The organism is Leclercia sp. M50, assembly GCF_037150775.1.
Lineage (GTDB): Bacteria > Pseudomonadota > Gammaproteobacteria > Enterobacterales > Enterobacteriaceae > Enterobacter.
Window position 1 is genome coordinate 1 of the sequence record NZ_JBBCPK010000035.1, and the last position, 42,788, is coordinate 42,788.

At 58.5% G+C, this 42,788-nt stretch carries 35 protein-coding genes; 10 read left to right on the top strand and 25 right to left on the bottom strand.

Annotated elements, in window-relative coordinates:
• The coding region (locus WFM46_RS10605) for an alpha-2-macroglobulin family protein (protein ID WP_336997600.1) at window positions 1-2,788 on the bottom strand (2,788 nt) is incomplete at its 3' end.
• A gap of 285 nt (window positions 2,789-3,073) precedes the next feature.
• Here WFM46_RS10605 and WFM46_RS10610 point away from each other — a divergent pair.
• From WFM46_RS10610 to WFM46_RS10625, 4 genes are all read left to right on the top strand, one after another.
• Complete coding sequence (locus WFM46_RS10610; RefSeq protein WP_336997611.1) at window positions 3,074-4,618, top strand: PTS transporter subunit EIIC; 1,545 nt, start codon at window positions 3,074-3,076, stop codon at window positions 4,616-4,618.
• An 11-nt stretch (window positions 4,619-4,629) separates the two neighbouring features.
• A complete protein-coding gene (locus WFM46_RS10615) occupies window positions 4,630-5,997 on the top strand; it encodes a 6-phospho-alpha-glucosidase (protein WP_336997601.1) in 1,368 nt (455 codons plus the stop codon).
• An 89-nt stretch (window positions 5,998-6,086) separates the two neighbouring features.
• Window positions 6,087-6,932 carry a 3-mercaptopyruvate sulfurtransferase gene (gene sseA, locus WFM46_RS10620; RefSeq protein WP_220436583.1) on the top strand — a complete coding sequence of 282 codons (846 nt, stop codon included), beginning with the start codon at window positions 6,087-6,089 and terminating at the stop codon, window positions 6,930-6,932.
• The gene (locus WFM46_RS10625) at window positions 6,932-7,702 is read left to right on the top strand and encodes a MurR/RpiR family transcriptional regulator (RefSeq protein ID WP_156239569.1); all 771 of its coding nucleotides are present in this window, start codon (window positions 6,932-6,934) and stop codon (window positions 7,700-7,702) included. The genes sseA and WFM46_RS10625 overlap by 1 nt, the downstream gene beginning before the upstream one ends.
• Before the next feature lie 17 nt (window positions 7,703-7,719).
• Here the strand turns inward: WFM46_RS10625 and sseB are convergent, their stop codons facing one another.
• The 11 genes from sseB to trmJ all read right to left on the bottom strand — a co-directional run bounded on the left by sseB (window position 7,720) and on the right by trmJ (window position 16,475).
• Window positions 7,720-8,496, bottom strand: a complete 777-nt coding sequence (sseB, locus tag WFM46_RS10630) for an enhanced serine sensitivity protein SseB (protein WP_103180718.1) — start codon at window positions 8,494-8,496, stop codon at window positions 7,720-7,722.
• 96 nt (window positions 8,497-8,592) lie between these two features.
• The gene (gene pepB / locus WFM46_RS10635; RefSeq protein ID WP_103180719.1) at window positions 8,593-9,879 is read right to left on the bottom strand and encodes an aminopeptidase PepB; all 1,287 of its coding nucleotides are present in this window, start codon (window positions 9,877-9,879) and stop codon (window positions 8,593-8,595) included.
• A 59-nt stretch (window positions 9,880-9,938) separates the two neighbouring features.
• Window positions 9,939-10,139: a Fe-S cluster assembly protein IscX gene (gene iscX / locus WFM46_RS10640; RefSeq protein ID WP_032613119.1), complete on the bottom strand. Its 201-nt coding sequence runs from the start codon at window positions 10,137-10,139 to the stop codon at window positions 9,939-9,941.
• A gap of 1 nt (window position 10,140) precedes the next feature.
• Window positions 10,141-10,476 carry an ISC system 2Fe-2S type ferredoxin gene (gene fdx / locus WFM46_RS10645; RefSeq protein ID WP_039029728.1) on the bottom strand — a complete coding sequence of 112 codons (336 nt, stop codon included), beginning with the start codon at window positions 10,474-10,476 and terminating at the stop codon, window positions 10,141-10,143.
• 1 nt (window position 10,477) lies between these two features.
• Entirely contained in the window at window positions 10,478-12,328 is a 1,851-nt protein-coding gene (gene hscA / locus WFM46_RS10650) for a Fe-S protein assembly chaperone HscA (protein WP_156239575.1), read from the bottom strand.
• 14 nt (window positions 12,329-12,342) lie between these two features.
• Window positions 12,343-12,858: a co-chaperone HscB gene (gene hscB / locus WFM46_RS10655; RefSeq protein WP_336997602.1), complete on the bottom strand. Its 516-nt coding sequence runs from the start codon at window positions 12,856-12,858 to the stop codon at window positions 12,343-12,345.
• Window positions 12,859-12,935: 77 nt separating this feature from the next.
• A complete protein-coding gene (gene iscA, locus WFM46_RS10660; protein ID WP_103180721.1) occupies window positions 12,936-13,259 on the bottom strand; it encodes an iron-sulfur cluster assembly protein IscA in 324 nt (107 codons plus the stop codon).
• Window positions 13,260-13,274: 15 nt separating this feature from the next.
• Window positions 13,275-13,661, bottom strand: a complete 387-nt coding sequence (gene iscU, locus WFM46_RS10665) for a Fe-S cluster assembly scaffold IscU (protein ID WP_004866383.1) — start codon at window positions 13,659-13,661, stop codon at window positions 13,275-13,277.
• A 23-nt stretch (window positions 13,662-13,684) separates the two neighbouring features.
• Window positions 13,685-14,899: a cysteine desulfurase gene (gene iscS, locus WFM46_RS10670; RefSeq protein WP_103180722.1), complete on the bottom strand. Its 1,215-nt coding sequence runs from the start codon at window positions 14,897-14,899 to the stop codon at window positions 13,685-13,687.
• 116 nt (window positions 14,900-15,015) lie between these two features.
• On the bottom strand, window positions 15,016-15,507 hold the full coding sequence (gene iscR / locus WFM46_RS10675) for a Fe-S cluster assembly transcriptional regulator IscR (protein ID WP_103180723.1): 492 nt from the start codon (window positions 15,505-15,507) through the stop codon (window positions 15,016-15,018).
• A 239-nt stretch (window positions 15,508-15,746) separates the two neighbouring features.
• Window positions 15,747-16,475, bottom strand: a complete 729-nt coding sequence (trmJ, locus tag WFM46_RS10680) for a tRNA (cytosine(32)/uridine(32)-2'-O)-methyltransferase TrmJ (protein ID WP_103180724.1) — start codon at window positions 16,473-16,475, stop codon at window positions 15,747-15,749.
• A 124-nt stretch (window positions 16,476-16,599) separates the two neighbouring features.
• Here trmJ and suhB point away from each other — a divergent pair, with 124 nt between their 5' ends.
• A complete protein-coding gene (gene suhB, locus WFM46_RS10685) occupies window positions 16,600-17,406 on the top strand; it encodes an inositol-1-monophosphatase (protein ID WP_103180726.1) in 807 nt (268 codons plus the stop codon).
• Window positions 17,407-17,476: 70 nt separating this feature from the next.
• On the opposite strand, the gene WFM46_RS10690 is transcribed toward suhB, so the two are convergent.
• From WFM46_RS10690 to WFM46_RS10700, 3 genes are all read right to left on the bottom strand, one after another.
• The gene (locus tag WFM46_RS10690) at window positions 17,477-18,304 is read right to left on the bottom strand and encodes a hypothetical protein (protein WP_336997603.1); all 828 of its coding nucleotides are present in this window, start codon (window positions 18,302-18,304) and stop codon (window positions 17,477-17,479) included.
• A 105-nt stretch (window positions 18,305-18,409) separates the two neighbouring features.
• Window positions 18,410-19,375: a nickel/cobalt transporter gene (locus tag WFM46_RS10695; RefSeq protein WP_336997604.1), complete on the bottom strand. Its 966-nt coding sequence runs from the start codon at window positions 19,373-19,375 to the stop codon at window positions 18,410-18,412.
• Window positions 19,366-20,004: a DUF1007 family protein gene (locus WFM46_RS10700; RefSeq protein ID WP_336997605.1), complete on the bottom strand. Its 639-nt coding sequence runs from the start codon at window positions 20,002-20,004 to the stop codon at window positions 19,366-19,368. Before WFM46_RS10700 ends, WFM46_RS10695 begins: the two co-directional genes overlap by 10 nt.
• A gap of 123 nt (window positions 20,005-20,127) precedes the next feature.
• Here WFM46_RS10700 and csiE point away from each other — a divergent pair, with 123 nt between their 5' ends.
• A complete protein-coding gene (gene csiE, locus WFM46_RS10705) occupies window positions 20,128-21,405 on the top strand; it encodes a stationary phase inducible protein CsiE (protein WP_103180730.1) in 1,278 nt (425 codons plus the stop codon).
• On the opposite strand, the gene WFM46_RS10710 is transcribed toward csiE, so the two are convergent.
• From WFM46_RS10710 to WFM46_RS10725, 4 genes are all read right to left on the bottom strand, one after another.
• Entirely contained in the window at window positions 21,402-22,538 is a 1,137-nt protein-coding gene (locus tag WFM46_RS10710; RefSeq protein WP_336997606.1) for a 3-phenylpropionate MFS transporter, read from the bottom strand. The two genes, csiE and WFM46_RS10710, sit on opposite strands and share 4 nt — an antisense overlap.
• A 72-nt stretch (window positions 22,539-22,610) precedes the next feature.
• Window positions 22,611-23,453, bottom strand: coding sequence for an aldose 1-epimerase (locus WFM46_RS10715; RefSeq protein ID WP_336997607.1), 843 nt, complete (start codon window positions 23,451-23,453; stop codon window positions 22,611-22,613).
• Window positions 23,453-24,895, bottom strand: coding sequence for a sugar porter family MFS transporter (locus WFM46_RS10720; RefSeq protein ID WP_180209523.1), 1,443 nt, complete (start codon window positions 24,893-24,895; stop codon window positions 23,453-23,455). The genes WFM46_RS10715 and WFM46_RS10720 overlap by 1 nt, the downstream gene beginning before the upstream one ends.
• Window positions 24,896-24,966: 71 nt before the next feature.
• The gene (locus tag WFM46_RS10725; protein WP_336997608.1) at window positions 24,967-28,242 is read right to left on the bottom strand and encodes a DUF5107 domain-containing protein; all 3,276 of its coding nucleotides are present in this window, start codon (window positions 28,240-28,242) and stop codon (window positions 24,967-24,969) included.
• Between the two features lie 114 nt (window positions 28,243-28,356).
• Between WFM46_RS10725 and WFM46_RS10730 the strand changes: the two genes are divergently transcribed.
• Window positions 28,357-29,553, top strand: a complete 1,197-nt coding sequence (locus WFM46_RS10730) for an ROK family protein (RefSeq protein ID WP_103824608.1) — start codon at window positions 28,357-28,359, stop codon at window positions 29,551-29,553.
• Window positions 29,554-29,680: 127 nt separating this feature from the next.
• Entirely contained in the window at window positions 29,681-30,103 is a 423-nt protein-coding gene (locus WFM46_RS10735; protein WP_180209520.1) for a DoxX family membrane protein, read from the top strand.
• A gap of 47 nt (window positions 30,104-30,150) precedes the next feature.
• On the opposite strand, the gene glyA is transcribed toward WFM46_RS10735, so the two are convergent.
• Window positions 30,151-31,404: a serine hydroxymethyltransferase gene (gene glyA, locus WFM46_RS10740; RefSeq protein WP_103180737.1), complete on the bottom strand. Its 1,254-nt coding sequence runs from the start codon at window positions 31,402-31,404 to the stop codon at window positions 30,151-30,153.
• A gap of 304 nt (window positions 31,405-31,708) precedes the next feature.
• On the opposite strand from glyA, the gene hmpA reads away from it, so the two are divergent.
• Complete coding sequence (gene hmpA, locus WFM46_RS10745) at window positions 31,709-32,899, top strand: NO-inducible flavohemoprotein (protein ID WP_103180738.1); 1,191 nt, start codon at window positions 31,709-31,711, stop codon at window positions 32,897-32,899.
• 87 nt (window positions 32,900-32,986) lie between these two features.
• On the opposite strand, the gene glnB is transcribed toward hmpA, so the two are convergent.
• The 5 genes from glnB to purL form a co-directional block, all read right to left on the bottom strand.
• On the bottom strand, window positions 32,987-33,325 hold the full coding sequence (gene glnB, locus WFM46_RS10750) for a nitrogen regulatory protein P-II (protein WP_003860685.1): 339 nt from the start codon (window positions 33,323-33,325) through the stop codon (window positions 32,987-32,989).
• Between the two features lie 79 nt (window positions 33,326-33,404).
• Complete coding sequence (gene glrR / locus WFM46_RS10755) at window positions 33,405-34,742, bottom strand: two-component system response regulator GlrR (RefSeq protein ID WP_103180739.1); 1,338 nt, start codon at window positions 34,740-34,742, stop codon at window positions 33,405-33,407.
• Window positions 34,739-35,515: a two-component system QseEF-associated lipoprotein QseG gene (gene qseG, locus WFM46_RS10760; RefSeq protein WP_336997609.1), complete on the bottom strand. Its 777-nt coding sequence runs from the start codon at window positions 35,513-35,515 to the stop codon at window positions 34,739-34,741. Before qseG ends, glrR begins: the two co-directional genes overlap by 4 nt.
• A complete protein-coding gene (gene qseE, locus WFM46_RS10765) occupies window positions 35,512-36,945 on the bottom strand; it encodes a two component system sensor histidine kinase QseE/GlrK (RefSeq protein WP_263950336.1) in 1,434 nt (477 codons plus the stop codon). The genes qseG and qseE overlap by 4 nt, the downstream gene beginning before the upstream one ends.
• A gap of 577 nt (window positions 36,946-37,522) precedes the next feature.
• On the bottom strand, window positions 37,523-41,410 hold the full coding sequence (gene purL / locus WFM46_RS10770; RefSeq protein ID WP_263950335.1) for a phosphoribosylformylglycinamidine synthase: 3,888 nt from the start codon (window positions 41,408-41,410) through the stop codon (window positions 37,523-37,525).
• 268 nt (window positions 41,411-41,678) lie between these two features.
• Between purL and mltF the strand changes: the two genes are divergently transcribed.
• A partial coding sequence (mltF, locus tag WFM46_RS10775; protein WP_336997610.1) for a membrane-bound lytic murein transglycosylase MltF occupies window positions 41,679-42,788 on the top strand: 1,110 nt, incomplete at its 3' end.

Genomic DNA, 42,788 nt, shown 5'->3' on the forward strand with positions numbered 1-42,788 from the left:
CGTAGATGTCCGCGCCATAGCGCTTCTGGCCAAAGAACGCCTGCCACGGATCCGGGGTGACGTAATCGGTAATGTTGAGTACGCCGCTGTCCACCGCCGAAACCAGCACGTTAATTTTCTGCGGGGTCGTCCCCTCTTTCACGCTGGCTTTCACTTTCACCGTCAGCATCTGGTCAGGACGCATTTTGGGCGGATTTTCCAGGGCGATGCTCAGGCGACGGTTCTCATCGCCCATCGGCAGATGCAGCAAGCCCACAGCTCGTTTTGGCGTGGCCGATTTGGATTTATCGCCGGGGCGAACCACCAGCGTGGAGAGGTAAAGATCGTGGCGTTTCCAGGCTTTATCTACCGGGATCGTCATATCCAGCCCTTCAGCCGGGACGTCAATCTCTTTCCACCACAACGGCCCTTCGCTGGATTCGATCATCGCGTAGCCTTTACCTGCCGCCGGGGCGGCAATGTGCAGCTTGATGGTATCCCCTGGCTGATAGGCCGGTTTGTCCAGCTTCAGGGTGACGCGATCTGGCCGGGCCGCGCCGGAGCCGTCGCTGTTATCCTGCCAGCTGTAGCCCGCCCAGAAGCGCACGCTGCTCACCGCCTCATCCGGGGCTTTCACCTCCAGACGGTAGGAGCCCCACTCCACCGGGAAGCTCACTTTGCCCGTTTCGTCCGCGGCCAGATCCAGCGCCTGCTCGCCTTCGATCAGATCTTTTTGATCAAACTGCGACTGCCAGCCGTCACTTTCCGACCAGGTCCAGGCGTAGTCCCGACGTTCGCGGATCAGGCGAACCTGCAGACCAGAAACGGCTTTTTTCGCTCCGCTGGCATCAGCGTAGACAATATCGAACCCGGCCTGGCTGTTCTCCTCCACAATCGGCTGGTTGACGGTGGTATCGGTGCGGTAGTCATAGACCGCTTTGCTGGCGAACTGCGGACGGATGCCCGGCAGGGTGGCCGCTGGCCAGACGGCCTGTTCCGCCCGGCGGGTCACCGGACGTCCGCCGGACTCCAGCAGGCTGGCCTGCAAAATAACCTGCAGCGGGGAGTGCGTCTCTTTCCACTGGCTTTCGCTGGTCACCTGACCCTGCCCTTGTTCGTCCAGGGTCAGCTGCACTTCGTCGAGGCTGCGGCTCAGGTTCTCTTCGGCGATATCGCCAAACTGGAAGCCCGGCAGTGCGGCCACGGCGTCACGCAGTGGGCGTAAAAAGAGCTGTCCTTGCAGGCTGTTGCCGTTGGCGGGAGCGCCGTACAGGTAATACCCCGTCACGTCGAACGCGACATCATCCTGCGGCGCAACCGGCGCTTTTTGCCCGGTAAGATTCAGCGCCATGCGCTCTGGCATAAAATCTTCGACGTGGAAATCCCACATCCGCTGCTGGTTATCGCCGGTACTGGCGCGCACATGCCACATGCCGGTCTGCGCCCCGCTATCAAGGGGATAGTTAAAGCGATAGAGACCGTTTTCCGGCTGGCTGACCACGGTACGTGCCACCTGGCCGTCCGGGCGTAATACCTCCAGCTTCACCGGCTGGTCGGGCAGCGGTTTGCCGTCGCTGTCGCGCAGCAGGCCGTTGAGGATCAGCGTTTCGCCCGGGCGATAGAGATCGCGCGGACCAAACATAAAGAATTGCTTGTTCAGGCCTGGCGCGCCGGAGATGGCAAACTCCGCCAGATCCAGTGCCGGAAGGGTGAGATCCAAAAGCGTGGTCTGCCCCTCTTTACGGGCGAGAAGCAGCGCGGCCGCTTTATCTGTTTGCAACGTCGCGTGACCGTCGGCATCGCTCGACGCCTGGGCCAGCGTCTGCCCTTTATCGTTGAGCAGCAGCACCTCAATGCCCGACTGCGCCGCGCCGTTCTCCAGGCTCTGGGTAAAAATATCCAGCCGGTTATGGTAGCGGTGGGCGGAGAGACCAATATCGCTGAGGGTAAAGAGCGTGGCGGCGTTGCTGTAGTTATAGTGCCCGGCCTGATTCATCACCGCGATGTAGACCCCCGCCTGCTGTAGCGGCTTGATCTCCGCCAGCGGCAGCAGCAGTTTCTCGCGGGTATTGCGCGCCGGGTTAAGGTCGAAGCGGCCGGTATAGACCAGATCGGCCATCTTCAGCAGATTGTCGGATTCCCAGTTGGTAAGCGAACTGCGGTACTCCCACTGGCTGACGAACGCGGCCAGGGACTCGGGTTTGACCCGGTAGAAATTCACATCGACGTTGTTTACGTTCAGCGCCATTACCGGCAACCCTTCCACCACCTTGCCCGGCAGCAGCGAGCCGCGGCTGGCGAAGCCCACGGTCGGCTCAATATCGCGGGTGGTGATGGTTTTTTCGATATCGCTGCCCAGCGTAGCTTTATTCAGCCCAAGCAGCCCGCTCTCGACGGTGACCACCAGATTCCGGTTTGGCTCCAGATGGCGCAGGCGCAGCTCCTTCAGATTAGGCGCCAGCTCCCATGCCCCATCAACCTTGCCGCTTTTTTTATCCACCACGTGCACGGTACGGGCGAAATCCTGGGCGGGATCGAGGGGAACCGAGAAGGTCAGCACCAGGGCTGCCGCGCCGTCGAGCTGGAGCTCTGAAGCATCCAGCAGGGTCAGCGCCTTGCCCTGGCTCTGCGCTGCCAGTTTTTCCAGCGTGGCGCCGTCAGGCTTCGCCGGGACAGTCGGTTGTGTGGTGGATGCAGCCGCCGCAGCGGGCGCCTGGGGTTTGGGCTTATCGTCACTGTTGTCACAGCCGATAAGCGCCAGTGAAGTGAGCAGCGCTAATGAAAGTGCGGCGAAGCGAAACGGTTTCATCCTTTATCCCTGGCCTCTCGGGCCTGTTGGTCGTCGTCGGGGTAAGTATTATCCGCAAGTTTCATTAATACAAAAGCACTCAATCCAATTACGGACAGCACCTCGCAAAATAATTATCAGCATTAAAAATTCCGCTGCTACGGCGATCACAGCGCATAAGGTTACATGTAACCTTTAACGTCATTTGTTTTTAAAACAAGAAGATATATGGATAAACCGGCGTTCCCACTGCTAGTTTTACTCTCAGACGCACCTTGAGTGCGCGGTTCAATAAGAGAGAACATGATGAAACGAGCCGTGAACGCCCTACAAAATTTCGGAAAATCATTATACGGACCGGTACTTATCCTGCCGATTGTCGGTCTGTTTATTGCCTTTGGAAACGTGCTGGGTAACGGTGGTCTTGCCGGCTATCTGCCATTCCTCGGCCATCCACTGATCCAGAGCATCGGCCAGCTGATTTCAAAATCCGCCGTCTCGGTGCTTGTTAACCTCGCGCTGGTGTTCGCCGTGGGGATTCCCATTGGTCTGGCAACACGTGACAAAGGTTACGCGGCGCTGATTGGTCTGGTGACCTTTGTGGTGTTTATCAACGCCATGAACGTGACCCTGAATCTGCAGGGCGCGCTGGCCCCTGCGGAGCAGATGAAAGCCGCCGGACAGAGCATGGTGCTGGGGGTACAGGTGCTGGAGATGGGCGTGTTCGCCGGGATCCTCACCGGGGCGCTGTCGGGCTACCTGTATAACAAATACTCCGGGGTGCAGTTTAACGGCGCCATGGCAATCTACTCCGGCCACTGCTTTGTCGCCATTATTATGCTTCCGGTCTCGATGTTACTGGGGGTGGTGATGAGCGAGCTGTGGCCGTTTGCCCAGCACGGGATCAGCACGATGGCCTTAGCAATAAAAGGTTCCGGACCGTTTGGGGTGGCGATTTACGGCTTCCTTGAGCGCATCCTGGTGCCGACCGGCCTGCACCATCTGGTTTATACCCCTTTCCTCTATACCGAACTGGGCGGTACCCAGGAGGTCTGCGGCGCTACCTACCAGGGCGCGCGTAATATCTACTTCGCCGAGATGGCCTGCCCGGATGTGAAGCAGCTCAGCAGCACCGTGGTCTGGGATGCCCGGGGTATCAGCAAGATGTTTGGCCTGCCTGCCGCCGCGCTGGCGATGTATGTCACCGCGAAACCGGAGCGTAAAGCCGCGGCGAAAGCGATTCTGATCCCGGCGGCGCTCACCTCGTTGCTGGTGGGCGTTACCGAACCCATTGAGTTCTCCTTCCTGTTTGTCGCCCCGCTGCTGTTTGTGGTGCATGCGGTGCTGACCGGGATTGGCATGATGCTCTTCTCCCTGTTCGGCGTTCACGCCATCGGCGCCAACGGCATCATCGATTTTATTCTCTATAACCTGCCGCTGGGCACTGAGAAGTCTAACTGGCCGATGTACATCGTGGTCGGGCTGATCATGTTCACCGTCTACTTCGTTGTCTTCCGCTTCCTGATCCTGCATTTCCGCATGAAAACGCCGGGACGCGAGGAGGAAGATCAGGAGACCCGTCTGTACAGCAAGCAGGAGTATCAGGCGAAGGGCAGCAATGATGGCCTGGGCGAGGCGATTGTGGTCGGCCTCGGCGGACGTGAAAACATCGAGGTAGTGGACAACTGCTACACCCGCCTGCGCGTCACGGTTAAGGATGTCGCCGTCATCGACGAGCCGCGGCTCAAGGCGACGGGCGCGAAAGGCATCATCAAGCAGGGCAATAACGTTCAGGTGGTCTACGGGCTGCATGTCAAAAAAATGCGAGAAGCGGTCGAGACGGTTCTCTGAAGGAGATAAACATGATTACACCCCCATTCATTCTCTCTATCGCCGGCGGCGGCAGCACCTATACGCCCGGGATTGTGAAAAGCCTGATGGTGCAGCTGGACAAATTCCCGCTGGCGGAAATTCGCCTCTACGACATCGACGCCGCGCGGCAGGATACCATCGCGCCGGTGGTGGAGAAGGTGATTCGCGATCACAGTCAGAGCATCAAATTCACCGTCACCAGCGACCCGGAAGTGGCCTTCAGCGGCGCCCATTTTGTCTTCGCCCAGATGCGCGTGGGTCAGTACAAAATGCGCGAGCAGGATGAGAAGATCCCGCTGCGTCACGGCGTGGTTGGCCAGGAGACCTGCGGCCCTGGCGGGCTGGCGTATGGCTTACGCACAATCCTGCCGATGGTTGAACTGATCGACATGGTTGAGCGCTATGCGCATGAAAAAGCGTGGATCGTTAACTACTCCAACCCGGCGGCTATCGTTGCGGAAGGGGTGCGCCGCCTGCGTCCTGACGCCCGGGTGCTGAACATCTGCGATATGCCGGTCGCGGCGATGCGCAATATGGGGGCCATTCTGGGCGTGGATCGTCACAAGCTGGAGGTGGATTACTTCGGTCTGAACCACTTCGGCTGGTTTACCCGCGTGCTGGTGGATGGCGAGGACAAACTGCCGGAGCTGCGTCGCCATGTCGCCAGATTTGGCCTGCTGACGGAAGATGCGGCTAAAACCGACCCGCAGCACTCCGATCCATCCTGGGTGAAAACCTGGCGTAACATCAAGCCGATCATGGATAACTTCCCGGAGTATCTGCCGAACCCCTATCTGCAGTACTACCTGATGCCAAACCAGATCGTGGAGCACCAGAACCCGGACTATACCCGCGCCAACGAAGTGATGAACGGTCGCGAGAAAAAGCTGTTTGCGGCTGCGGAAGAGTATAAACAGACCGGGATCCTGCCGGATGCGTTCCACGTGGGGGTACACGGCGAGTTTATCGTGGATGTGGCCCGCTCGCTGGCGTTTAACCTGCGTCAGCGCCATCTGGTGATGGTGGAAAACCGCGGGGCGATTACTAATCTGCCGTATGACGCTATGGTTGAAGTACCGGCCTATATCACAAGCGAAGGGCCAGAGCCGATCCGCATCGGCCAGGTACCGCTGTTCCACCAGACCCTGCTGCAACAACAGCTGGCCTCGGAGCAGCTGCTGGTAGAGGCCACCATCGAAGGCAGCTACGAGAAAGCGTTGCAGGCGTTCACCCTGAACCGCACCGTGCCAACCATGGAGCATGCCAAAGCCATTCTGGACGAGATGATCGAAGCTAACCGTGAATACTGGCCTGCATTGCAAAAAGCGTGGCAGGACGGAGAAGCGGTGAAAAAATAAGGGCTTGCTCGCGAGTTGAACGTGGTTCCCTTGTCGGTGTCAGAAAAAACACCGACAATCCATTATTGGATTCATTTATGGAGGCAACCATGTCCACCTCATATTTTGTCGCAGCCGACTGGCTGATTGAGCACAGTGACGATCCTGAAGTCCAGATCCTCGACGCGCGCATGGCGCCGCCGGGTCAGGAGCATCGTGACGTTCCCGCGGAATACCGCGCCGGGCATCTGCCGGGGGCGGTATTTTTTGATATTGAAGCCCTCTCCGATCATACCTCTCCCCTGCCGCACATGATGCCGCGCCCGGAAGCGTTTGCGGTCGCCATGCGCGAGCTGGGCGTCAGCCACGATAAGCATCTGGTGATTTATGATGAAGGGAATCTCTTCTCCGCACCACGGGCGTGGTGGATGCTGAAAACCTTCGGCGTGGAAAAAGTGTCGATTCTGGCGGGCGGGCTTGCGGGCTGGCAGCGGGCGGAGCTCCCGCTCCAGCAGGGCGATGTTTCCCTGCCGGACAGCGATTTTGAAGCCACCTTCGATGCCGGAGCGATCAAGCGCGTCACCGACGTGCTGCTGGCCAGCCACGAACAGACCGCGCAGATTGTCGATGCCCGCCCTGCCCCGCGCTTTAACGCCGAGGCCGACGAGCCGCGGCCTGGTCTTAAGCGCGGCCATATCCCTGGCGCACGTAACGTGCCCTGGGGCGATCTGGTGTTTGAAGGCGAGCTGAAAACCACCGATGAGCTGCGTGAGATTTTTGCCCGTCAGGGTGTGGATCTGCATCAGCCAGTCGTCGCCAGCTGCGGCTCGGGCGTCACCGCCTGTGTGGTGATCCTGGCGCTGGCTACCCTCGGCAAAACCGACGTGACGCTCTACGACGGGGCGTGGAGTGAATGGGGTGCCCGGGACGATCTGCCGGTTGAACCGGCGCAGTAATGGATAACCGCCTGGCGACATTGTTATCGCGCGGGGAGACCCTGACCCGCGCGGAGTATCGCGTGCTGGCCCATCTGACCGGGCATCCACTGCTGGTGGGCCAGATCACGGTGCGGGAGCTGGCGCAGGCGACCTTTGTCTCTACCGCCACCATTATGCGCCTCTGCCGCAAGCTGGGGTTTAGCGGCTTTAGCGAGTTCATCTGGCACTGCAAGCAGCTGTTGAGCGACACGCCGCACATTGCCGCCGAAAGCCGTCAGCCTGCGGAGTTGCCCGCGCTGTTCAATCAGTTTATCGCCAACTATCAGCAGACCTTTCAGTGGGCGACGGCGCAAAAGCGCCACTATTTTGCCGAACTGCTGCGGGAAAAAGAGAGCTTCTTTCTCTACGGGGCGGGCTTTTCCTATCTTTTTGCCGAGTACCTGACCAAAAAATTGCAGGTGCTGGGCAAGACGGCCTTTATCTCCGGCCCGGGCGACAGCCGTAATATCTTTCTCAGCAACGCCTCGCGCTATCAGGTCTTCATCGCAGTCTCGCGCAGCGGGGAAACGGAACAGGTTCTGGATAAGGCGCGCATTGCGCAAAACGTGGGGATGACGGTGGTGGCTTTTACCCGCGCGTCGGCGAATAGCCTGGCGGGGATGGCGGATCTGCATTTTGCTTTGTACGACGAAGCGGTGCATTTCGCCGCCGAAGCCGCAGGGGTGACCTCGTTTGAATCAAACCTGGTGCTGCTGATGGATTTACTGCTGCTGGAAGCAACGGGGTGAGTGCCACCCCGTAAGATTCAGATAATACGGTTGTTTTTGAAATCGCGCAGGAAGCCACCCCAGCGGCGCTCATAGAATGGCGTGATGTGCTCAGTGATAAAGTGGCTGATGCCCTTCTCCCCCGCCACTACCCGGCAGATATCGATCGGCTCGTCGCCCGGCAGGGTGTCGGTCGCCACGCTGCCCGCGGCCTGAATGATGTCGTCGATCTCTCCATCCGCCTCGATACCAATCAGCAGTACCGGCTGTTCGTCAGCCTGCTCTTTGATGGAGCAGAGAAACGCGCGCTTAACCGGCTTGAGGGTCTGGAAAAGGGTGGTCAGGGAGTCGATCATCTGCGCCGGTGGCTCGGCCACTTCCGACAGCAGCAGCGACTCGCCGCCCTCCAGCACCTCCTGGGTGCTAAGCGGGTTGCCCTCTTCGCCAATCAGATGGCTGATTTCACGCGGGGTGAACTCTTTCCCGGTCGGCAGTTTGGCATTCAGAAACAGGGTTTCGCCCAGCGTCATCTCAAACAGGGTGCGCACCGGCATCACCACGAACGCCTGCTCATCTTCAACGGCTTGCTGTAAGGCCTCAAGGGAGGAGAAGAACGGGATCACCGAGGTGCCGTCGTCTTTTTCCCAGTGCAGCAGATCCAGGGCGCTGTCCTCAACAACCTGCTCGCCTTCCGCCGCCGTACCGGGCACCCAGACGGTGGACTCCAGCAGCGCGCGGAAGAATGCCGGACGATGGGCGGGCTCGGTGGCCGCTTTCTCCAGCAGGGTTTCTAATTCGTTTTTGGTTTCTGACATAGTTTCACTACTTCAAAAAACGCCGGGTGGCGCTTTGCTTACCCGGCCTACAACACCCGTAGGCCCGTGCAAGCGCAGCGCCGCCGGGCAAGCTAATTACTCTGCCGTCAGCAGGTTCGCAATGGTACGCACGCCCAGACCGGTCGCACCCGCGGACCACTGTTCAACCGCCGCTTTACGGTAGGTCGCGGAGCAGTCGATGTGCAGCCAGCCTTCGCGATAGTTCTCGACAAAGTGCGACAGGAAACCGGCGGCGGTGCTTGCCCCTGCCGGATAGGCCGCGCTGGCGGTATTGTTCAGTTCGGCAAAGTTCGACGGCAGCTGGCTGCGGTGGAACTCGGCCAGCGGCAGACGCCAGAACGGCTCGTTCTCGGCGGCGGCGCTCGCCAGCAGGCGGTTTGCCAGCTTATCGTCGAAGCTGAACAGCGCATGGTAGTCGTTGCCCAGCGCGGTTTTCGCCGCCCCGGTCAGGGTCGCCATGTCGATAATCAGCTCTGGTTTTTGCGCCGATGCATCGATCAGCCCATCCGCCAGCACCAGACGGCCTTCGGCGTCGGTATTCATCACTTCAACATTTTTGCCGTTGCGGTAGCGAATGATGTCGCCCAGCTTAAAGGCGTTACCGCTGACCATGTTGTCGGCGCAGCAGAGCCAGAGCTTCACGCGTTTGTTCAGGCCGCGGGTGATGGCAAAGGCCAGCGCACCGGTGATGGTCGCCGCGCCGCCCATGTCGGACTTCATGGAGTCCATGAACGCGCTCTGCTTCAGGCTATAGCCGCCGGTGTCAAAGGTAATGCCCTTCCCGACCAGGCAGGCGAATACCGGGGCCGCTTTATCGCCGGTTGGGTTGTAGTCCAGCGCCAGCAGCACCGGCGGGCGCTCAGAGCCGCGACCCACGGTGTGGATGCCCATATAGTTCTGCTCGCGCAGATCTTCGCCTTTGGTGATGCGGTAAGAGACGTTGTCGCCCGCCACCTTGCTCAGCAGATCGACAGCACGCTGCGCCAGCTGTTCCGGACCCAGCTCTTCCGCCGGGGCGTTAATGGTGTCGCGCACCCAGTCGATAATGGTCAGACGGCTTTCCAGCTCGCGCTTGCCGGCTTCGTCCAGATTAGCCCACTCAATTTTACGGCTGCCTTTTGGCCCTTTATAACCGGCCCAGAAGGCCCAGCTGCGATCGGTGTCCCAGCCTTCGCCGTCGAGTAAAACATGTTTAATGCCCAGGCCGTCAATTTTACGCGCCGCGCGCTGGATCAGGCCTAAATCGTCGCTGCCGTTCAGGTGCAGGGTAATACCGTCGTTGTTGATGCTGTAAGTGGCTTTTTCACCCCAGCGCGCATCGGCAGGCTGAGTAGAGAGCGTAATCTTCATCGCTTCGGTCATTTTATTTTTCCTTATTAGCAACAAGCAAACGGGCCGCCTGAAGGCAGCCCGTTACGTTTTTATTCTGCTTCGTCCAGCCAGACTAACAGAATCGCCTCCAGAATTTTTTCATTGGATGCGTTGGGATCGTCGTCAAACTCTTCCAGATCGCAAATCCACTGATGCATATCGGTGAAGCGTACGGTCTTCGGATCGAGATCCGGGTTGGCGTCGTACAGCGCCTCGCCGATTTCACGGCTGTCTGTCCACTTCAGTCCCATATTAATGCTCGCGTGCGTGGTTAAGCGTATAACGCGGAAGTTCGACCACCAGATCTTCATCGGTGACGCGCGCCTGACAGCTCAGACGGCTTTCCGGCTCCAGACCCCATGCTTTATCCAGCATGTCGTCTTCATCTTCTGTGCTCTCCGCCAGGGAGTCAAACCCCTCGCGGACGATGCAGTGGCAGGTTGTGCAGGCACAGGATTTTTCACAGGCGTGTTCCACTTCAATACCGTTACGCAGGGCAACGTTAAGGATGGTTTCGCCGGTCTCAGCTTCCAGAACTGCGCCATCCGGACAGAGGTCCGCATGTGGCAGAAAAACAATCTTTGGCATATTAAACCTCGTCCACGGAGTGGCCTTTCAGCGCAGTACGGACAGACTGGTCCATACGACGAGCGGCAAACTCCTGGGTTTGTTTATCAACGTTTTTAATCGCTTGTTCTATGGCGTCAGCATCATTGCCTTCGGCCACCGCAATCAACTGTGCGACGGCATCGTCAATGGCCTGACGTTCAGCGGCGCTTAGCAGCGCGGCATCAGCAGTGAGTGCGCTGTTCAGGCTTTCCAGCACGCGTGCGGCTTCGACTTTCTGTTCGGCCAGCATACGCGCCTTCACATCCTGCTCAGCAAAACTCATTGAGTCCTGAATCATGGTGGCGATCTCATTATCGGTCAGACCGTAGGACGGTTTCACCTGAATGGAGGATTCGACACCGGTCGATTTTTCCATCGCCGTGACGCTCAGCAGGCCGTCCGCATCCACCTGGAAGGTGACGCGGATGTGCGCCCCGCCTGCAGGCAGCGCCGGAATGCCGCGCAGGGCGAAACGCGCCAGCGAACGGCAGTCCTGAACCAGCTCCCGCTCACCCTGCAGCACGTGGATCGACATTGCAGTCTGGCCATCCTTAAAGGTGGTGAACTCCTGCGCGCGGGCCACCGGAATGGTGGTGTTACGCGGGATCACTTTCTCCACCAAGCCGCCCATGGTTTCTAACCCGAGGGAGAGCGGGATGACATCCAGCAGCAGCATTTCGCTGTCCGGCTTGTTGCCGACCAGAATATCGGCCTGGATAGCGGCGCCGATAGCGACCACTTTATCCGGATCGATAGAGGTTAATGGCGTGCGGCCAAAGAACTCGCCCACGCGCTCACGCACCAGCGGCACACGGGTTGAACCGCCGACCATCACCACCTCCAGCACCTCTTCGGCTTCCACGCCCGCATCTTTCAGCGCGCGGCGGCAGGCCAGCAGGGTGCGTTTCACCAGCGGGGCAATCAGTTCATTGAACTGCTCGCGGCTGATGTCGCCTTTCCAGCCCGCCACCTCAACGGTCACGGAGGAGGCATCGCTGAGGGCGATTTTGGCGGCAATGGCCGCATCCAGCAGCTCGCGCTGGACGCGCAGGTCGCTGCGATCGGCAATCCCCGCCTGCTCGCGGATGTGATCCGCCAGCAGATGGTCGAAGTCGTCACCGCCGAGGGCAGAGTCGCCGCCGGTCGCCAGCACTTCAAACACCCCGCGGCTCAGGCGCAGGATGGAGATATCAAAAGTCCCGCCGCCGAGATCGAATACCGCGATCACCCCTTCCTGGCCGGAGTCGAGACCATAGGCAATGGCGGCCGCGGTCGGCTCGTTGAGCAGACGCAGCACATGCAGGCCCGCCAGACGCGCGGCATCTTTGGTGCCCTGACGCTGGGCGTCATCGAAATAGGCCGGCACGGTGATCACCACGCCATCCAGCTCGCCTGAAAGGGTCGCGGTGGCGCGGGCGGCCAGCGCCTTGAGAATATCGGCAGAGACACGGATCGGGTTCAGTAACCCTGCGGCAGTGGCGATCATCGGCAGGCCATTTTCACTTGCCTGCAGCTGATACGGCAGATGGGGATAACGGTTCTGGATATCCGCCAGCGAGCGGCCCATCATGCGTTTTACCGAGCTGATGGTGTTGGCAGGATCCTGCGCGGCATTGGCGCGGGCATCGAAGCCCACGCTGTGGCCCTGAGGCTGATAGTGGACCACAGAAGGCAACAGATGTTGACCCTGCGCATCCGCCAGCGTCTCAGCCTGGCCGCTGCGCACGGTCGCCACCAGCGAGTTTGTGGTGCCTAAGTCGATGCCCACCGCCAGACGACGCTGGTGCGGTGCGGCACTTAAACCAGGCTCACTAATTTGTAATAAGGCCATAATCGCTTCCGAAATTAAAAATCGAGCAGCTTTTCTTCGAGTTGTTCAGCACTGCTTCGCAGTTTATCGAGAAAACGCAGCTTGCGAACGCTGTCCGCTGCCACATCCCACGTCTCGTTATTCATTTGGTTAACCATCTGCTGATGGCGGGTATCGAACATCCCTTTTACGCGCTTGATAAAGCGCTCCAGACGGGCTTCGTCTTTGGCCTGTTCAATCTCATCCAGCTCTTCACGCAGCTCCAGCTGTTCCATCAGGAACGCGGTGTCGCGGACGGTGTGTTGCTCACTGGAGAGATCAAACCCGTGACGCGAAAGCAGATATTCTGCCCGGCTCAGCGGATTGCGCAGGGTTTGCCACGCCTGATTGATGGTCGCAGAGTGCTGCACCGCCGCCAGTTGTTCCGCCTGCGTACCGCTGGCGAATTTATCCGGGTGATACTGACGTTGCAGATCCTGGAAACGGGCCGCCAGCGCCTGAGTATCAATTTCATACCCGGCTGGTAACCCAAAGAGGGTGAAGTAATCCATAACAATCTCAGGGTTAGCTGATTAAAGCAAACCCCACACACAGCCTGGCTGCGGTGGGGTTAACAGGTGATGCGCAATTATACGTGGAAGCTTTCGCCGCAGCCGCACTCGTCTTTCACGTTCGGGTTGGTGAACTTAAACCCTTCGTTAAGACCTTCTTTAACAAAGTCCAGCTGAGTGCCGTTCAGGAACTGCAGGCTTTTACCATCGACCACCACCTTCACGCCTTTGTCTTCGAACACGGTGTCTTCCGCCGCAGGTTCGTCAACAAATTCCAGTACATACGCCATACCGGAACAACCGGAGGTGCGTACACCCAGTCGCAGGCCAAAGCCTTTGCCACGGTTTGCCAGGAAGGCGCTTACTCGCGCGGCAGCGCTGTCGCTAAGGGTAATCGACATAACAACCTCAACTAATTATTTTGCTTCACGTTTGCTTTTGTAATCCGCAATTGCGGCTTTGATCGCATCTTCCGCCAGGATAGAGCAGTGAATTTTCACCGGCGGCAGTTCGAGTTCGTCAGCAATATCGGTATTTTTAATCGCCTGCGCTTCGTCCAGAGACTTGCCCTTCACCCACTCGGTAACCAGGGAGCTCGACGCGATTGCGGAACCGCAACCGTAGGTCTTGAAGCGCGCGTCTTCAATGATACCTTCATTGTTGACTTTAATCTGCAACTTCATCACGTCGCCACACGCTGGTGCACCCACCATGCCGCTGCCCACGCTGTCGTCGCTGTTGTCGAAGGAGCCCACGTTACGTGGATTCTCGTAATGATCGATAACTTTTTCGCTGTATGCCATGCTGAATTCTCCTTACAAACCGATTAGTGATGTGACCATTCAATGCTGTTCAGATCCACGCCTTCTTTGTACATTTCCCACAGTGGAGAAAGATCACGCAGACGGCCAATGGAGTTGCGAACCAGTTGGATGGTGTAGTCAATCTCTTCATCGGTAGTAAAACGACCTAAAGAGAAGCGGATAGAGCTGTGTGCCAGTTCGTCGGTCATGCCCAGCGCACGCAGTACGTAGGACGGCTCCAGGCTTGCGGAAGTACACGCAGAACCGGAAGAGACGGCCAGGTCTTTCAGGGCCATGATCAGCGACTCGCCTTCAACATAGTTGAAGCTGACGTTGAGGATATTTGGTGCGCCCTGCTCGAGATCGCCGTTCAGGTAGACCTCTTCCATATCCTTCACGCCTTCCCACAGACGGTTGCGCAGCGTACGCAGGCGCGCCATCTCGGTTTCCATCTCTTCTTTGGCGATACGGTAAGCTTCACCCATGCCCACGATCTGGTGAACAGGCAGCGTACCGGAACGCATGCCGCGCTCGTGACCACCGCCGTGCATCTGGGATTCGATGCGGATACGTGGCTTACGACGCACGTACAGCGCGCCGATACCTTTCGGGCCATAGATTTTGTGGCCGGAGAAGGACATCAGGTCCACTTTCAGCTGGCTCAGATCGATAGGCAGTTTGCCCACGCTCTGGGTCGCATCCACGTGATAGATAATGCCGCGCGCACGGCACAGCTCGCCGATGGTCGCGATATCCTGCACCACGCCGATTTCGTTGTTAACGTGCATGATGGAGACCAGAATGGTGTCGTCACGCATTGCCGCTTCGAGCTCTTTCAGGTCGATGATACCGTTGCGCTGCGGGGCAAGGTAGGTTACTTCAAACCCTTCACGCTCCAGCTGACGGCAGGTATCCAGCACGGCTTTGTGTTCAGTTTTGCTGGTGATGATGTGCTTGCCTTTTTTCTGGTAGAAATTAGCGGCACCTTTAATCGCCAGGTTATCGGATTCGGTTGCGCCAGATGTGAAAACAATTTCACGCGGGTCGGCACCAACCAGCTCGGCAATCTGGTTACGGGCGATATCTACCGCCTCTTCAGCATGCCAGCCAAAACGGTGTGAACGGGAAGCTGGGTTACCAAAGTTTCCGTCCAGGGTCAGACACTGCATCATTTTCTCGGCAACACGCGGGTCCACCGGCGTGGTTGCGGAGTAGTCGAGATAAATCGGTAATTTCATTGCTCTATAAACTCCGTACATCGCTTCAATGCAAGGAATCAGGCAACCGGCTGGATGTACGACCGAGTACACGGGGCGTTACGCCCCGGCCTGATTCTGAAATACTTATCTTTTTATTACGCGCGTAATTTGACGTCGATAGCGTCCTGCGCGCGGGTATTACGATGGGAATCGTGGCTGTGCTGACGGCCTGATACATCCAGAACTTCCTGGTTATTTACCAGCTCACCGAGGGTGATATTGTTCAGGAAACCGGTCAGACGGTCGCTCAGATCGCGCCACAGCGCGTGCGTCAGGCATTTGTCGCCGCCCTGACAGCCGCCTTTACCCTGGCAACGGGTCGCGTCGACGGATTCGTCAACTGCGCTAATCACTTCACCAACCGCAATACTGCCCGCGTCTTTACCTAACAGATAACCACCGCCAGGACCGCGAACGCTGGAAACCAGGCCATTTTTACGCAGTCGGGAAAAAAGCTGTTCCAGATAAGAGAGGGAGATTCCCTGACGTTCAGAAATATCAGCCAATGGAACCGGGCCCGCTTCGGAGTTGAGCGCAACGTCCAGCATCGCGGTCACGGCATAACGCCCTTTAGATGTCAGTCTCATGTCTTACTTAACCTCAAACTCGCCCCTGCCCGGGGTTTTTTATTGTAAAGTGGGGGTATTGCATAGCAGGGCCAAGTCTGACATTCCTGACTAAAATGGTCAACTATTTACTTGACTGATTTAGTCAGGTATTTAACCTTCTGTGCGTTCATCTGTTTTTGCCCGGCGGCGCTTCGCTTGCACGGGCCTACGGGTTTCGTAGGCCGGGTAAGCGCAGCGCCACCCGGCGCCACACCGCACTACTCTTTATTCTTCTGCTCAATCGACGCCAGGATACCGCGCAGGATGTTCAGCTCCTGGCTCTCCGGACGGGCGCGAGTAAAGAGGCGGCGCAGACGGTTCATCACCTGACCCGGATGACCGGCGCGGATAAAGCCGGTGGCGAGCAGGGTCTGCTCCAGATGACCGTAGAACCGCTCCAGATCGTCCACCAGCGGATAAGGCGTCTCTTCCTGCGCGGCGGGAACATCTTTTTCCTGGGTTGCCAGCCAGGCCATACGCACCTCATAGGCGATAACCTGCACGGCCATGGCCAGGTTCAGCGAGCTGTACTCCGGGTTGGCGGCAATGGCGACATGATAGTGACACTTCTGCAGCTCATCGTTGGTCAGCCCCACGCGCTCACGGCCAAACACCAGCGCCACCGGCGCATGCTGGCCTTCGCTGATGCTTTTCAGCCCGCATTCACGCGGGTCGAGCATCGGCCACGGCAGGGTGCGGGAACGCGCGCTGGTACCCACCACAAGGCTACAACCCGCTAAGGCTTCATCCAGGGTATCGACGATCTGGGCATTGCCTATCACGTCGCTGGCCCCTGCCGCGAGGGCAATGGCCTGGGAGTCGGGTTTGACCAGCGGGTTAACCAGCCAGAGATTGGTTAAGCCCATGGTTTTCATAGCGCGGGCTACGGAGCCCATGTTGCCGGTATGCGATGTTTCGACCAGCACGATTCGGATATTTTGCAGCATAATTTTTCTGAGTATGGAGAATATTCGATGATGTTATCATAAACGGAAGACATATTCCGATCCCGCTGCTATACTCTGCGCCGTTTTCGTTTCCCCGTTCTTTAACATCCAGTGAGAGTAACCGATGCAACATCCTATGTTGACCATCGCCGTGCGCGCAGCGCGCAAGGCGGGTAATGTAATTGCCAAACACTACGAAACACCCGATTCCGTAGAAACCAGCCAGAAAGGCAGCAATGACTTTGTGACCAACGTTGATAAAGCGGCAGAAGCTGTAATTATCGACACCATTCGCAAATCTTACCCGCAGCACACCATCATCACCGAAGAAAGCGGTGAGCATGAGGGCGAAGATCAGGATGTTCAATGGGTTATTGATCCACTGGATGGCACCACCAACTTCGTTAAACGTCTCCCACACTTCGCTGTTTCTATCGCTGTACGCATCAAAGGCCGTACCGAAGTGGCCGTGGTTTACGATCCAATGCGTAACGAACTCTTCACCGCCACCCGCGGTCAGGGCGCACAGCTGAACGGCTACCGTCTGCGCGGCACCAACGCTCGCGACCTCGACGGCACCATCCTGGCGACCGGCTTCCCGTTCAAAGCCAAACAGCACGCCCCTGCGTACATGAAAATTCTGGGCAAACTGTTCACCGAGTGCGCCGACTTCCGCCGTACCGGCTCCGCTGCGCTGGACCTGGCTTATGTTGCCGCTGGCCGCGTTGATGGTTACTTCGAGATTGGCCTCAAGCCGTGGGACTTCGCCGCTGGCGAACTGATCGCGCGTGAAGCGGGTGCGCTGGTGTGTGATTTCACCGGTGGCCACAACTACATGCTGTCTGGCAACATCGTTGCGGGTAACCCACGCGTGGTAAAAGCCATGCTGGCGAACATGCGTGACGAACTGAGCGAAGCGCTGAAGCGTTAATCTCAGCAGGCGGGTGAAGATCCTTCATCCGCCTCTTTTCCTGCCCTGCCCGCCCTCAGGCCATTAACGATTACTGCAGCAGTGACAGCAGTATACGTATGAAGGTATTGGTGACCATCACCAGCACCGCCATGCCGTTAAACAGCGCAAAATACCGCCACCCTTTTTGACACCGTGCCTCCCCCAGCCACTGATGCAGCAGACAGGCGATACCGCCCGTCGCCAGTCTGGCTAACAGCACGCCAATCATGGTGGGGACGAATAGCAGCCATCCTGTCAGGATCAAATCATGCTCCCGCGCCCCCAGCAGTAGCCACACGATCTGTGAAGGCATATAGAAGCTCAGCGCGAAAATCAGCGGCAGCCGAATATTGCTCCGGGGACCTTCAGCGCTTTTCCGCCAGCACAGGGCATCGCGCACCAGCAACACACCCAGTACCAGCGTGGCGAAATAGCAGACGTAGTTGAACGCTGCGACAAAGCGCAGCAATACCTCGTGGGAGAGATTCTGCGTAAATCCGATGCGCCAGAAAACAATGACAAAAAAACCGCCCTGTAGGATCCAGCTGCGCACTATCCAGTCAAAGAATTGCCTGGCCGAAGGCTGGTTATGCAGCATCCAGGCGACGAGAGGTATTTTGCTGTAGCCGGGATGCAGAAAAGCCAGCACAAAACCGGCCACCAGCAGCTTGCCGTACATGGCGAGTGGAAGCGTGTCGATGCTGGTTTGCCCCATACCGATAAGAAAATAGAGGGTGGAATAGATGCGGGGGAGATCTTCAGGCCACCAGCTCGCCAGTTCGGGCCAGAAGCAGACGATCGCCAGGCCGAGCAGCAGGCCGGACCCGGCGGCTAACCAGAGATTACGTGTTGAAACAGTAGTATTATGATCGGTCATCGTGACTCCTTGTCATGACCCCAAAGCAAAGCTGCAAACTAAAACATCCCTGTCGAAGCGACAATCATGTCCCGCCATTTTGGGATTTTTGCCCGGCAGGGACGACTAAAACGGCCTCAGCCCCCTGCCCACCGGCACCGCGCTCAGCCACATGATGACTGCCGCCGCCAGCAACACCACACCGCCCGCTAATGCCAGCGTCGTCCATCCGACCTGTCGCCACAGCACCGGCGTTTTATTGCCGCTGAGCCTGACCGCCAGATGGCGAAAGCCGTGCACCAGCAGTGCCAGCGAAGAGATGGTTAACCCCGTTCCCGCCGCCATCGCCAGCGCCGAGGCCACACCCCAGCTGAATACGCCGATCACCTTACTGAACAGCAGCACCATAATGGCCCCGGAACAGGGCCGCATCCCCATCGACAGAATAATCATCAGCCGCGTCCGCCAGTCGTCCGCGCCCTGCATCTGCCCCGGCGTGGGCAGATGTTGATGGCCGCAGCCGCAGTTTGCGTCGTGGACGTGATGCGGGGTAAAGGCTTTGAAGGTCGGTTTGCGCAGCAAGGCGCGCAGTTTTTTCAGCGCCCGCCAGCAGAGCATAATCCCCAGCACGCCCACCAGGGCGTAGCTGCCCTTCTCCAGCCAGAAGCTACTCATGTGCAGATCCCGCGCCGGGAGCCGCAGCAGCATTAATACCCCCACCACCAGGGCGATCGCCACGCTCCCCTGTAATAAAGAGGAGGCCAGGGTTAAGCCGATGCTCGATTTCAGTTTTGAGGGGTGGGTAGCAAGCCAGGTGGTGATAACAATTTTGCCATGTCCCGGCCCCAGCGCGTGCAGCACGCCATAGAGGAAGCTGAAGATCAGCAGTGACCCGCCTGCTGCCGTCGGGTTATCGGCCACCGCTTTCAACAAACCGCTCATCTGCTGGTTGACCTCCCGCTGCCAGAGAATGCTCTGGCGTATCACCTGCGGCCACGCCTGCCATAACCACACGGCTCCCGCCGCCGCCACAACGAGGAACAGCGCCAGCGGCCAGAGATCCCACCCACGTCGCGCGCGCATTACTGACATTGTAAGGTCACCGTCTGGGCAAACTGTTTGCCGAGATTCATATCTTCCGGCGGGGCATCATCTTTATCCAGCGAGCTGGCAAAGTTGAGCGTCTCATCGCTGGGCTCCGGGGTATCGATAGTGAGGGCGCATTGACTTTTCAGGCCCTCAGGCAGCGTCACGTCACTATCCTCTGCATAGCTCATGTCGACGTAATAAGAGGGGTCGAAGGTCGAGAAGGTGTACTTTTGTCCGGCCAGCGGCTGGGGCTCCGCCAGCGGCAGGATAAAGGTCAGCACCGCCTGGTGATCAATGCGGCTCATACCGTACTGAGTGGGGCGGTTAAGAAATTTCACCTTCTCGCCGTTATGCCAGAACTCGGTAAAGTAGTGCTGGCCGAGCACGTTGGCCATGACCTCCGCCGCCAGCTTTTTCCAGATTTCATCCCCGGGCTTTGCGTTCCCGGCATCATAAAGCAGATCGGCGGATGTTAGCTCGTCCATCACCCAGCGCATTTTCAGGCCGGTGACCTGCTCATCCTTCACCATGATTTGCGTTTTCAGGGTGATAAAGCTGTGAGGGTGCGCGGCGGCGGAAAAAGACAAAACCGCCAAAAAAAGCGCAGTTGCGCTGCGTTTAACTATTTGCATCTCATCCTCACGTCAAAAATTCTGTGATGTTCACCCGCATTCCTGAAGGAAAGCCCGGCATCCCGTGCTATGGCGTACATCCTTTAGCTATTCTTATCAAACACACTCACTGGAACCCGACAGATGATGACGACTCTCGAAATGCCATCTGCACTTTCCAGTTCGCAGCGCCGCTGCCAGGTTCTGTTGATGCTCTATGTGCCAGGCTTTCGCGCCACTCTGCAAAGCATCGGGGAAATCAATGGTGTCGATGATGCCCTCTGCCGGCAGGATATCGACGAGATGCGCATGGAGATCCAGCGCTATCACCAGCTCGACATTGCGACACAGCATGATGGCTGCTACCTGCTGGAAGGTAGCCACCTTAATCAACGCTTATGCCTGCTGCACTGGTTGCGCCGGGCGTTACGCCTCTGCCCCCACTTCATCGCGCAGCAGTTTACCCCATCTCTGAAGATCGCGCTAAAGCAGCTCGGCATCGCCCGCACGTTATATGACGACACTAACCTGCAGGCGCTGGTCAATTTCTGTTCCCGCCGACTGCAACGGCAGTTTGAATGCCGTGACGCGCAGTTTTTACAGCTCTACCTGCAATACTGCCTGCTCCAGCACCATCTGGGCCAGACGCCGCAGTTTACAGTGGTTCAGCGTAACTGGACCCAGTCGCGTAACGAATATCTGATGGCGCAGGAGATTGTACGCCACTGGCAGCGCCGCGTGGTGCAGGTTCCCCACGCGGATGAACAGCTGTTTCTGGCTCTGCTGTTTATGATGTTGCGTACCCCCGATCCGCTGCGCGATGCGCACCAGGAAGATGAACGCCTGCGCCACGCCATTACCCGGATGATCGACCGCTTCCGGGAACAAACGGGGATGCATTTCAGTGACGAGCAGGGACTGACCGCTCAGCTCTATATCCACCTTGCCCAGGCGCTGGACCGCTCGCTGTTTGGCATTGGCATCGACAACAGCCTGCCGGAGGAGATCCACCGCCTCTATCCGCGCCTGATGCGTACCACCCGGGAGGTACTGTTTGAGCTGGAGTCCGAATTCGGCCTGCGTTTCTCCGAGGAGGAGGCGAGCCTGGTGGCGGTGATCTTTGGCGCCTGGCTGATGCAGGAGACCGATCTGCATGAAAAGCAGGTGGTGTTGCTGACCGGTGAGGATAAAGCGTGCGAGGAGCTGATTGAACAGCAGCTTCGGGAACTGACCCTGCTGCCGCTGAACATTCGCTATGTAACGCTACAGTCTTTTCAGAAGGAGGGTGCCCCGCGCGAAGCGGCCCTGGTGGTCACACCTTACACCACCGCCCTGCCGCTGTTCTCGCCGCCGCTTATCCATGCCGTCGAGGCGTTGAATGCGCAGCAGCAGGAACATATTCGCGCCATGCTGGAAACTTAGCGCACTGCCACGCGCGGACGCAGCAGAACCGCGGGCAGCGCCACCAGCGCCATCACCCAGAAGACCCCGTGACCCAGATGCTGGTAAAGGAAACCGGCAAACACGGTCATGATGGCAATACTGCCCCCCATCGCCACGGCGGAGTAGACCGCCTGCAGGCGGATCACGTCGCTGCCTTCGCGCGCCGCGATATAGCGCATCGCCGCCAGGTGGCACACCGTAAAGGTGCCGCAGTGCAGGATCTGCGCCACAATCAGCCACGGCAGCTCCGTGGTCCAGCCCATCAGACCCCAGCGTACAATCCCGCAGAGGGCCGATAACAGCAGCAGGTCCCGGGCGCTGAAGCGGCGAAACAGCCTGTTGCTGAGGGCGAAGATAATCACTTCCGCTACCACGCCCAGCGACCAGAGATAGCCGACAGCGGAGGCTGAATACCCGGCTCCCTGCCAGTAGATAGCGCTGAAGCCATAGTATGCGGCATGCGCCCCCTGCAGCAGACAGACGTAGGCCAGAAAACGCCAGCTCTGGGCGACAAGCGATCGCCAGGCGGGCCAGCCTGCGCTCTCCTGCTGACGGCTCTCCCCCTGCGGCATCACCGAAGGGCGTAACAGCATACCGAGCAGCATCGACAGGATCCCCACGCTCAGCAGCGCCAGAATCGCGCGATAGTCGTAGAGGCTCACCAGTTTGCCCACCAGCGCCGAGCCAATCACAAAGGCAATCGAGCCCCACAGCCGCACCCGGCCATAGTCCATAGTGATCTGCTTTTGCCAGGTATTGGCGAGCGCGTCGGTCAGCGGGACCAGCGGCGAGAAGAAGAGGTTAAAGCCCACCATCACCACCATCAGCCAGGCAAACTGCTGGCTGACCCAGAAACCGGCCATAAACACCAGGGTGAGCAGCGCCAGCACGCGTACGGCTTTGATTAACAGGGAGGGATCGCTGACGCGCGGCGCAATAAGCAGGCTACCGAGAAAACGTGCCACCAGGCCCGAGCCCAGCAGAAGGCCAATCATCTCCGGCGTAAGGCCAATTCCCTTGAGCCAGACGCTCCAGAAAGGCAGAAAAATACCGTAGCTAAAAAAGTAGGTGAAGTAGCTGAGCGCCAGCCAGCGTGTGGAATGCAAAACCATGAATCCCTCCCGTTTTGGAGGCGATAGTCTGGCGGCAAAAACGGGCTGGCGCAAGGGAGTATTAACAGCGGTTTAACAGTTTCGGCGAGCCTGTTCGACGGCGATTTCCATCGCAAAACGACTGCTCTCTCCCTGGGCTAACGCCACCAGGCCAGGCTGCCCGGCCATATGGTGGGCATTGACCGGATGGCTCTGGGGCTCAAGGCATAAGAACGATTGACCCGACATTCTGAACAGCATCAACCACGGAGTTTGCGCTGTAATTGTGATATTCATCACATCACGCTCCAGGGTCGCCACGCCGTTCCAGCCGGAATAGCCGACGTTCAGCCAGCGATCGCCGCCATGGCGTGACGTGCTGAAATCGACATCCGCCGGGATATTGCTCTGCCAGGCTTGCGGTAAATGGTGTGCACCTTCCGGCCAGTAGCCGCTGGCGGAGAAGCGCAGGCGGCTTTGCGCATCAAAACAGAACCACGGGTGAAAGCCCAGGCCGTACAGCATCGGCGCCTGACCAAGATGGGTGAGCGTCAGCTCCGCCCGCAGAACGTTCCCGCGCAGCTGGTAGCGCAGCCCGGCCTGATAATCAAAACCGCACTGATGCTGGCTGCGCAAGGTGAGGACGCACGCCGTGTCGGAATGCGAAGCTATCTGCCAGCGCGACTGCCAGCCATCACCGTGCAGGAAGAAGCGCTCATCAACCGGACTTTGCGGCAGCACCACCTCCCGCCCCTGAAACCGGAAGCGATTCCCCGCCACCCGGTTTGCCAGCGGCACCATCGGAAACAGCGCGCTGTCGCCGCCGTTCCATAACACCGGCTGCCCGCAGGTCAGGGAAAAGAGTTCCTGTAACCCGCCGCCCTGCGGGTTGACGCGCATCCGGAGATGCGCGTTTTCAATCAACAGCGTTTCCATTAGTGCACGCGCTCAGCATGATTTGCGGAGGCAACCTTGCCGTGCTGTTTTTCCAGCTGCGCCTCCAGCGCCTCCAGCGTCACGCCTTTGGTCTCCGGCACTTTACGCAGAATGTAGAGATAGCCCGCCGCGCAGATCACCCCGTAGAGCAGGAAGCTCCCCGCCGCACCCAGCCCGGCATTGAGCAGCGGGAAGGTGTAGGTCAGCAGGAAGCAGGCGATCCACAGCGCCAGCGTGCCCACGGACATCGCCAGGCCGCGCACGCGGTTGGGGAAGATCTCCGACAGCAGCACCCAAGTGACCGGCGCCAGCGTCACGGCGTAGATGGCAATCGCCGCCAGCACCAGCAGCAGCACCGGCCAGCCCATGATGTTCATGGCGTAGGCGCTGGCAATCAGCACGTAGATAATGGTCAAGCCTGAGGCGCCGAGCAACATCAGCTTGCGGCGGCCAATCTTATCCACCAGCGGCAGCGCGGCGAGGGTAAAGACCAGATTAATGATGCCGGTCGCCACGATCGATTTCAGGGTGTCGTTGATATCAAACCCGGCGGAGGCGAAGATCTCCTGGGCATAGTTGAAGATCACGTTGATCCCGCACCACTGCTGGAACATCGCCAGCACGATGCCGATGATGACAATCGGTTTGACCTGCGGTTGCAGGAGCGTGGAGAACGCCACCTTCTGGGTGTCTTTCTCCAGGGTGTGGGCGATCTCTTTTAAGGTCTGACTGGCGTACGCCGGGGTGCCAATACGCTCCAGCATCGCGCGCGCACGCTCTGGCTTGCCCGCCTTCATCAACCAGCGCGGCGATTCCGGGACAAAGAACATCAGCACCAGAAACGCCAGGGCCGGCACCAGCTCAGCGCCAAACATCCAGCGCCAGCCGGTCTGCCCGTTCCAGGTCTGAATGATGGCCTCCTGAGTGGCGCCTGCCGCTACCGGCTCGGCAATCATCAGGTTAATCAGCTGTGCGGCCAGCACGCCCACCACGATGGTCAGCTGGTTAATGGCCACAAAGCGACCGCGCTTTTCCGCCGGGCTGACCTCCGCGATATAGAGCGGACTCAGGGCGGAGGCCAGGCCGATACCGAGGCCGCCGACGATGCGCCAGATCACAAACATATCAAAACTGCCCGCCACCGCCGTGCCCCACGCCGAGGCGCTGAACAGCACCGCCGAGAGGATAAGCGGACGCTTGCGGCCAAATTTATCGGCACACCAGCCGGAGATCAGCGCCCCGAAGATACAGCCCACCAGGGCGGAACTCATCGCCCAGCCGGACTGTGCCGGGTCGGTAATGGAGAACCAGGCTTCATAGAAGGGCTTGGCCCCGCCAATCACCACCCAGTCGTAGCCAAACAGGAGTCCGCCGCAGGCGGCGACCAGACAGATAGTCCAGACGTAGCCCATTTTCAATTGTGTCTGCGCGCTATTATTCATGTTGATTCCTCTTTAAGGGAAACGCAGGGTACAGAGGGTTAACAGGTGGGTTTCCCCACCTGCGAGGTCAGTTAATGGAAAATGCCCGTGGCCTGCGCATGCTGAAACAGATGCGCTTTGTCATGGGCCGGGTTCAGCGCCAGTAAGTTCCCCAACAGGCGTTTGCAGGCCGCGAGCTCGCCCAGCCCTGCATAGCCCAGCGCCTCAATGAACAGGCAATGCTGCTGGTGCTGATGACCCGCTGGCGTATCCAGTACCACCAGATCCGGGAGCGAAACTGCAAAGAAATCCGCTTCGGGCAGGTCGTCGCGATGGGCCTGCACCCACGCCAGGAATCCCTGGAAATGGCGCTCCGCCGCGGCGGGATCGCCCAACTGGCGCAGCGCCATTCCCTGCCAGAACAGATAGTCCGCTGGCTGATCGTTGTAGTAGCGTCCGGCATCGAGAGTGGAGCCGCCCTGTGCCGCCCGGGCAAAACAGCGTTGCGCGTCGGCATGTGCGCCACTTTGCGCATGGCAGTACCCCAGCAGATACCAGATATCGTTATCGGTTTGCCCCGGCAGACGCCCTTCCCCCAGATTGTGCGGATAGTGCAATGCCGCCTGCAGCAGAGCCATCGCCTCCTGGAATTCCCCGCGGCTTATGTGCTGCAGGGCACGATGCTGCTGGTTGAGCAGATACTGCCCGGTCACTTTGCCTTCACCCCCTTCCCACGGATGGAACTGCCGCTCCTGAAGTACCTGCGCCGCAGCATCGTAGCGCCCGGAACCGTTCCACAGACTCAGGAGTTCTGCGGTGAGGTCATCGCGCTTCAGCGCCACGCGCTCCCGCTCGGTGAGCATGGCGAGGCGTTTCGCCACCGGCTGCCCGGTGAGCTTATTGAGATAATCAAGCTCAAACAGGAAACGCGGATTGTCCGGCTCCAGGGCCACGGCGCGCTGCAGACACTGCTCCGCCAGCGCCAGGTTGTGCTGTTTATTCCAGGCGTAGATCCCAAGCAGGCGGTGGGCAGGGGCAAACTCCGGCTCCTGCGCCAGCGTGGTCTGCCAGCATTTCACCGCATCGTCATAGCGGCGTTTGCTGTACCAGAAGCAGCCCAGCAGATAGCAGGCATACGGGTTGTCGTGCAGGGTTTGCAGCATCTGCACTTCATCAAGAGCATTCGGGAAACGTACCCGGTTGGCCTCGCAGCGCCGCGCCGCGGCAATATAGCGGGCACGGGTAGCAGGATCGTCGCTTAAGGCGGCCCGCCACAGCTGGGGCAACGTCTCCTGGCTGTCGAGCAGATCCAGCATCTCGCGGGCGGCGTCGCGCATGCCCATCGAGATTAACCAGCCCGCCAGCAGGCAGGCATTGGCCCCTCGACGACCAGTCACCTGCAACAGCTGGTCACAGGCAGCATCATCCCGGCTGATTGCCCAGCGGGCATAGTGCAGGGCGTAGCTCAGAGGATGGGTTTGCAGGCAGCGCTGAATGTAGTCCAGCGCTGCGCCTTCGCCCTGCACCTCTGCCAGCGCGAGGGCTTTCAGCCCCATCGCCAGGTTGTTGCTGGCGTTGATGCTAAGGCTGATATCAACTTTTTCCAGCGCATCAGCCGCGTTGCCGCGCTTCATCGCCAGCCGCGCCAGGGATAAGAAAGCCGCATCACGGCAGTTTCCGCTCCACGAGGCTTTGTAGTAGTGATCCCATGCGGCGTCGTCCTGCCCCTGCCGCTCCAGGGCCGTCGCCAGCAGCTGGCTGGCTTCGCCGTCGCGGGGGTTTTTATTCAGACGATGGGCGCGAACCAGCGCGGCTTCGGCGCAGCGTTGCGCCAGCGCCCAGTCGGCACGGTTGAGCGCCAGCGTGCCCAGCGCCACGTTATTGCGATAGTCGTTAGCATCCAGCGCCAGCGCCCGGCGATAGTAATCTTCCGCATAGCGGCTGGCATGGTTGTACTGCTCCAGATGCTGCCCGATAAAATAGAGTTCATCGCTGTTGCTGATCTCTTCCGGCATGGCGGGCGCGGTGGCCGGATCCGGCAGCGGCGTCTCCTGGGGGATATGCTCCTGGTAGTGGAGCAGCGTGCGGCCCGAGGCCTCTTTCACCCTCAGCGTTAAGCGCTGCGGCCAGGTATCCGGCAGCGCCTGCTGCCAGCTTTCGCCCGGCATCAGGGTCAGGTGGGTCTCCCAGACCGGTTTTTCGTCGGCGGTCAGCTCGAGCCGCACATCATGCAGCGGTGCGATGGCGTAGAGGCCGAGGTGAAGCTGCTGCTCACGCCGTTCCAGCTTAAGCGCCAGCTGCGTGTTGGCGTTATGCACCTGTCCCAGTTCGCTATAGGGCAGGAAGTTCTGCACGAAGATCTTCTCTTCGTAGGGTGCAAGCCAGGTGAAATCGGGCTGGTTATCGGTAAACACCCCGGTCATCAGCTCGATATAGGGGCCGTTTTCATCGGTCAGATTGCGATCCCAGGCACGGCCAAAATCGTCATGACCCCAGGTCCACTGCTTTTTCCCCGGCGACACATGGTGGTCAGCCACGTGCAGCAAGCCGCCGCGCTCGCCGTGATGGTATGCCCCGACGAAATCGTAGTCCGATTTTTCCGCCATGTAGGAGGTTGGCACCGGCACGTTTTTGTAGCGGGAGATATCCACGCCCGCGGAATAATCGACTTTATAGTAGGTGCCGGTGGCGATCGGGAAGGCAGAGACGGCGCGCTTGCCATGGTCAAATACCGCCGTGACGTCCGGCGGGAAGACGCTCTGGTGATCGTCCCCACCTTTCACCGCCGGATTTGCCCACCACAGGAAGTGGCGCGGCGTGGCGTTGCCGTTGAAGACTTTGCCGGTGATCTCAACCAATGCCCGGTCAGGGTAAAGGGTAAACCCGGTCATCACCTGCAGGCCGCGCATCGGCTCGGCCTCACCCAGCCAGACGGTTTGCGCCCCGTTATCCTGCTCCTGAATGGTGACGTCGACAGGCATAAAGGTGGTTGGGCGATGGTGCTGCGGCCAGTTAAATTCGATGCCGCCGGAGATCCACGGTCCCAGCAGCCCCACCAGCGCCGGTTTCACCACTTCGTTGTAGTAAACGAAATCACGCTGCTGGACTTTGTCATACGCGCGATGAATACGTCCTCCCAGCTCCGGCAGCAGCATAATGCGGATGAAGTCGTTTTCCATCCAGACGGCCTGGTAATCGCGGGTTTCGCGAACGCCGGTCAGGGTATCGGTCACGCCGTAGGGATAGACCGCGCCAGAGGAGCCCTGATAGACGCGCTTTTCCAGGAACATCGGGTTGGTATCTTCTGCGCCGGTGGTCCACGTCGGTAATGCCACGGTCTCCCGCCAGACCTTCACTGCTCCAGACATATTCACTCTCCAGTAAACAAATAACAGTAAAAAGCGATAAGATGGCAGTGTAGAGAGGAATTCAGCGCGCTGATTGCGTAATGCTCACGCAATATAATTAACGGAGTTTAGTGAATGCAGCTATCCGGTCTGAACAATCACAGGGTACGACAGCATAACCGCCGCACGATCATGTCCCTGGTCTGGCGCTACAAGCGCCTGAGCAAATCCCAGCTGGCCCAGCACACCGGGCTCTCTATTCCGGCGGTAAGCAAGATCCTGGATGAACTGGTGGCGGACAAAAAGCTTGGGCATTCCAGTGAAAACCTCAGCACCCGGGGAATGAACAGCGGCCATTATCAGATCCCGGATGAGGGGCCATTAATACTCTGCATGAATGTCAGCCCCACCAGCATTGAGAGCCAGCTTATCGACGCCCGCATGTCGCCGTTAGGCGAGTTTCGCTGGACTGACGTGAACGCACAGACGCCCGAAGCGTTGTTACAGGCCATTGAGAACCTGTGGCAGCAGCAGCGCAAACAGTGGCCGGGGCAGCGCATTAATCTGGCGCTGGGGATCCACGGCCAGGTCGATACCGCCACCGGGGTATCGCAGATGATGCCCCAGGCGCCGTGGAAAAAACCGGTTGAGATTAAGTATCTGCTGGAAGAAAAACTGGGCATCACGGTGAAGGTGGATAACGACTGTGTGATGCTGGCGCTGGCGGAGAAGTGGCAAAACCCGGCCAACCGCGACGATTTTTGCGTGATTAACGTCGATTACGGTATCGGATCCTCGTTTGTGATTAATGGCCAGGTCTATCGCGGGACGCTTAACGGCAGCGGGCAAATTGGCCACACCATTTTCGATCGCGACGGCGTGGCCTGCGCCTGCGGACGCTACGGCTGTCTGGAGACGGTCGCCTCCCTCTCAGCCCTTAAAAAACAGGCGCGTTTATGGCTGAAATCCCAGCCCGGCACCCTCGGGCTTGATCCGGACAGCCTCACCAGTCTGCAGCTGATTGAGGCCTGGCGTCAGGGGAATGCTCCAATTCAGCGCTGGGCTGACGAGGCCGCCAACGCTATCGGACTGACGCTCTACAACCTGCTCAATATCCTTAATATCAACCAAATCTGGTTCTATGGCCGCAGCTGCGCCTTTGGCGAACGCTGGCTGCAGACCATCAATCGCCAGATTGGATTTACCCCCTTCGATCACGGCGATGCGGTGCGTAACCGGCAAACGGAAATCGCCTTTGGCGGCTTAACCCGGCAGCAGCAGATTATCGGCATTGGCTTTCTGTTCGTGGAGGACGCGCTGGCGGAAGGCTAGCGGAGAACATGCTGAAAGGGGGGGAATTTAAATCATCCTGATGGCTGATTTATGGCGAAAAGCGGAATGGCGGGGCGGCAATTTGTGTATTAGCTTTAAGATAAATCCCACCCCAAACGAGCCTGCCATGAACACACTACGGTATTTCGATTTTGGTCAGTCCCGGGCGCTGATCCTGTTGATTGCCCGTCTCGCCCTTATCCTTCTGTTCATTATTTTCGGCGTGCCTAAAATGTTCGGTTTTGACGGCACGGTGCAGTATATGGTGAAGCTGGGCGCCCCGATGCCGATGCTGGCGGCCATTGTGGCGGTGATCATGGAAGTGCCCGCCGCCATTCTCATCGTGCTCGGCTTTTTTACTCGCCCGCTGGCGATGCTGTTTGTCTTTTATACGCTGGGAACGGCGTTGATTGGGCACCACTACTGGGATATGAGTGGCGATGCGGTGATGCCGAATATGATTAACTTCTTCAAGAACATCAGCATCGCTGGCGGATTCCTGCTGCTGGCGGTGGCCGGGCCGGGCGCTATCTCCATCGACCGGCGTTAGCCATAAAAAAGGCCGCTTGCGCGGCCTTTTTGTTCTGCGAGGCAGACTTATGCGTAAACCGGGAAGCGGGCGCAGATTTCCAGCACTTTCGCTTTCACGCGTTCGATAACCGCTTCGTCGTTGATGTTGTCCAGCACGTCGCACATCCAGCCCGCCAGCTCTTTCACTTCCGCTTCTTTAAAGCCGCGGCGAGTGACAGCCGGAGAACCGATACGGATACCGGAGGTCACAAACGGGCTCTTCGGATCGTTTGGTACGCTGTTTTTGTTAACGGTGATGTTGGCGCGGCCCAGGGCAGCGTCAGCTTCTTTACCGGTCAGGTTTTTATCAACCAGATCCAGCAGGAACAGGTGGTTTTCAGTCCCGCCGGAGACCACTTTGTAACCGCGGTTCAGGAAGACTTCCACCATCGCTTTGGCGTTCTTAGCAACCTGCTGCTGGTAAACCTTGAACTCTGGCTCCATCGCCTCTTTCAGCGCCACGGCTTTCGCCGCGATAACGTGCATCAGCGGGCCGCCCTGCGCGCTTGGGAAGACAGCAGAGTTCAGTTTTTTGTACAGCTCTTCGTCACCGCCCTTCGCCAGGATCAGGCCGCCGCGCGGACCGGCCAGGGTTTTGTGGGTAGTGGTGGTGACAACGTGTGCGTGTGGAACCGGGTTCGGGTAGACGCCTGCGGCGATCAGACCGGCAACGTGTGCCATATCGACGAACAGGTATGCGCCGATGCTGTCTGCGATTTCACGCATTTTTGCCCAGTCAACAACACCGGAGTAGGCAGAGAAACCACCGATGATCATCTTCGGTTTGTGCTCTTTGGCCTGCTTCTCCATGTCGGCGTAGTCAATTTTACCGGACTCATCGATACCGTAAGGGATGATGTTGTACAGTTTGCCGGAGAAGTTAACCGGGGAGCCGTGAGTCAGGTGGCCGCCCTGCGCCAGGTTCATACCCAGAACGGTATCGCCCGGCTGCAGCAGTGCGGTATAGACAGCGAAGTTAGCCTGAGAGCCAGAGTGCGGCTGCACGTTAGCGTAGTCAGCGCCAAACAGCTCTTTTGCGCGATCGATCGCCAGCTGTTCAACCACATCGACATACTCGCAACCGCCGTAGTAGCGCTTGCCCGGGTAACCTTCAGCATATTTGTTGGTCAGCTGAGAGCCCTGCGCCTGCATCACGCGCGGGCTGGTGTAGTTTTCGGAGGCGATCAGTTCGATGTGCTCTTCCTGACGTACTTTTTCCTGCTCCATAGCCTGCCACAGTTCGGCATCATAATCGGCAATGTTCATTTCACGCTTTAACATCCGCATCTCCTGACTCAGCTAACAAGTAAATTTTGGCCTGAAAAGGCAGTCCTGATGGACGACGGGCAACAGTATAACTGATTAGCAGAGTGATAACAGGTCTTGACAAAGGATTTTACGCAAACGTTTACCTACCCGCCACGCAAGGGTTTGAGGAATAGCGTCCTCGCCCTGCAAAAGGGAATTCTTTTCAGGTTTGTGATGCAGTTAATTCATGTTGCAAAGAACCATTTACAAAGCAGGGTTATTTTTTATAAGATGCATTAAAAATACACTATTAAAGTAACATTTGAAGGAAGCTGCTATGTTAGATGCCCAAACCATCGCTACCGTAAAAGCCACGATTCCCCTGCTGGTCGAAACGGGTCCTAAACTTACCGCCCATTTTTACGATCGTATGTTCGCGCACAACCCGGAGCTCAAAGAGATTTTTAACATGAGCAACCAGCGTAACGGCGATCAGCGCGAAGCGTTATTTAACGCCATTGCCGCCTACGCCAGCAACATCGAGAACCTGCCGGCCCTGCTGCCAGCAGTGGAAAAAATCGCTCAGAAACATACCAGCTTCCAGATCAAACCTGAGCAGTACAACATTGTTGGCACCCACCTGCTGGCGACCCTGGACGAAATGTTCAGCCCGGGCCAGGAAGTGCTGGACGCCTGGGGCAAAGCCTACGGCGTGCTGGCGAACGTCTTTATCAACCGTGAAGCGCAGATCTACAGCGAAAACGCCAGTAAGACCGGCGGATGGGAAGGTACCCGCGCCTTCCGTATCGTGGAAAAAACCCCGCGCAGCCAGCTTATCACCAGCTTTGAATTTGAACCCGTCGACGGCCAGCCGGTTGCCGATTACCAGCCGGGCCAGTACCTGGGCGTGTGGCTGAAGCCTGAAGGCTTCCCGCATCAGGAGATCCGCCAGTACTCTCTGACCCGCAAGCCAAACGGCAAAAGCTATCGCATTGCGGTAAAACGCGAGGAAGGCGGTCAGGTTTCGACATGGCTGCATAACGAAGCCCGCGTGGGTGATGTGGTGCATCTGGCCGCCCCTGCGGGCGACTTCTTTATGGCTGTTGAAAGCAATACCCCGGTGACGCTGATCTCCGCCGGTGTCGGCCAGACCCCGATGCTGGCGATGCTGGACACCCTGGCGAAGGCGCAGCATAAGGCGCAGGTGAACTGGTTCCACGCCGCAGAGAATGGCGAAGTGCATGCGTTTTCTGATGAAGTGAAAAGCCTGGCTGCCGGCCTGCCGCACTTTACTGCCCATACCTGGTATCGCCTGCCGTCGGATGACGACCGTGCCGCTGCCCGCTTCGACAGCGAAGGCCTGATGGCGTTAAGCGAGCATAAAGAGCAGTTCCACGCCCCGGAGATGCAGTTCTACGTCTGTGGCCCGGTGGCCTTTATGCAGTATGCCGCCGCGCAGCTTCTGGAGCTGGGGGTGAATAAAGAGAACATTCACTACGAATGCTTCGGCCCGCATAAGGTACTGTAATGCAAAAAGCCCCTCAGTAGAGGGGCTTTTTTTTTGCCCGGCGGCGCTCCGCTTGCAGGGGCCTACGGGATGTCAAACAACGGGTAATTAAATCGCCGCGTCGTCTTCTTCGCCGGTACGGATACGGATCACGCGCGCCACGTCAAAGACGAAGATTTTGCCATCACCAATTTTGCCGGTCTGTGCGGTGCGGATAATGGTATCCACGCAGGTATCCACGATGTCATCCGACACCACGATCTCAATCTTCACCTTTGGCAGGAAATCGACCATGTATTCTGCGCCACGGTAGAGTTCGGTGTGGCCCTTCTGACGACCAAAGCCTTTCACCTCTGTCACCGTCATGCCGGTAATGCCGACTTCTGCCAGCGCTTCGCGCACATCATCCAGTTTGAAAGGTTTAATAATCGCATCAATCTTTTTCATGGTGGTCCTTAAACTTATGCCTGTCAGCTGCCTCGTAATCGGTTGCTCACAGTATCATATTCAGGCGGAATTTAGCGCATCACTCTTTAAAATCGTTTGCTTCCAGCTCATGGCGCGAGAGCAGTTTATAAAACTCGGTGCGGTTACGCCCCGCCATGCGCGCCGCATGGGTGACGTTGCCTTTGGTGATCTGCAGTAACTTACGCAGATAGTTAAGCTCAAACTGGTTGCGGGCTTCAACGAAGGTCGGCAGGGCGGTGTTTTCGCCCTCCAGCGCCTGCTCCACCAGCGCATCGCTGATCACCGGCGAGGAGGTGAGCGCCACGCACTGCTCAATCACGTTCACCAGCTGACGCACATTACCGGGCCAGCTGGCGGTCATCAGCCGCTTCATGGCGTCGGTGGAAAATGCACGGACAAACGGCTTGTGCCGCTCCGCGGCCTGGCGCAGCAGCTGAGTAGCGAGCAGCGGAATATCTTCTGCCCGCTCCGCCAGCGCAGGGATCTTCAGGTTAACAACATTGAGACGGTAGAAGAGGTCTTCACGAAACTCGTTGCGCGCCATCGCCTTGGGCAGATCCCGGTGGGTCGCGGAGATAATGCGCACGTTGATGTCGATATCGCGGTTACTGCCGAGCGGTCTGACCTTGCGCTCCTGCAACACGCGCAGCAGTTTGACCTGCAGGGGCGCCGGCATGTCGCCAATTTCATCGAGGAACAGCGTGCCGCCTTCCGCCGCCTGGAAAAGCCCTTCCCGGCTGCTGACCGCACCGGTGAAGGCGCCGCGCGCATGACCAAAGAGCTCGGACTCCAGCAGCTGCTCGGGCAGCGCCCCGCAGTTAATGGCGATAAAGGCGTTTTTGCCGCGCGGGCTGGCGTTGTGAATGGCCTGGGCGAGGATCTCTTTCCCGGTGCCGCTCTGGCCGTTAATCAGCACGCTGACATCGGACTGCGCCACCATGCGCGCCTGCTCCAGCAGACGCAGCATAATCGGGCTGCGGGTGACGATCGCCTCCCGCCAGGTTTCGTCGCCGGAGGGGGCGGCGTGTTCCAGGGCATCATCAATCGCTTTGTAAAGCGCGTCTTTATCCACCGGCTTGGTGAGGAAGCTAAAGACCCCCTGCTGGGTGGCGGCCACAGCATCAGGGATCGAGCCGTGGGCGGTAAGAATAATCACCGGCATGCCGGGCTGGAGCTTCTGGATCTCGGTGAAGAGCTGCATGCCGTCCATTTCGTCCATCCGCAGATCGCTTATCACCAGATCGATCTTCTCGCGGCCCAACACTTTCAGCCCCTCCTGACCACTTTCGGCGGTCACGATGCTATAACCCTCGCTCACCAGACGCATCCCCAGCAGCTTCAGCAAACCGGGATCGTCATCCACCAGCAAAAGATGCGCAGGTTTTCGGCTTGTCATGGCTTTACGTCCTCCTGTTTCGGGGCATCGCTTTTCGGGTCTGTCGCATCACCCTCGGTGCCGGCGGGCGACGCGGCACTCTTCGGCGCGTCCGGCAGATAGTTACTGACCGGCTTACGGGTGGAGAGCTGCCGTTCAATATCGGTCAGGTTTTCCAGCTTGCGGGTTGTGGTGTCCAGCTGCACCCGCAGGTATTGCTGCTGCTGGCGCAGGGTATCCAGTTCACCGTCGGTGGTCTGCTGCAGCTTACCGTAGCGGAAACGCTCCTCTGCCAGCTGCAGTTGCAGCACCTGACCGTGTCGCCACAGCTGATACAGCGGGCGCACCTGGGCCGGGATCTGCGGGCTCAGCGCATCCAGCCGGGTGGTCAACTGGCGCCGCTCTACCGGGTTAATTTTGGCATTGGCCAGCAGGATCCCGCGCTTAAAACTCTCCTGCCAGGTATCATCGTCCCATCCCCTCGCCTCTGCCCGCGCGGCGGCGGGTGAGAGGCGATCTGCGCAATCCATGCCGCGCAGCCAGTAAAGCGGGTTGCTGTCGGTCTCCTGACCGTGCAGCTGCCAGATATTATTGCAGTCGGTAGACAGGAAGTCCGCCAGCTGATGCTCAGGCAATTTTTCACCCTGCTTGTCGCTGATGGCACTGGTCGGCGTACTGGTGACGCACCCGGCCAGCAGCAGGCAGGGAAGGCTCAGAAAGAGAGAGTGACCGGAAAATACCGCGTTAATGGCGCGGGAAAAGACGTGTGACATACTCACCAGATTTAGATTCATTTTAGTGGTTTTTCCGACTCAAGCGGCAGTTCGATGCGAAAACAGACATCGGTACGGTCGTCAGTAACAAGGTTAAGCTCTCCATGCATACGACGAATACAGTCACGGGCGATACTCAGCCCCAGGCCGCTTCCCTTCACCGCCCCTTTTCGTTGATGGCTACCCTGATAAAAGGGTTCAAAGATCATCGCTTTTTCATCGTCGGGGATCGGGCTTCCGGTGTTGGCGACATCGATACAGACTCGCGAGCCGCGCGTAAAACTGCGAACATAAATGGTACCGGATTCAATACCATAGTGCACCGCATTGGAATAAAGATTATCCAGCACGCTCATCAGCAGCATCGGCTCGGCTAAACAGGCGGGTGTCGCCAGCGCCAGTTCAGTATGCATCATTTTAGCGCGAGCAGGCAGGCTGTGAGCAGACAGCACCATATCCACCAGCGGCGCGAGCTCTACGCGCTCAAGCTCCGGGATGCCGTCGGCCAGTTTACGGTTGTAGTCGAGCAGCTGTTCAATCAGCTTTTGCAGGTTGCGGCTGCTGGCATCAAGGATCTCGACAATCTCTCTTTGCTCCGGGGTCAGCGGCCCGGCAACCTCATCGGCCAGCAGTTCGGTGCCCTCACGCATGCTGGCGAGGGGCGTTTTCAGTTCGTGGGAAATATGGCGTAAAAACTGGTGACGTTGGGATTCGAGCCATGACAGCCGCTCCGACAGCCAGATGATACGTTGCCCGACCGAACGCAGCTCGCGCGGGCCGGTAAAGGCCACGGTATTGCCCAGCGAGCGCCCCTCCCCCAGCCGGTTGATCATCCGCTCAATGCCCTTAACCGGGCCGATGATCATCCGGGTGAAGAGCACCACTAACAGCAGGCTGAGCAGAAAAAGGACCAGCGCCTGCCAGCCAAAGAACTGGCCGCGCTCGGCAATCTCCTGCTGGAGCTGTTGCCCGCGGGAGAAGATCACCGACCGAGTCGCCTGAACCATCTCGGTATTGGCATTCGCAAAGGCCTCCAGTCGCATAGCGGCCTGGGCATCAGGCCCGCTGTTAATGCACTGCAGCTGGGACAGAGCGTTAAGATCCTGGCGCAACGTCTGATAGAGCTTATCGTCGGGCAGTACACCGGCATGGGCGTCGAGCATATCGCTGTAGCGCTTACGCTGATCCTGGTATACCCGCGCCAGCGTTCTGTCGTCGAGGACGCAATACTGCCGGTAGCTGCGCTCCATCTCCAGGGCGGCATTGGTCATCGCCTCGCTGCGGCGGGCATCAATCAGGGTGGTTCTGTTGGTCAGCGCCGCCTGCGCGCTGAGCGCGTTCAGGCTCTGCCACGCCTGCCATGCCAGCACCAGCAAAGGCAGCAGGATCAGCAGGAAGGCCATCATGACTAACTGTCGTAAGGAGCGAGGGAAAACTGGCCAGCGTTTCAACGCATTACTCTCTGTCGCGAGGGGGTAAGGGGATGCTAGCCGGACATGCGTTCAGATACAACAAAGCCGGGTTAAAAACCCGGCTTTGTTGCGGAATGAGGCGGTGCCTAACTCGACGTTTCGCCCTGGGTCTGATAAAGCAACGCTATGATCAGTAGTTGGACGGCAGGCACCTTTTTGTGCGTCATTCGAAGTTTATGTAGCACGTCCCGAAGGGGCTGACATAAGAAGGTGAATGAGCCACTGGTTACTATTATGCAACAGATGTGCCAAAATGCAAATAAAAATATTAATGTGTTGAAAAATATGAATTTATAGAGCTTTGCGTACTTATTCAGCGCGTGATGATTTTCAGGCTATCTGTCGCTAATCAGCAACACTCTGGCAGAATTCTTACTAACATTATAAAAATCAAAAACTTAAGTGTCGCCTTTTGGCGACACCGCAGAATGTGAGTTGTCGCACATTTGCGACACTGAGGAATTGCCGGGCAGCACTGCCTTTGCCCGGCCTACAAAATTTATCCGGCTTTTGGAGGCCCGGTAAGCGAAGCGCCCCCGGGCACAACAACGATCTCTTAACCTAACTGCTTACGCGCGTTGCGGAAGATACGCATCCACGGGCTGTCCTCGCCCCAGTTTTCCGGGTGCCAGGAGTTACTGACGGTGCGGAACACGCGCTCAGGGTGCGGCATCATCACCGTGACGCGACCGCTTTCGCTGGTCACCGCGGTGATCCCGTTGGCAGAGCCGTTCGGGTTTGCCGGGTAGTTTTGCGTTACCTTGCCGAAGTTGTCGACAAAGCGCAGCGCCACCAGACCTTTGCTTTCCAGCTCCGCCAGATGCGCGGCATCACGCAGTTCAACCTGCCCTTCACCGTGGGAGACAGCGATCGGCATCTGCGATCCCACCATTCCCTGCAGCAGCAGAGACGGGCTCTGGGTCACTTCCACCAGGCTGAAACGCGCTTCGAAGCGATCGGACTGGTTACGCACAAAGCGCGGCCAGGCTTCGCTGCCCGGGATCAGCTCGCGCAGGTTAGACATCATCTGGCAGCCGTTACAGACGCCCAGCGCCAGGGTCTGTGGACGGTGGAAGAAGGTTTCGAACTCATCGCGGACGCGTTCGTTGAAGAGGATGGATTTTGCCCAGCCCTCGCCCGCGCCCAGCACGTCACCGTAAGAGAAGCCGCCGCAAGCCACCAGCGCCTGGAAATCAGCCAGACCGGTGCGCCCTGCCAGCAGGTCGCTCATGTGGACGTCGATGGCATCGAAGCCTGCACGGTGGAAGGCGGCCGCCATCTCAACGTGGGAGTTCACGCCCTGCTCACGCAGGACAGCTACTTTCGGACGCGCACCCTTCGCAATGTACGGCGCGGCGATGTCTTCGTTAATGTCGAACGAGAGTTTGACGTTCAGGCCCGGATCGTTGTCGTTGGCTTTCGCCTCGTGCTCCTGATCGGCACACGCCGGGTTATCACGCAGACGCTGCATCTGCCAGGTGGTTTCCGCCCACCACATACGCAGCGTGGAGCGGCTTTCGGCAAAGACCGTCTGGCCATTCGCCTCGATAACAAAACGATCGCCGCTCACCGCTTTACCCAGATAATGTACGCAGTCGCCGAGACCGTGCTGCGCCAGCAGCGTTTCCACCGCCTCGCGATCTGCCGCCCGTACCTGAATGACGGCGCCCAGCTCTTCGTTGAACAGCGCAGCCAGATTATCGTTACCCAGAGAGGCAATATTCACTTCCACGCCGCAGTGGCCGGTGAAGGCCATTTCCGCCAGGGTGACCAGCAGGCCGCCGTCGGAACGGTCGTGGTAGGCCAGCAGTTTGCGTTGGGCCACCAGCGCCTGAATGGCGTCGTAGAAGCCCTTCAGCTGCGCCACATCGCGCACGTCTGCCGCTTTGTCACCCAGCTGGCGATAAACCTGCGCCAGCGCGGTGGCACCCAGTGCGTTATGACCTTTACCCAGGTCGATCAGCAGCAGGGCGTTGTCTTCGGTAGAGAGTTGCGGGGTAATGGTGTGGCGCACATCTTCCACGCGGGCAAAGGCGGTGATCACCAGCGACAGCGGAGAGGTCATCTCGCGCTGCTCGTTACCTTCCTGCCAGCGGGTTTTCATCGACATGGAGTCTTTGCCCACCGGAATGGTCAGGCCCAGCGCCGGACAGAGCTCTTCACCCACCGCTTTAACCGCTTCGTACAGCCCGGCGTCTTCACCCGGGTGACCGGCAGCGGCCATCCAGTTGGCGGAGAGCTTGATGCGTTTGATGTCGCCAATCTGGGTGGCAGCGATGTTAGTCAGCGCTTCACCTACCGCCAGGCGGGCAGAAGCGGCAAAGTCCAGCAGCGCCACCGGGGAGCGTTCGCCCAGCGCCATCGCTTCGCCATAGTAGCTATCGAGGCTGGCGGTAGTGACCGCGCAGTTCGCCACCGGGACCTGCCACGGGCCCACCATCTGATCGCGGGCGACCATGCCGGTCACGGTACGGTCACCGATGGTGACAAGGAAGGTTTTCTCCGCCACTGCCGGCAGATGCAGAACGCGGTTTACCGCCTCGGCAATCGTCACACCCTGCAGGTCGAGCGCTTTACCGCTCGCTTTGCGGGATTTAACGTCGCGGGTCATCTTCGGCGTTTTACCCAGCAACACGTCCAGCGGCAGATCGATCGGCTGGTTGTCGAAATGGGTATCGCTTAAGGAGAGGTGCATCTCTTCGGTGGCCTCACCGATCACCGCATACGGGGCGCGCTCGCGACGGCAGAGCTCGTCAAACAACGGCAGCTGATCCGGGGCAACGGCCAGCACGTAGCGCTCCTGAGATTCGTTACACCAGATCTCCAGCGGGCTCATGCCGGGTTCATCACTCAGGATATCGCGCAGGTTGAAGCGGCCCCCGCGGTTGCCGTCGCTCACCAGCTCCGGCATGGCGTTGGAGAGACCGCCCGCACCCACGTCATGAATAAAGAGGATCGGGTTGGCATCGCCCAGCTGCCAGCAGCGGTCGATCACCTCCTGGCAACGGCGCTCCATCTCTGGGTTGTCGCGCTGTACGGAGGCGAAGTCGAGATCCGCATCAGACTGGCCGGACGCCATCGAGGAGGCGGCCCCGCCACCCAGACCGATATTCATCGCCGGGCCGCCCAGCACGATCAGCTTGGCACCCACGACGATCTCGCCCTTCTGCACGTGATCGGCGCGAATGTTGCCGATCCCGCCCGCCAGCATGATCGGCTTATGGTAGCCGCGCAGCTCTTCGCCGTTGTGGCTGTCCACTTTTTCTTCGTAGGTACGGAAGTAACCGTTCAGTGCCGGACGACCAAATTCGTTGTTAAACGCCGCGCCGCCCAGCGGTCCGTCGGTCATGATATCCAGCGCGGTAACAATACGCTCTGGTTTGCCAAAATCTTCTTCCCACGGCTGTTCAAAGCCCGGGATGCGCAGGTTGGAGACGGAGAAACCGACCAGACCCGCTTTTGGTTTTGCCCCACGGCCGGTTGCACCTTCGTCACGGATTTCACCGCCGGAGCCGGTGGCGGCACCTGGCCACGGCGAAATAGCCGTCGGGTGGTTATGGGTTTCCACCTTCATCAGGATATGCGCCGGCTCCTGATGGAAGTCATAGCGCCCCGCTTCGCGATCGGCGAAGAAGCGGCCCACCTCGGAACCCTCCATAACTGCGGCGTTGTCTTTGTAGGCGGACAGCACATGATCAGGGGTTTGCTCGAAGGTGTTTTTGATCATTTTGAACAGCGACTTCGGCTGCTGCTCGCCGTCGATAACCCAGTCGGCGTTAAAAATCTTGTGGCGGCAGTGCTCTGAGTTGGCCTGCGCGAACATATAGAGTTCGATGTCGTTCGGGTTGCGGTTCAGCTTAATGAACGCGTCCTGCAGGTAGTCAATCTCATCTTCTGCCAGCGCCAGGCCTAAACGCAGGTTGGCGTCAATCAGCGCCTGACGGCCCTCACCCAGCAGGTCCACGCTCTGCACGGGCGCAGGCTGATGGTGAGAGAAAAGCTGCTGCGCGTCGTCGAGAGAGGCGAACACGCTCTCCATCATGCGGTCGTGCAGTTCTGTTGCCACGGCTGACCACTGTTCATCAGTCAGGCTTGCGGCTTCAACGTAATAGGCCACGCCCCGCTCCAGACGGTTAATCTGGCTCAGACCACAGTTATGGGCGATGTCGGTTGCTTTAGAAGACCAGGGGGAGATGGTACCCGGACGAGGCGTAACCAGCAGAAGTTTACCGTTCGGGGTATGGCTGCTCAGGCTTGGGCCGTACTTCAGCAGGCGCTCAAGCCGGACTAAATCCTCTGACGTTAAGGGAGCATTCAGGTCAGCAAAATGGACATACTCAGCGTAAATATTGCTTACCGGAAGGTCGGCCGCCTGAAAACGTGCCAGCAGTTTATTGATACGGAAGGCAGACAGTGCAGGCGAACCACGCAGAATTTCCATCATAAGTCTCTCGTCTTCGAAGCGCCGGAGGCGCTTACAGTGTGCGCAAGGGGGGAAAACGGGCGCCATTATAGTGGATCCTGCGCGCCGACGAAACCGTTTGCGTCGTAATAAAATCGTCGTCGTCATTTAACCATTGGTGTTGCCTTTCCCGCTAATAAGTTGCCAAGTGGCGCAACTTTACGCAAAATGCCGCGAAATCTTTGGTAATACTTGTTTTTACTATGGCCAATAAACAACAGAATAATACACAGCGCATAGAATCAACTTATTGAAAAAATTAAAGATTAATTATCTGTTCATCGGCATCGTGACCCTGCTGTTGGCAGCGGCCCTGTGGCCTTCAATCCCCTGGTTCGGTAAAGCCGAAAATCGCATCGCCGCCATTCAGGCGCGGGGGGAGCTGCGCGTCAGTACCGTGGCCTCTCCCCTCACCTACAGTGCGATCAACGATAAAGTCATTGGGCTGGATTACGAACTGGCGCAGCATTTTGCTGACTATCTGGGCGTAAAGCTCAGAATTACGGTACGCCAGAACATCAGCCAGCTGTTTGACGACCTGGACAATGATAAGGCTGACATGCTGGCTGCTGGCCTGGTCTATAACAGCGAGCGCAGCAAAAACTATCAGCCAGGCCCAACCTACTACTCTGTCTCGCAGCAGCTGGTCTATCGCGTAGGCAGCCTGCGACCACGCACGCTTGCCGGGCTCACCGCCGAGCAGCTCACCGTTGCCCCGGGCCATGTTGTCATTGACGACCTTCGGGCGCTGAAAGAAAAAAAGTACCCTGAACTTAGCTGGAAGGTTGATAAGAAGCTCGGCACCACGGCGCTGCTGGAGCAGGTGACGGACGGGAAACTGCCCTACACCATCGCCGACTCGGTTGCCATCAGCCTGTTCCAGCGCGTTCACCCGGAGCTGGCCGTGGCGCTGGACGTCACTGACGAGCAGCCTGTCACCTGGTTCAGCCCTCTCGACGCCGACCAGACGCTCTCCGCCGCCATGCTCGATTTCTTTAACAGGATGAATGAAGACGGCACGCTGGCGCGTCTGGAGGAGAAGTACCTCGGTCACGGGGATGGCTTCGACTATGTCGATACCCGCAGCTTCCTGCGGGCGGTGGATAATGTCCTGCCGACGCTGAAGCCCCTGTTTGTGAAGTATGCCCAGGAGATTGACTGGCGACTGCTGGCCGCCATCTCTTATCAGGAGTCTCACTGGGACGCACTGGCCACCTCGCCAACCGGGGTACGCGGCCTGATGATGCTGACCAAAAATACCGCCCAGAGCCTGGGACTGACCGACCGTACCGATGCTGAGCAGAGCATCAGCGGCGGCGCGCGCTACCTGCAGGCGATGATGGACAGAGTGCCGGAGAGC

Excerpts from the sequence above, each read along its gene's own strand:
- WFM46_RS10720 (WP_180209523.1), bottom strand. The coding sequence starts at position 24,895 with ATGAATAATAGCGCGCAGACACAATTGAAAATGGGCTACGTCTGGACT.
- glrR (WP_103180739.1), bottom strand. The coding sequence starts at position 34,742 with ATGACAAGCCGAAAACCTGCGCATCTTTTGCTGGTGGATGACGATCCC.
- iscR (WP_103180723.1), bottom strand. The coding sequence starts at position 15,507 with ATGAGACTGACATCTAAAGGGCGTTATGCCGTGACCGCGATGCTGGAC.
- glnB (WP_003860685.1), bottom strand. The coding sequence starts at position 33,325 with ATGAAAAAGATTGATGCGATTATTAAACCTTTCAAACTGGATGATGTG.
- iscA (WP_103180721.1), bottom strand. The coding sequence starts at position 13,259 with ATGTCGATTACCCTTAGCGACAGCGCTGCCGCGCGAGTAAGCGCCTTC.
- purL (WP_263950335.1), bottom strand. The coding sequence starts at position 41,410 with ATGATGGAAATTCTGCGTGGTTCGCCTGCACTGTCTGCCTTCCGTATC.
- WFM46_RS10625 (WP_156239569.1), top strand. The coding sequence starts at position 6,932 with ATGGATAACCGCCTGGCGACATTGTTATCGCGCGGGGAGACCCTGACC.
- iscX (WP_032613119.1), bottom strand. The coding sequence starts at position 10,139 with ATGGGACTGAAGTGGACAGACAGCCGTGAAATCGGCGAGGCGCTGTAC.
- WFM46_RS10710 (WP_336997606.1), bottom strand. The coding sequence starts at position 22,538 with ATGGTTTTGCATTCCACACGCTGGCTGGCGCTCAGCTACTTCACCTAC.
- sseB (WP_103180718.1), bottom strand. The coding sequence starts at position 8,496 with ATGTCAGAAACCAAAAACGAATTAGAAACCCTGCTGGAGAAAGCGGCC.
- WFM46_RS10690 (WP_336997603.1), bottom strand. The coding sequence starts at position 18,304 with ATGACCGATCATAATACTACTGTTTCAACACGTAATCTCTGGTTAGCC.
- fdx (WP_039029728.1), bottom strand. The coding sequence starts at position 10,476 with ATGCCAAAGATTGTTTTTCTGCCACATGCGGACCTCTGTCCGGATGGC.
- hscB (WP_336997602.1), bottom strand. The coding sequence starts at position 12,858 with ATGGATTACTTCACCCTCTTTGGGTTACCAGCCGGGTATGAAATTGAT.
- qseG (WP_336997609.1), bottom strand. The coding sequence starts at position 35,515 with ATGAATCTAAATCTGGTGAGTATGTCACACGTCTTTTCCCGCGCCATT.
- hmpA (WP_103180738.1), top strand. The coding sequence starts at position 31,709 with ATGTTAGATGCCCAAACCATCGCTACCGTAAAAGCCACGATTCCCCTG.
- WFM46_RS10715 (WP_336997607.1), bottom strand. The coding sequence starts at position 23,453 with ATGGAAACGCTGTTGATTGAAAACGCGCATCTCCGGATGCGCGTCAAC.
- pepB (WP_103180719.1), bottom strand. The coding sequence starts at position 9,879 with ATGACCGAAGCGATGAAGATTACGCTCTCTACTCAGCCTGCCGATGCG.
- WFM46_RS10725 (WP_336997608.1), bottom strand. The coding sequence starts at position 28,242 with ATGTCTGGAGCAGTGAAGGTCTGGCGGGAGACCGTGGCATTACCGACG.
- WFM46_RS10730 (WP_103824608.1), top strand. The coding sequence starts at position 28,357 with ATGCAGCTATCCGGTCTGAACAATCACAGGGTACGACAGCATAACCGC.
- WFM46_RS10700 (WP_336997605.1), bottom strand. The coding sequence starts at position 20,004 with ATGCAAATAGTTAAACGCAGCGCAACTGCGCTTTTTTTGGCGGTTTTG.
- csiE (WP_103180730.1), top strand. The coding sequence starts at position 20,128 with ATGATGACGACTCTCGAAATGCCATCTGCACTTTCCAGTTCGCAGCGC.
- WFM46_RS10735 (WP_180209520.1), top strand. The coding sequence starts at position 29,681 with ATGAACACACTACGGTATTTCGATTTTGGTCAGTCCCGGGCGCTGATC.
- iscU (WP_004866383.1), bottom strand. The coding sequence starts at position 13,661 with ATGGCATACAGCGAAAAAGTTATCGATCATTACGAGAATCCACGTAAC.
- trmJ (WP_103180724.1), bottom strand. The coding sequence starts at position 16,475 with ATGCTGCAAAATATCCGAATCGTGCTGGTCGAAACATCGCATACCGGC.
- iscS (WP_103180722.1), bottom strand. The coding sequence starts at position 14,899 with ATGAAATTACCGATTTATCTCGACTACTCCGCAACCACGCCGGTGGAC.
- glyA (WP_103180737.1), bottom strand. The coding sequence starts at position 31,404 with ATGTTAAAGCGTGAAATGAACATTGCCGATTATGATGCCGAACTGTGG.
- suhB (WP_103180726.1), top strand. The coding sequence starts at position 16,600 with ATGCAACATCCTATGTTGACCATCGCCGTGCGCGCAGCGCGCAAGGCG.
- WFM46_RS10695 (WP_336997604.1), bottom strand. The coding sequence starts at position 19,375 with ATGTCAGTAATGCGCGCGCGACGTGGGTGGGATCTCTGGCCGCTGGCG.
- WFM46_RS10615 (WP_336997601.1), top strand. The coding sequence starts at position 4,630 with ATGATTACACCCCCATTCATTCTCTCTATCGCCGGCGGCGGCAGCACC.
- sseA (WP_220436583.1), top strand. The coding sequence starts at position 6,087 with ATGTCCACCTCATATTTTGTCGCAGCCGACTGGCTGATTGAGCACAGT.
- WFM46_RS10610 (WP_336997611.1), top strand. The coding sequence starts at position 3,074 with ATGAAACGAGCCGTGAACGCCCTACAAAATTTCGGAAAATCATTATAC.
- hscA (WP_156239575.1), bottom strand. The coding sequence starts at position 12,328 with ATGGCCTTATTACAAATTAGTGAGCCTGGTTTAAGTGCCGCACCGCAC.